52 protein-coding genes, 2 tRNA genes, 2 rRNA genes and 1 other RNA gene are annotated in these 57671 nt (G+C 38.6%); 35 read left to right on the forward strand and 22 right to left on the reverse strand.

Features of this window, described 5'->3' with window-relative positions; all coding sequences use genetic code 11:
• From CW745_RS16670 to tyrA, 4 genes are all read left to right on the forward strand, one after another.
• Positions 1 to 226: ribosomal RNA gene (locus CW745_RS16670) — 23S ribosomal RNA — on the forward strand; the annotation flags it as partial.
• Between the two features lie 135 nt (positions 227 to 361).
• Positions 362 to 477 (forward strand): 5S ribosomal RNA (gene rrf, locus CW745_RS07840).
• A gap of 707 nt (positions 478 to 1184) precedes the next feature.
• Entirely contained in the window at positions 1185 to 2252 is a 1068-nt protein-coding gene (locus CW745_RS07845; protein ID WP_101108103.1) for a 3-deoxy-7-phosphoheptulonate synthase, read from the forward strand.
• Between the two features lie 11 nt (positions 2253 to 2263).
• Positions 2264 to 3391: a bifunctional chorismate mutase/prephenate dehydrogenase gene (tyrA, locus tag CW745_RS07850; RefSeq protein ID WP_101108104.1), complete on the forward strand. Its 1128-nt coding sequence runs from the start codon at positions 2264 to 2266 to the stop codon at positions 3389 to 3391.
• Positions 3392 to 3468: 77 nt separating this feature from the next.
• Here tyrA and raiA read toward each other — a convergent pair whose 3' ends face one another.
• The gene (gene raiA / locus CW745_RS07855; protein ID WP_101108105.1) at positions 3469 to 3879 is read right to left on the reverse strand and encodes a ribosome-associated translation inhibitor RaiA; all 411 of its coding nucleotides are present in this window, start codon (positions 3877 to 3879) and stop codon (positions 3469 to 3471) included.
• A gap of 412 nt (positions 3880 to 4291) precedes the next feature.
• On the opposite strand from raiA, the gene CW745_RS07860 reads away from it, so the two are divergent.
• From CW745_RS07860 to CW745_RS07880, 5 genes are read left to right on the forward strand one after another with little or no spacing between them, the layout of a single operon-like run.
• Positions 4292 to 5983: an extracellular solute-binding protein gene (locus CW745_RS07860; protein WP_238596751.1), complete on the forward strand. Its 1692-nt coding sequence runs from the start codon at positions 4292 to 4294 to the stop codon at positions 5981 to 5983.
• A complete protein-coding gene (locus CW745_RS07865; RefSeq protein WP_101108107.1) occupies positions 5980 to 7059 on the forward strand; it encodes a microcin C ABC transporter permease YejB in 1080 nt (359 codons plus the stop codon). The genes CW745_RS07860 and CW745_RS07865 overlap by 4 nt, the downstream gene beginning before the upstream one ends.
• A gap of 28 nt (positions 7060 to 7087) precedes the next feature.
• Positions 7088 to 8110 carry an ABC transporter permease gene (locus tag CW745_RS07870; RefSeq protein ID WP_343226080.1) on the forward strand — a complete coding sequence of 341 codons (1023 nt, stop codon included), beginning with the start codon at positions 7088 to 7090 and terminating at the stop codon, positions 8108 to 8110.
• Entirely contained in the window at positions 8107 to 9690 is a 1584-nt protein-coding gene (locus CW745_RS07875) for a dipeptide ABC transporter ATP-binding protein (protein WP_101108109.1), read from the forward strand. The genes CW745_RS07870 and CW745_RS07875 overlap by 4 nt, the downstream gene beginning before the upstream one ends.
• A 41-nt stretch (positions 9691 to 9731) precedes the next feature.
• The gene (locus CW745_RS07880; RefSeq protein ID WP_193755563.1) at positions 9732 to 11654 is read left to right on the forward strand and encodes a transglycosylase SLT domain-containing protein; all 1923 of its coding nucleotides are present in this window, start codon (positions 9732 to 9734) and stop codon (positions 11652 to 11654) included.
• 11 nt (positions 11655 to 11665) lie between these two features.
• Here the strand turns inward: CW745_RS07880 and CW745_RS07885 are convergent, their stop codons facing one another.
• On the reverse strand, positions 11666 to 12043 hold the full coding sequence (locus CW745_RS07885; RefSeq protein ID WP_101108110.1) for a type IV pilin protein: 378 nt from the start codon (positions 12041 to 12043) through the stop codon (positions 11666 to 11668).
• A gap of 393 nt (positions 12044 to 12436) precedes the next feature.
• Here CW745_RS07885 and CW745_RS07890 point away from each other — a divergent pair, with 393 nt between their 5' ends.
• Complete coding sequence (locus CW745_RS07890; protein WP_101108111.1) at positions 12437 to 12943, forward strand: GspH/FimT family pseudopilin; 507 nt, start codon at positions 12437 to 12439, stop codon at positions 12941 to 12943.
• Between the two features lie 58 nt (positions 12944 to 13001).
• Here the strand turns inward: CW745_RS07890 and argR are convergent, their stop codons facing one another.
• The gene (gene argR, locus CW745_RS07895; RefSeq protein WP_101108240.1) at positions 13002 to 13454 is read right to left on the reverse strand and encodes a transcriptional regulator ArgR; all 453 of its coding nucleotides are present in this window, start codon (positions 13452 to 13454) and stop codon (positions 13002 to 13004) included.
• 166 nt (positions 13455 to 13620) lie between these two features.
• Between argR and CW745_RS07900 the strand changes: the two genes are divergently transcribed.
• The 4 genes from CW745_RS07900 to cysG all read left to right on the forward strand — a co-directional run bounded on the left by CW745_RS07900 (position 13621) and on the right by cysG (position 17594).
• On the forward strand, positions 13621 to 14391 hold the full coding sequence (locus CW745_RS07900) for a transporter substrate-binding domain-containing protein (protein ID WP_101108112.1): 771 nt from the start codon (positions 13621 to 13623) through the stop codon (positions 14389 to 14391).
• A 271-nt stretch (positions 14392 to 14662) separates the two neighbouring features.
• Complete coding sequence (mdh, locus tag CW745_RS07905) at positions 14663 to 15604, forward strand: malate dehydrogenase (RefSeq protein WP_101108113.1); 942 nt, start codon at positions 14663 to 14665, stop codon at positions 15602 to 15604.
• An 85-nt stretch (positions 15605 to 15689) separates the two neighbouring features.
• Positions 15690 to 16091, forward strand: coding sequence for a CBS domain-containing protein (locus tag CW745_RS07910; RefSeq protein ID WP_101108114.1), 402 nt, complete (start codon positions 15690 to 15692; stop codon positions 16089 to 16091).
• Between the two features lie 84 nt (positions 16092 to 16175).
• Complete coding sequence (gene cysG, locus CW745_RS07915) at positions 16176 to 17594, forward strand: siroheme synthase CysG (protein ID WP_101108115.1); 1419 nt, start codon at positions 16176 to 16178, stop codon at positions 17592 to 17594.
• Positions 17595 to 18198: 604 nt separating this feature from the next.
• Here the strand turns inward: cysG and CW745_RS07920 are convergent.
• The 7 genes from CW745_RS07920 to rpsU form a co-directional block, all read right to left on the reverse strand.
• Positions 18199 to 18876, reverse strand: a complete 678-nt coding sequence (locus tag CW745_RS07920) for a PEP-CTERM sorting domain-containing protein (protein ID WP_101108116.1) — start codon at positions 18874 to 18876, stop codon at positions 18199 to 18201.
• Positions 18877 to 19945: 1069 nt separating this feature from the next.
• Positions 19946 to 20620, reverse strand: coding sequence for a PEP-CTERM sorting domain-containing protein (locus CW745_RS07925; RefSeq protein WP_101108117.1), 675 nt, complete (start codon positions 20618 to 20620; stop codon positions 19946 to 19948).
• A 311-nt stretch (positions 20621 to 20931) separates the two neighbouring features.
• A tRNA-Ile gene (locus CW745_RS07930) sits at positions 20932 to 21008 on the reverse strand.
• A 153-nt stretch (positions 21009 to 21161) separates the two neighbouring features.
• Positions 21162 to 23015, reverse strand: coding sequence for an RNA polymerase sigma factor RpoD (gene rpoD, locus CW745_RS07935; protein ID WP_101108118.1), 1854 nt, complete (start codon positions 23013 to 23015; stop codon positions 21162 to 21164).
• Between the two features lie 85 nt (positions 23016 to 23100).
• Positions 23101 to 24852, reverse strand: coding sequence for a DNA primase (gene dnaG / locus CW745_RS07940; protein WP_101108119.1), 1752 nt, complete (start codon positions 24850 to 24852; stop codon positions 23101 to 23103).
• Positions 24853 to 25327: 475 nt separating this feature from the next.
• Positions 25328 to 25771 carry a GatB/YqeY domain-containing protein gene (locus CW745_RS07945; RefSeq protein WP_101108120.1) on the reverse strand — a complete coding sequence of 148 codons (444 nt, stop codon included), beginning with the start codon at positions 25769 to 25771 and terminating at the stop codon, positions 25328 to 25330.
• Positions 25772 to 25796: 25 nt separating this feature from the next.
• Complete coding sequence (rpsU, locus tag CW745_RS07950) at positions 25797 to 26012, reverse strand: 30S ribosomal protein S21 (protein ID WP_015464331.1); 216 nt, start codon at positions 26010 to 26012, stop codon at positions 25797 to 25799.
• A 206-nt stretch (positions 26013 to 26218) separates the two neighbouring features.
• Here rpsU and tsaD point away from each other — a divergent pair, with 206 nt between their 5' ends.
• On the forward strand, positions 26219 to 27238 hold the full coding sequence (tsaD, locus tag CW745_RS07955; RefSeq protein ID WP_101108121.1) for a tRNA (adenosine(37)-N6)-threonylcarbamoyltransferase complex transferase subunit TsaD: 1020 nt from the start codon (positions 26219 to 26221) through the stop codon (positions 27236 to 27238).
• Positions 27239 to 27302: 64 nt separating this feature from the next.
• Positions 27303 to 28466: a Wzz/FepE/Etk N-terminal domain-containing protein gene (locus CW745_RS07960; protein WP_101108122.1), complete on the forward strand. Its 1164-nt coding sequence runs from the start codon at positions 27303 to 27305 to the stop codon at positions 28464 to 28466.
• A gap of 71 nt (positions 28467 to 28537) precedes the next feature.
• On the opposite strand, the gene hemB is transcribed toward CW745_RS07960, so the two are convergent.
• The 7 genes from hemB to CW745_RS07995 form a co-directional block, all read right to left on the reverse strand.
• Positions 28538 to 29548, reverse strand: coding sequence for a porphobilinogen synthase (gene hemB, locus CW745_RS07965; protein WP_101108123.1), 1011 nt, complete (start codon positions 29546 to 29548; stop codon positions 28538 to 28540).
• Positions 29549 to 29568: 20 nt separating this feature from the next.
• Entirely contained in the window at positions 29569 to 30348 is a 780-nt protein-coding gene (locus tag CW745_RS07970) for a TatD family hydrolase (RefSeq protein WP_101108124.1), read from the reverse strand.
• A 73-nt stretch (positions 30349 to 30421) separates the two neighbouring features.
• Positions 30422 to 31651: a phosphoglycerate dehydrogenase gene (gene serA / locus CW745_RS07975; RefSeq protein WP_101108125.1), complete on the reverse strand. Its 1230-nt coding sequence runs from the start codon at positions 31649 to 31651 to the stop codon at positions 30422 to 30424.
• 276 nt (positions 31652 to 31927) lie between these two features.
• Entirely contained in the window at positions 31928 to 32584 is a 657-nt protein-coding gene (rpiA, locus tag CW745_RS07980) for a ribose-5-phosphate isomerase RpiA (RefSeq protein WP_101108126.1), read from the reverse strand.
• Positions 32585 to 32660: 76 nt separating this feature from the next.
• Complete coding sequence (locus tag CW745_RS07985) at positions 32661 to 33263, reverse strand: 5-formyltetrahydrofolate cyclo-ligase (RefSeq protein ID WP_101108127.1); 603 nt, start codon at positions 33261 to 33263, stop codon at positions 32661 to 32663.
• 97 nt (positions 33264 to 33360) lie between these two features.
• A non-coding RNA gene (ssrS, locus tag CW745_RS07990) (6S RNA) lies at positions 33361 to 33544 on the reverse strand.
• A gap of 104 nt (positions 33545 to 33648) precedes the next feature.
• Positions 33649 to 33957: a cell division protein ZapA gene (locus CW745_RS07995; RefSeq protein WP_101108128.1), complete on the reverse strand. Its 309-nt coding sequence runs from the start codon at positions 33955 to 33957 to the stop codon at positions 33649 to 33651.
• Positions 33958 to 34101: 144 nt separating this feature from the next.
• Here CW745_RS07995 and CW745_RS08000 point away from each other — a divergent pair, with 144 nt between their 5' ends.
• From CW745_RS08000 to CW745_RS08055, 12 genes are all read left to right on the forward strand, one after another.
• Entirely contained in the window at positions 34102 to 34671 is a 570-nt protein-coding gene (locus CW745_RS08000; RefSeq protein ID WP_101108129.1) for a UPF0149 family protein, read from the forward strand.
• 23 nt (positions 34672 to 34694) lie between these two features.
• On the forward strand, positions 34695 to 35999 hold the full coding sequence (pepP, locus tag CW745_RS08005; RefSeq protein ID WP_101108130.1) for a Xaa-Pro aminopeptidase: 1305 nt from the start codon (positions 34695 to 34697) through the stop codon (positions 35997 to 35999).
• A 4-nt stretch (positions 36000 to 36003) separates the two neighbouring features.
• The gene (gene ubiH, locus CW745_RS08010; protein ID WP_101108241.1) at positions 36004 to 37224 is read left to right on the forward strand and encodes a 2-octaprenyl-6-methoxyphenyl hydroxylase; all 1221 of its coding nucleotides are present in this window, start codon (positions 36004 to 36006) and stop codon (positions 37222 to 37224) included.
• Entirely contained in the window at positions 37221 to 38426 is a 1206-nt protein-coding gene (locus tag CW745_RS08015) for an FAD-dependent monooxygenase (protein ID WP_101108131.1), read from the forward strand. Before ubiH ends, CW745_RS08015 begins: the two co-directional genes overlap by 4 nt.
• Before the next feature lie 81 nt (positions 38427 to 38507).
• Positions 38508 to 39710 carry an enoyl-ACP reductase FabV gene (gene fabV / locus CW745_RS08020; protein ID WP_101108132.1) on the forward strand — a complete coding sequence of 401 codons (1203 nt, stop codon included), beginning with the start codon at positions 38508 to 38510 and terminating at the stop codon, positions 39708 to 39710.
• Between the two features lie 105 nt (positions 39711 to 39815).
• A complete protein-coding gene (locus CW745_RS08025) occupies positions 39816 to 40169 on the forward strand; it encodes a DUF5329 family protein (RefSeq protein WP_193755564.1) in 354 nt (117 codons plus the stop codon).
• Positions 40170 to 40251: 82 nt separating this feature from the next.
• Positions 40252 to 40328: transfer RNA gene (locus CW745_RS08030), tRNA-Pro, on the forward strand.
• A gap of 193 nt (positions 40329 to 40521) precedes the next feature.
• Complete coding sequence (locus tag CW745_RS08035; RefSeq protein ID WP_101108133.1) at positions 40522 to 41481, forward strand: KpsF/GutQ family sugar-phosphate isomerase; 960 nt, start codon at positions 40522 to 40524, stop codon at positions 41479 to 41481.
• Positions 41482 to 41487: 6 nt separating this feature from the next.
• On the forward strand, positions 41488 to 43467 hold the full coding sequence (locus tag CW745_RS08040; RefSeq protein ID WP_101108134.1) for a YdbH domain-containing protein: 1980 nt from the start codon (positions 41488 to 41490) through the stop codon (positions 43465 to 43467).
• 20 nt (positions 43468 to 43487) lie between these two features.
• Positions 43488 to 43655 (forward strand): YnbE family lipoprotein, encoded by a 168-nt coding sequence (locus tag CW745_RS08045; protein WP_101108243.1) that lies wholly within the window; start codon positions 43488 to 43490, stop codon positions 43653 to 43655.
• A 37-nt stretch (positions 43656 to 43692) separates the two neighbouring features.
• On the forward strand, positions 43693 to 44007 hold the full coding sequence (locus CW745_RS08050; RefSeq protein WP_101108135.1) for a YdbL family protein: 315 nt from the start codon (positions 43693 to 43695) through the stop codon (positions 44005 to 44007).
• A 1221-nt stretch (positions 44008 to 45228) separates the two neighbouring features.
• Positions 45229 to 45465 carry a YecH family metal-binding protein gene (locus CW745_RS08055; protein WP_101108136.1) on the forward strand — a complete coding sequence of 79 codons (237 nt, stop codon included), beginning with the start codon at positions 45229 to 45231 and terminating at the stop codon, positions 45463 to 45465.
• Between the two features lie 52 nt (positions 45466 to 45517).
• On the opposite strand, the gene CW745_RS08060 is transcribed toward CW745_RS08055, so the two are convergent.
• On the reverse strand, positions 45518 to 45781 hold the full coding sequence (locus tag CW745_RS08060) for a DUF1145 domain-containing protein (protein ID WP_101108137.1): 264 nt from the start codon (positions 45779 to 45781) through the stop codon (positions 45518 to 45520).
• A 2-nt stretch (positions 45782 to 45783) separates the two neighbouring features.
• Complete coding sequence (gene rsmD, locus CW745_RS08065; protein WP_101108138.1) at positions 45784 to 46389, reverse strand: 16S rRNA (guanine(966)-N(2))-methyltransferase RsmD; 606 nt, start codon at positions 46387 to 46389, stop codon at positions 45784 to 45786.
• 97 nt (positions 46390 to 46486) lie between these two features.
• Here rsmD and ftsY point away from each other — a divergent pair, with 97 nt between their 5' ends.
• The 6 genes from ftsY to CW745_RS08095 all read left to right on the forward strand — a co-directional run bounded on the left by ftsY (position 46487) and on the right by CW745_RS08095 (position 52011).
• Positions 46487 to 48052: a signal recognition particle-docking protein FtsY gene (ftsY, locus tag CW745_RS08070; protein WP_101108139.1), complete on the forward strand. Its 1566-nt coding sequence runs from the start codon at positions 46487 to 46489 to the stop codon at positions 48050 to 48052.
• Between the two features lie 2 nt (positions 48053 to 48054).
• Positions 48055 to 48735: a cell division ATP-binding protein FtsE gene (ftsE, locus tag CW745_RS08075; protein WP_101108140.1), complete on the forward strand. Its 681-nt coding sequence runs from the start codon at positions 48055 to 48057 to the stop codon at positions 48733 to 48735.
• Positions 48728 to 49717, forward strand: coding sequence for a permease-like cell division protein FtsX (gene ftsX / locus CW745_RS08080; protein ID WP_101108141.1), 990 nt, complete (start codon positions 48728 to 48730; stop codon positions 49715 to 49717). The genes ftsE and ftsX overlap by 8 nt, the downstream gene beginning before the upstream one ends.
• A 127-nt stretch (positions 49718 to 49844) precedes the next feature.
• Positions 49845 to 50168 (forward strand): hypothetical protein, encoded by a 324-nt coding sequence (locus tag CW745_RS08085; RefSeq protein ID WP_101108142.1) that lies wholly within the window; start codon positions 49845 to 49847, stop codon positions 50166 to 50168.
• A 101-nt stretch (positions 50169 to 50269) separates the two neighbouring features.
• Positions 50270 to 51121, forward strand: coding sequence for an RNA polymerase sigma factor RpoH (gene rpoH / locus CW745_RS08090; RefSeq protein ID WP_101108143.1), 852 nt, complete (start codon positions 50270 to 50272; stop codon positions 51119 to 51121).
• 62 nt (positions 51122 to 51183) lie between these two features.
• Positions 51184 to 52011 carry a prephenate dehydratase domain-containing protein gene (locus tag CW745_RS08095; protein ID WP_101108144.1) on the forward strand — a complete coding sequence of 276 codons (828 nt, stop codon included), beginning with the start codon at positions 51184 to 51186 and terminating at the stop codon, positions 52009 to 52011.
• On the opposite strand, the gene CW745_RS08100 is transcribed toward CW745_RS08095, so the two are convergent.
• Together CW745_RS08100 and trmA are read right to left on the reverse strand one after the other, a co-directional pair.
• Positions 51998 to 54175 carry a diguanylate cyclase gene (locus CW745_RS08100; RefSeq protein WP_101108145.1) on the reverse strand — a complete coding sequence of 726 codons (2178 nt, stop codon included), beginning with the start codon at positions 54173 to 54175 and terminating at the stop codon, positions 51998 to 52000. The two genes, CW745_RS08095 and CW745_RS08100, sit on opposite strands and share 14 nt — an antisense overlap.
• Before the next feature lie 115 nt (positions 54176 to 54290).
• Entirely contained in the window at positions 54291 to 55382 is a 1092-nt protein-coding gene (gene trmA, locus CW745_RS08105) for a tRNA (uridine(54)-C5)-methyltransferase TrmA (protein ID WP_101108146.1), read from the reverse strand.
• A 199-nt stretch (positions 55383 to 55581) separates the two neighbouring features.
• On the opposite strand from trmA, the gene murI reads away from it, so the two are divergent.
• Positions 55582 to 56379 carry a glutamate racemase gene (gene murI, locus CW745_RS08110; RefSeq protein WP_238596752.1) on the forward strand — a complete coding sequence of 266 codons (798 nt, stop codon included), beginning with the start codon at positions 55582 to 55584 and terminating at the stop codon, positions 56377 to 56379.
• Positions 56380 to 56453: 74 nt separating this feature from the next.
• On the opposite strand, the gene lamB is transcribed toward murI, so the two are convergent.
• The gene (lamB, locus tag CW745_RS08115; protein ID WP_101108148.1) at positions 56454 to 57662 is read right to left on the reverse strand and encodes a maltoporin LamB; all 1209 of its coding nucleotides are present in this window, start codon (positions 57660 to 57662) and stop codon (positions 56454 to 56456) included.
• Positions 57663 to 57671: the final 9 nt, after the last annotated feature.

Here is a 57671-nt window from a genome sequence, read left to right on the forward strand (position 1 = left end):
GGGGCGGGAGGTGGGCCGTTTCCTGTCCCGACCTGGCCCGGTAGCGAAGGACGGAATCAAAAACCCATGAAAGCATCTAAGCGGGAAGCGAGCCTCAAGATGAGTTCTCACTGGAACTTTAAGTTCCCTAAAGGGCCGTTGGAGACTACAACGTTGATAGGCAAGGTGTGTAAGTGCAGTAATGTATTGAGCTAACTTGTACTAATTACCCGTGAGGCTTAACCATACAAACTCTAAGAGTTTTGTGTACCAAGACGAGTCGAAAGACTATAAGAGAAATGCTTGCGAAGCATATTTTACGAAAACATTGCAAAGATTAAGAACGACGAAAAAACATTAGCTTTTCTAATTAATTTTTTTGTTTGGCGACAATAGCGCTGTGGTCCCACCTGATTCCATTCCGAACTCAGTAGTGAAACGCAGTTGCGCCGATGGTAGTGTGGGGTCTCCCCATGTGAGAGTAGGTCATCGCCAAACGCCCAATAACAACCCCCTGTCGAGTTAGTTCCCGACAGGGGGTTTTTATTGCCTACGATTTATGTTGAGCTACGGAGAGAATAGGGCGAATATCGCGACAGCGATGTTTCACGAGCTTCGGGCCTCTGCGACGACTTCCATCGCCAAACGGCTAATACGAAAAATCCCTGTTGACTACGTCAGCAGGGATTTTTCGTATTATGGATTTTAAAAATCAAGCATAGCTAAGTGCTTGCCGTAATTGGACAGAAAGAAATGATTAATAATCATTTCTGAGATACTTTAATATTTAAGTGCACCATACGTATAGTGAGAGTAGGGCGGATATCGCGCCAGCTATGTGGTACGAGCTTCGGGCCTCTGTGACGACTTTCCATCGCCAAACGCCTGATACGAACAATCCCTGTTGACTAGGTCAGCAGGGATTTTTTCGTTTTATGCATTTGATAAATGAAGACCTACTCTCACATGGGGAAAGGTGAACAGCACTGCCGTAGGCAGTAGCTTTAATTGGACAGAAAGAAATGATTAATAATTATTTCTGAGGTGCTTCAATATTCAACTACACAATGCGTATAGCAATAGAGCGAATATTTACTTAACCTAAGTCTAATTCTTCAAATTATTTCATTTTCATTCTGTTTACAATTCCCCTATGAAATCGCTATGGTATGATAGATGCACTATTAACATTTAACGAGACTAAAATGACTACGCTACAAAATGAAAATATCCACATTCAATCAGAAACTGTTTTAATAACCCCAGCTGAGCTTAAAAAGCAACTACCTGCTTCTGAAAATGTGTATCGATTTATTAATGAGTCTCGTGAAATAGTTGCTAATATTGTGCATAAAAATGATCCTCGTTTTTTAGTCATTTGTGGACCTTGTTCTATTCACGATATTGAAGCAGCCAAAGAGTATGCTCTTAAATTAAAAGCATTACATGATGAGTATAAAGACACTTTATATATTGTAATGCGCGTGTATTTTGAAAAACCACGTACTACAGTCGGCTGGAAAGGCTTGATCAATGACCCACATATGGATGATTCATTTGACATAGAAACAGGCCTTAAAAAAGCACGTGAACTTTTATTGTTCATTGCTGAGCTTGGTCTTCCAATTGCTACGGAAGCTTTAGATCCAATTAGCCCTCAGTATCTTGGAGATTTATTTAGTTGGGCTGCTATTGGCGCTCGAACAACGGAGTCTCAAACACACCGTGAAATGGCGAGCGGGCTTTCTATGCCAGTTGGTTTTAAAAATGGTACAGATGGTAGCTTATCAACGGCGGTTAATGCGATGCAATCGGCAGCTTCTCCTCATCGTTTCATGGGAATTAATCAATTAGGTCAAAGTGCGCTATTGCAAACTGCGGGTAATAAGGACGGTCATGTTATTTTACGTGGTGGTGGCGGTAAGCCAAATTACGATTCATTAAATGTAAAACTTGCAGAACAAGCTCTTGCAAAAGCTTCAGTAGAACAAGTTGTTATCGTAGATTGTAGTCATGAAAACTCCAATAAAAATCATGAACTACAACCTTTAGTTGCTAAGGATGTCTTCCACCAAGTTATTGAAGGCAATACATCAATCATCGGTATTATGCTAGAAAGTAATATTAATGCAGGTAACCAATCTGCTGATCTTCCTGCTGAAGATCTTAAGTATGGTGTTTCAGTGACAGATGCTTGTATTGATTGGGCAACGACAGAAACATTACTTGCCGATGCGACTAAATTATTAGCTAATAGCCTTAATAAACGATAAGAAGATACTTTATGCCTTTAAGCAAATTAAGAGATAAAATTGATGCCGTAGATCAACAGATAATTGATCTTTTAGCTGAGCGCTTAGGATTAGTAGGTGAAGTTGGTGAGGTAAAAACAAAGCATGGCTTACCTATTTATGTACCTGAACGTGAAGCTGCAATGCTTGCTAAGCGACGTGCTGAAGCAGAATCAAAAGGGGTTCCTGCTGATCTTATCGAAGATATTTTACGCCGTACTATGCGTGAGTCTTATGCAAGCGAAAATGAAACTGGATTTAAAACAGTCAATCCCAATATGAAGCGTATCGTTATCATTGGCGGTAATGGCTTATTAGGTAAACGTTTTGTTGAGATGTTTGAGCTTTCTGGTTATCAAGTTGATGTACTTGGTCGCGCTAACTGGGAGCAGGCTGAACAAATCTGTAGCAAAGCAGGGCTGGTGATTGTTGGTTCTCCGATTGATGTTACTGAAGATGTTATCAAGCAACTTACCTATTTGCCGGAAGATTGTATTTTAGCTGATATTACCAGTGTTAAAGATGCACCACTAAAAGCGATGCTTGAAGTTCATAAAGGGCCTGTGGTTGGCTTACATCCAATGTTTGGTCCTGATATCTCAAGCTTTGCAAAGCAAGTTATTGTTTACTGTGATGGCCGTGGTGAAGAAAAGTACGGTTGGTTAATTGAGCAGATGAAAATATGGGGATCACACCTTTATAATGTAAAAGCGCCTACTCATGATGAGTCAATGACGCTTATTCAAGCACTACGTCACTTTACTAGTTTTGTTTATGGTATACATCTTCAAGAAGTTGATGCTGACTTAGAGCAACTGCTTGATTTAAGCTCACCAATTTATCGTTTAGAGTTGGCTATGGTTGGCCGTTTATTTGCGCAAGAGCCTGCTTTATACGCAGATATTATTTTATCGCAGAAAGGTAATCTTGATATGATAAAGCGCTACCATAAGCATTTCTCTGATGCGATAGAGTTATTAGAAAATGCTGATCGTGATGCGTTTATTAAGCGTTTTGAATCTGTAACAGATTGGATGGGCGATTACTCTAAGCTATTTTTAGATGAAAGTCGTGTTATGTTACAACAAGCGCATGATAACCGTCATTATGAGGATAAATAGTTTCATAAACTAATCTTATAAAACCGAAAAAGGAGCTAATTAGCTCCTTTTTTCCTTTTATATAAATGCCTACTTATTTAAGCAGCAAACTCTTTGTTAAGTTTGATTTCAGCATCAGAAAGAATTTCTACTTCTGGCTCTTCAATAGGTTGCCCAGAAATTTCGCCATTACGACACATATCTTTACCGTTATTTTTAGCTCGATTCGCTTCAGATTTGTGTAAGTGTTTATTTAATTGACGTTCGATTTTTTGGAATAATTGACCGATAGCAACATAAAGATCATCATGCTCAGCATGTGCGAAGACTTTACCATTTGGTACACCGATTGTTGCTTCAATCTTAACGCCTTTAGGCTCTTTGGTAATAATGCAATGTGGTTTGATTAGTGGGATTTGTAGTTTTTCTAACTTTTCGAAACGTTCCTCTACTTTGGTGCGCATTGTGTCAGTGATAGTAATTTGTTTGCTTGTAATTTCAATTCTCATATAAGACACCTTTTGGTTATACACTCATTGTGTTCATAAATAGATTAGGCTTTTTTATTAACTTTAAAAGTGACTTTGATCACACTTTTGTCTCTTTGATCACTTTGTAAAATTTTTTTTGACCTAAGTACATTTTTGTTAACTTTTAAAAAAGATTGCTTGTCCAATCTTGTAAGTTAGTCCATTCTTGAATGGATAAGTTCCCTCACAACCTCTCTTTTTTTTCTTAAAAAACTTTTATTCATGCTCTGTTTTGTTATCGTTACTATTCCTCTTTATTGATAGTGAATGCCCCATGCGTTTTGAATACACCGTTAAGCTTAAACCCCTCTTAATGTTTTGCATCCTTTCATTGCTCTGCTTTTATTCCACTGCCTCAAGCTGGTCATACGCACTTAGCATGTATGGAGATGTGAAATATCAATCAGACTTTACGCATTTTGATTATGCTAACCCTGATGCGCCCAAAAAAGGCTCCTTTAAACAGGCGACAATTGGTAGTTTTGATTCCTTAAATCCATTTATTGTTAAAGGTAATGCTGCAACGGGTATTTCCATGATTTATGACTCTTTAATTAAACAATCGAGTGATGAACCTTTTACCGGTTATCCCTTAATTGCCTCACAGGTAAAGGTTGCAGATGATTATTCTTCGGTAAGCTTTAAGTTAAATGAGCATGCCCGTTTTCATGATGGCGAAGCCATTCGAGCTAATGATGTGAAGTTTACTTTTGATCTACTTATTGAGAAGGGGGCTCCTCACTTTCGCTCTTATTATGCAGGTGTTAAAGAGGTTATCGTTGATAATCCATTACAAGTAACTTTTAACTTTCGTGAAAAAGGCAATAGAGAGTTACCTCTAATTATTGGCCAACTACCTATTCTTCCTGAACATTTTTGGAAAAATAAAAATTTTTCTAAGAGTGATTTGACCATTCCTGTTGGCTCCGGTGCCTATCAAGTGAAGTCTTTTAAAGCGGGAAAACGCATTACCTACCAACGCGTCAGTGATTACTGGGCGAAAGATCTTCCTGTAAATAAAGGCTTGTATAATTTCGAGTATATGATTTTTGATTATTATCGAGATGACGGTGTCGCCTTTGAGGCATTTAAGTCTGGTGCGTTCGATTATCGTTTAGAAAGCTCTGCTAAACGCTGGGCTACTGGTTATAAAGGTGATCTTTTTAATGATGGAAAAATTATAACAGAAACAATTGCTGATAAATCGCCACAAGGTATGCAGGGTTTTTGGTTTAATTTGCGTAAAGATAAGTTTAAAGATAAGCAGGTTCGTGAGGCATTAACGCTGTTATTTGATTTTGAGTGGGCGAACAAAACCCTTTTTTATGGTGCCTACGCCCGAATTAATAGTTTTTATTCGGGCTCTGAGTTAGCGACGCAGTCGCACATTACAGAAGCAGAAAAGGCGTTACTGTTGCCTTATAAATCTCAGCTTGATGAAGCGGTATTCCAACCTTTTTCACTTCCTATTACAAAAGCAGATGGCGATGTGAGGAGCCAAATGCGTAAGGCTGTAAAATTGTTTGAAGAAGCTGGGTATCAGTTGAAAGATAGCAAGATGCAGGATAGCAATGGGAAGCAATTCAAATTTGAATTTCTATTGTACAGTAAAGACTTCGAGCGCGTCGTACATCCCTTTAGACAGAACTTACATCGTATCGGTATCAAGACGTCTATTCGTTTAGTTGATGTATCGCAGTTTGTAAATCGACTTAATAATTTCGATTTTGATGTCGTTTCACTGCGTAAAGGTCAATCTATCTCTCCGGGTAATGAACAACTCAGTTTTTGGGGATGTGATAGTGCCATGGAAGTCGGGACTTCTAATTGGGCTGGGCTTTGCTCTCCTGTTGTTGATCAACTTGTACAAAAACTCATTAACAGTCAAACACGTGATGAATTGGTGACTACAACTAAAGCGCTTGATAGAGTTCTACTTAATGAGTACATAGTGATCCCACAGTGGCACCTTCCTGCATACCGTATCGCATATTGGGATAAATATGCTCGGCCTAAAATTGCACCCGTTTATGATTTAGGTTTATCAACCTGGTGGTCAAAAGATGCTGAGGAGGCGCAATGAACAGTTATATTTTAAAGCGCCTGCTACTTATCATTCCGACTTTGCTAGGCATTATGACCATTAATTTTTTTATTGTCCAAATAGCGCCTGGTGGCCCTGTTGAGCAGGCAATCGCCCAATATCAGGGGATCGATGGTGGTAATACAAGCCGTATATCTTCTGGTACTAACAGTGAGATAAAAAGTAGTAACTCAGAAAGTAAATATCGAGGTGCGCAGGGGGTAGACCCTGAGTATATTGCTGCCTTAGAAAAACTGTATGGCTTTGATAAACCACTGATGGAACGCTATTTTTCGATGCTTTGGCGTTATGCCAAATTTGATTTTGGTGATAGTTTTTATCGTAACCAGAAAGTCACTGATCTGATTGTTGATAAAATGCCTGTTTCTATCTCTTTAGGCCTATGGACCACTTTGTTAGCGTACCTTATCTCTATACCGCTGGGCATTAAAAAAGCCACGTCACACGGTAGTCGCTTTGATATTTGGAGTAGTACCATCGTTACTGTTGCTTATGCAATTCCTGCTTTTATTCTTGCTATTATGCTGATTGTTGTATTTGCAGGAGGCTCTTATTTCGATTGGTTCCCTTTGCGAGGTTTAGTCTCAGATAATTTCGATAGCCTTAGTGTATGGGGTCAAATCAAAGACTATTTTTGGCATTTAGCGCTCCCTATTTCTGCCTCTGTTTTAGCAAGCTTTGCAACGCTAACGATGCTGACTAAAAACTCTTTTCTTGATGAAATTCACAAACAATATGTGATCACGGCGCGCGCAAAAGGTTGCTCACAAAGTCGCATTCTTTACGGACATATTTTTCGTAATGCAATGTTATTAGTGATTGCCGGTTTACCCGCTGCTTTGATCGGCATTTTCTTTACTGGCTCTATGTTAATAGAGGTGATTTTTTCACTCGATGGCTTAGGCTTACTGGGTTTTGAATCGGTGATTAACCGAGACTATCCTGTAATATTTGCCTCTCTATATATTTTTACCTTGGTGGGGTTAGTGTTGAAGTTGCTTAGTGATATTAGCTATACCTTGATTGATCCACGCATTACCTTTGAGGGGAGATAGCATGTCATTATTAATGAGTTGGCAGAAAATGCGACGTAACCCTGTAAATGCAGATCGTTGGCAACAGTTTAAGCAAAATAAACGGGGTTATTGGTCGTTATGGATCTTCTCTATTCTTTTTCTATTAAGCCTTGTTGCAGAAGTCTGGATAAATGATAAACCGATCATGGTGTCCTATCAGGAGCAATGGTATTTTCCAATTATTGAAGATGTCACAGAAGATAAACTCGGTGGTGACTTTGATATTGTTACCGATTATCGCGACCCTTACATGGTTAAACAGATAGAAAAAAATGGCTGGATTGTATGGCCATTAATACCTTTCTATTATGACAGTATCAACTTTGAATTAACCCAAGCTGCACCATCACCACCCGACCAAATAAATTATCTAGGTACCGATGATCAGGGACGAGATCTGCTAGCTCGACTTGTTTATGGGTTTCGTATCTCGGTTCTCTTTGCGTTAACACTAACCTTAGTGAGTTCTGTTATTGGTATTATTATTGGTGCTATTCAGGGCTATTATGGCGGAAAAATAGATCTCTTAGGGCAACGTATTTTAGAGATATGGGAAGGGTTGCCAATGTTATTTATGTTGATTATTTTAGCCAGTTTTGTTGAGCCTACTTTTAGCTGGTTATTAGGGTTAATGATTTTATTTAGTTGGCCAAGTCTTGTTAGTGTTGTCCGTGCTGAGTTTTTACGTGGTCGCCACCTGGAATATGTTAAAGCTGCGAAAGCACTCGGCGTAAAAGACAGCAAAATAATGTTCAAACATATTCTCCCTAATGCCATGATAGCCACACTCACTTTTATGCCATATCTATTTACAGGGGCGTTGACTACGTTAACCTCATTAGACTTTTTAGGTTTTGGCTTACCGCTTGGCTCTGCCTCACTTGGTGAGATGGTTGCGCAGGGTAAAGATAACTTACATGCTCCGTGGATTGCCTTTACTGCATTTATCTCATTATCGACTATTTTAGTGTTACTTGTTTTTATTGGTGAAGCAACACGTGATGCATTTGACCCAAGGAAAACAGCATGAGTATGAGCCCGTTATTATCGGTTGATAATTTAAGTGTGAGTTTTGCTGATAAGCAGATTGTAAAAAATATCAGTTTTCAGCTCGATCGCGGTAAAACGCTCGCTATTGTAGGTGAGAGTGGTGCAGGTAAGTCGTTACTCGCTCAGTCTATTCTACAATTATTACCCTATCCGCATGCTCATCATCCTACGGGAGAGATAACACTATGTGGTGAACCCCTTGTTGGCAAAGGTGATCGTGTTTTAGAGGCAATTCGGGGTAACAAAGTAGGCATGATCTTTCAAGAGCCAATGACCTCACTAAACCCTCTTCACACAGTTCAGAAGCAGATAGCAGAGACTTTACTTATTCATAAAGGCTTAGCGGGTAAACAGGCTGTTGAGCGTACACTAGAGTTATTAACTTTGGTTGGTATCGATGACCCACAAAGTCGCTTAAATGCTTATCCTCATGAGTTGTCGGGCGGACAACGACAACGTGTCATGATTGCAATGGCATTGGCTAACGAACCAGAGCTATTGATTGCTGATGAACCTACTACGGCACTTGATGTCACCATTCAGAAGCAGATATTAGCCTTGTTAAAGTCGTTACAGGAAAGTTTAAACATGGGGATCTTATTGATAACCCACGACTTACATATTGTTAAAAGTATTGCCGATGATGTCCTTGTTATGCGCCACGGGGAAGTTGTTGAACTACAAGCTAAGCAAGCGCTTTTTGACTCGCCTAAAGAGGCTTATACGCAACTGTTATTAGATGCTATTCCGCGTGGAGAGATGCCTGCTCTTGCAGAGTCTGAAATGTTATTGAGTGCAGACAATATTTGTGTTTCCTTTCCACTTAAAAAGAACTTTTGGGGGAAAGTCACGCATACTTTAGATGCTGTAAAAGGAGTGAGCTTACAAATCCATAAAGGTGAAACGGTTGCCATTGTTGGCGAAAGTGGATCGGGAAAAAGTACGTTAGCACAAGCGATTTTACAGCTGGGTAAAAGCCGTGGCAAAGTGGTTTTTTTAGGCGAGCAAATAGATAACATCGATCATCAAGCGCTACAAAGATTACGTGCTAAATTACAGATCGTATTTCAAGATCCTTTTGCCAGTTTAAGTCCGCGACTATGTGTTGGTGATATTATTGCCGAAGGGTTAGAGGTACATCAGCCCAGCTTAAGTACGCAACAGGTAGAGGATAAAGTCCGTGCGGTATTGTTGCGAGTCGGTTTAGACGAGCAAAGTATGTCACGTTATCCGCACCAATTTTCCGGCGGGCAAAGGCAGCGAATATCTATTGCGCGCGCACTGATTTTAAATCCGGAACTTATTGTTTTGGATGAACCAACTTCTGCATTAGATCGTAGTATTCAAAAACAAATATTAGCGTTGTTAATCTCATTGCAGCAAGAACTTGCATTGAGTTATCTGTTTATCAGTCATGATCTTTCTGTTGTTAAGGCTATCAGTCATCGAGTATTAGTGATGAAGTCTGGAGAGGTAATTGAACAGGGAACGACAAATGAGATCTTTAATGCAGCAAAAGAGCATTATACTCAAATACTATTATCTTCTGCGCTACCATAGTGTATTATTTTTTATTTATATTTTACTTTTAAGTGGGGTTTATGTTTAGAATTTTATTAGTTATGCTCAGCATTGTATTTTCATCAGCCACTTTTTCGCTATCTTTAAATCAACAAAGAACGTTATATAGCGATGCAAGGAGCTTGCAGGAGCAAAACAATTGGCAACAGGCGGATGAAAAGTTACAGATGCTACCAGATTACCCGCTTACTTACCTTCTTCAATATCAATCACTTAAAAATAACTTTTCAGTTTCTGATAAAGAAAAGATCAGTGCATTTATAATAAAAAATAAGCAGTATAAAATAAGTAATAAATTACAACGCGAATATATGTTTTATCTTGCTGGGCAACAATCTTGGCAAGCCTTTTTAGACTTTTATCCTGCATTACCACGTAGTACCAAACTCAAATGCTTTCATTTTCAAGCTAAAATGTCTCAAAATAAGCATGACCAAATTTGGCCCGACGTAAAAAAAGTATGGCTCTCTGGTTACTCTCAGCCCAATGCCTGTGACAGTGTTTTTAAATATTACTTAACACAGAAAAAAGTGTCACAGTCACTAATATGGCAACGCTTTCAACTTGCTCATCGTAGTAATAAAAAAGCGTTAATGAAATACCTGATAACCCTTATGGACGCTGATAATAAGGAGTTAGCAGGTCAACTTTATAAATTAAATCAATCGCCCCAAAAATTATCGCGTAGTTCGTTGTTTACGAGCCATGATCATGCCAGTTACCCTTTTTTAAAAGACATGCTTAAACGTCTAGCGAGAAGTGATATCAACCTTGCCATTCAAACTTACCAAATCTATGACAGTAAAGTTCCTTTTGTTTTTTCTGATGAAATTGAACTGAAGAAATACTTTGCTTCTAGAGTGCTAATAAAAAATAAACAGGGGCTATTGCCTTGGGTAGATAAAACGCTTCCTTCATTAGGGAGTGAGAAATTGATTGCGCAGCGTATTCGCTATGCGATTAAATACAATAATTGGCCTGATATTGAAAACTGGATCAATCAGCTACCACAGGAAGCGATTCATTCACCTACTTGGTTATACTGGCAAGCTCGTGTTTTGGAAGAGAAAGAACAGTTTGCACAAGCCAATAAGCTGTATCAAAAAATAGCCGGGGAACGAAAATATTATGGCTTTTTGGCTGCTCAAAAGTTAGGGCTTACTTATCAGCTTAATGCACAAATTGTCGAGCCTGAGGTCACGAGTTTACGTTATGTGCAAAAACAGCTAGATCATATTGAGGAGCTATATTTCCATCAATATATGAACTTGGTTAAACGTGAGTGGGAGTCTCTGTTAAAAGGGCGTGATATTGATGTACAGCGTCAACTTGGTTTATATGCCTTTGATAAAGGCTGGCCTCATCTTTCTGTACTGGCAAGTATTCGTTCTAAAAGTTGGGATGCGATTAATATACGTTTTCCTGAGGTAAAACCTGAACTTTTTTCTGAGAATGCAAATAAGTTTCAGGTTCCGACTAGTTATATCTATGCGATAACACGTCAAGAGAGTTCTTTTGATCAGTTTGCAAACTCCCCTGTAGGTGCAACGGGATATATGCAGTTAATGCCTGCAACTGCGAAGGAAACCGCACGTAAAATAGGGTTAAAAGAATATAAGAAGAAAGCACAGTTAACCGAAAGCGAGATTAATGTTGCATTAGGAACTGCGTATTTTGATAGTTTATTGAAACGGTATAAGGGCAATCGTATTCTTGCAACTGCTGCTTATAATGCCGGCCCAAATCGTGTTGATCGTTGGAAAAAAAATAAAAAAGGCAGAGATAATAAAGCGCTTAGTATGGATAGTTGGGTTGAAACGATTCCCTATAAAGAAACACGAAGATACGTTAAAAATGTTCTTGCTTACAATGTGATATATCAGCATATACAACAGCAGCCGATGGAGTTTTTTAATGAGAAGGAGCTTGGGGCGACCTACTAAACAATACTATTTTACCAGCAACTTGCTGGTGTTTGATTACTATCTTGGTCAATTGTTAATGTAGTACAACCTGTATCACTAAGTTGCAGTCCCTTCGCAACCGCTTGCATTGAGTAGGTGGTTGTGCCGGCAGAGGTAACGGTAAAGGTATAATAATCACTATTAGCCATTCCTAGTGCTGATTCATCATCAGAGTAATTGGGGTTTAATATATGCAAGCTAGTTTGTTTTAGTTGCGCTTTAATAAGCTCGGTTTTTGCATCACCACGGCGCGCTTCTAACATATAGTTTTGATATGACGGATAAGCAATACTGCCAAGAATCCCCATAATCGCAATGACAATTAATAGTTCAATTAATGTAAAACCGGTCAGCGTGATCTTATCCATTTCATTTACCTTATAGCTTATTTGACTATTATGATATTCACTGAGTGTAGATCTTTATTCCTTAACGCACCTCATTTATTTATGCCTTAAGCTAAACTTAAACCCCAGAGGCAAGTTATAGATTGTATATAAATTATTCTATGTGTATTAATGCATACAATAATCAACTATTCACTATTCTTTTACCTCGCTTACGATTTATAGCAAATCCACTAAATAACTAATCAATCTTACTGGTTAAAAGAAGCTATTTCAGCGTTAAAAATTTCGTAAAGGGAACAACCATTTGCATCAATTTTCGCCTTGAACTAACTCCTTTTTCCTACGTAACATTTGATCACTATATTAACGGAATTGGTATTATTTCCGCCAGTTGGGACAAAGGAGGCTAAGTTGCTCAATCTATTTATAAAAGGGTTCTCATTGATAGAGATGTTGGTAGCGATATTTGTGGTCGCTATTATTCTAACTATTGGTATGCCTTCATTTAAAGCGATGCTTGATGGGAATAGGCTAAAAGGTGGTAGTGACGCGCTTTATTTTATGCTTAGCCTAACCAAAACAGAGTCTATTAAGCGTAACAAAAATGTGTTTTTAAAAATAACCTCTGGTACGAATTGGTGTATTGGCGTTAACGAAGAGGATGCAAATTGTGATTGTAATACCAGCCCTTTCACCTGCGATGTCGCAGTGATTAATGCCAGCCAATATGAAGGGTTAACATTAAGCTCAACTTATGTTTCTCCTTTTTTCGACCGCGTAAGAGGGGGATTTAATGAGCCTGATAAATTGTTTACGCTTGAGTCTGATAGCAATACATCGGTTCAAATTCGCATTAATTTGCTCGGAGCTGTTCGCATGTGTGGTGTGGATGGGGTATTAGATTTATACCATTGTTAACTAATCGTTTTCCCCTATTACTACTTTAAGAGGGGGGGGGGTAATGGGGGGCTTGCGCTTAATTAAAAAGTTGTTTAATGACCTTCAATGTTTTATCCATTTGTTGACAGTCTGTAGGGGTAATAAATATAGTATCATCGCCGGCAATAGTCCCTAAGATCCCTTCTGTTTTACCGATAGAATCAAGTAAACGAGCAATCAGTTGTGCCGCTCCAGGGCTAGTCCTAAGAACAATAAGGCTATCATTACAATCAATATCAACGACTAAGTTTTTTAATGGGCTACTCGTTGTAGGGATGCCTAATTCGGCAGGTAAGCAATACACCATCTCACGTTTCGCATTACGAGTGCGTACTGCACCTGACTTACTCAACATGCGTGATACTTTAGACTGGTTAATATTATGAAACCCTGCTTCTTGTAATGCGTCAACTATCTCACCTTGCGAGCTAAGGCGTTCTTTTTTTAGTAACGTTTTGAAGAAATCCATTAATTCAGTTGATTGTTTCATGTAATATAACTCTGTAATGTATTTATGCGTATCATAATTAATATTATGCCATTTACAATAGATTATTTTGCAAAATAAGTGCATAACTATTCATTTATTTTCTAAATCGATTTAATTCTTACATTATTATGATGGTTAACGGTTTTTTAGTATTGGATATATGGATATGACCTATTTTTCTCGAACGTGTGGCTTATTGTGCTTTCTCTTTTTTTCAGGCTCTGTATTCTCGCTAGATATTAGTAAAAATATGCCTGTTAATTTTGTCACCGAAGCTAACTATTATCCCTTTGAATACCTTGATGAGTTAAAGCAGATCCAAGGCTTTGATATTGATATTGCTAATGCCGTCTGCCTAAAAGCTAATTTATCTTGTAAGTTTTATAATCAAAGCTTTGATAGCTTACTATTGACCTTACAATTTGGTCGATTTGATGCAGTGATTGCCGCCCTTGATATAACAGAATCCAGAAAAGAGAAAGTAGACTTCTCAAATAGTTATTATAGATTCCCTCCTGTTTTTGTTAGTACCACTAATAGTAAAGAGGCATTTTCTATTGTTGGGAAGTTTATCGGTGTGCAATCTGATTCATCTAACCACCATTACTTAATAAAGCATGCTAAAAAAAATAGCTTTATTATCTCTTATCTTTCTTCAACTAAAGCTTTTTCAGACTTGCGAAATGGAAAAATAGATGTGGTTTTTGCTGATCACGCAGTCGTAGATGATTTTCTCTCTAAGCGTCAAAATAACGACAAGTTTTCAGTGATGCAAACTGAAGATGTGTTCTTGGATAAGTTTTCGGCAGGTTATGGCATAGCTGTAAAAAAAGGCAATATGGCATTATTAGAGCGTATTAATTATGGCTTGGCGAAAATAAAAGAAGATGGCACTTATCAAACAATTTATGATCGCTACTTTGAGAGTAATAAGTAAATTAATAACAGAAAAATAACACTATTATTGAAATGTTATTTACTTCAATTTCTGGAAGTTAATTGTTTGAAATTATAGTGAATTAGCTATTTAACGTCGCCATTTAATAAATCTAATATCTTTAACTGCCGACAAGTCGATCTTAGTCATACAAATTATCCATTACACTCAACATCGCTCACAATTATTTAACATTTTTTACACAAACTTTTAATTTGGATTAAGCTGATTTTGTGTCCTTAAATGTTAAATAACTATTTCGGAGTGTGTTATGAAAGTTGCAGTACTTGGTGCCGCTGGCGGTATTGGTCAAGCCCTAGCTTTATTATTAAAATTAGACCTTCCAGAAAATTCAGAGTTATCCCTTTATGATGTTGCACCTGTAACTCCAGGTGTTGCAAAAGACCTTAGCCATATACCTACTAGTGTAAAAGTGACAGGTTTTGGCGGCGATGATGCAAGCCCAGCATTAGAAGGTGCTGATGTTGTACTTATTTCAGCCGGTGTTGCGCGTAAACCCGGTATGGATCGCAGTGATTTATTTAACATTAATGCCGGCATAATTAAAACGCTGGTGGGTACTGTTGCTAAAGTTTCGCCTGAAGCATGTATTTGTATTATTACTAATCCAGTTAATACGACGGTTGCTATTGCTGCAGAAGTATTAAAAGCCGCGGGTGTTTATAATAAAAATAAATTATTTGGAATTACAACTTTAGATGTTATTCGTGCTGAAGAGTTTATTGCTGACTTGAAAGGTTTACCTGCAGAGCATGTACGTGTGAACGTTATCGGTGGACACAGTGGAACAACCATTCTGCCGGTTTTATCACAGGTACAGGGCGTTGAATTTACAGAGCAAGAGGTCATTGAGCTAACAGAACGTATTCAAAATGCTGGAACCGAAGTTGTAAATGCTAAAGCTGGTGGAGGTTCTGCGACGCTTTCAATGGCACGTGCTGCCTCTGTGTTTGGTATTCGATTAGTACAAGCATTACTAGGTAAGCAAGGCATTATTCAAAATGCCTACGTGGATGGAGGAAATGCTTGTTCTCCTTTCTTCACACAACCATTATTACTCGGTATAAATGGTATTGAGCGTGTCTTACCCTTTGGCGAGTTAAGTGAATTTGAAGAGAAAAAGAAAGGTGAGATGCTAGCTGTATTACATGATGATATTCAGAAAGGGATTGATTTCGTAAAAAATAGCTAACAATTCATTACTCTTCATCGAAAAAACCAGCAATAGCTGGTTTTTTTATGTCTATACTTTAATTTTAATGATGTAAGGAGAGTCTATGAAAGTTTCAGATGTGATGACTACACGGGTTGTTAAAGTTGATATGGATGATCGCTTGACAGTTGTTAAAGAGATTTTAGACAGTGCTCCCTTTCGTCACCTTCTTGTTATCGAAGATGAAGAGTTACAGGGGGTAATAAGCGATCGTGATCTATTACGGTGCCTTAGCCCATTTATTGGTACTGATGCTGAATCGGTCCGAGATACAAAAACCATTGATCAGCGTGCACATCAGGTGATGACGAGATCGCCAATTACTGTTAACAGTGATACGTTAATTCGCGAAGCATTATTATTAATGCTTGAGCATACTATCGGTTGCTTACCGATAGTTGATGAAGGCGAGATCGTTGGAATATTTACCCTACACGATGGATTGCGTGCGCTGTTAGACAATTAGACTATAAGAAATTAAATTTTATTGTTTTAACTCCTTCTTATATTTCTTTATAGTGTTCGCTTTCAATCTGCTCTGGGCTCTCAAATGGATTACTTACCAATTTTTACCAAATTAGAAAATCGACCTTGTCTTGTTATTGGTGGTGGAGAAATTGCACTTCGCAAAGTACACCTATTATTAAAGGCCGGGGCAGATGTCACTGTTTGCTCTTTAGCGTTCCATGCAAAGTTACTAGAAAAAGCTGATGCTAAGCAGGTAAAAATAATTAAAGGTACGTTTAGCGATGAGCTATTAGATAATAAATGGTTAGTTATCGCCGCTACCAGCGATAAAGAGGTTAACCAACATATTGCTGAATGTGCAAATAGTCGCCAAATCTTGGTGAATGTGGTTGATAACCCTGTATTATCAAGCTTTATTATGCCTTCTATTGTTGACCGCTCTCCAATTATTGTTGCTATCTCAAGTGGCGGTAAAGCTCCGGTTTTAGCGAGACTTATTCGTGAACGTTTAGAGTCATTATTACCGATGCATATCGGCCGTTTAGCGACTATTTCGGGGGAGTTTCGTCATCAAGTTAAGAAAACACTTAAAAGTGTTTCCTTACGACGTCGTTATTGGGAAAAATTATTTGGTAATGGGCAACTTGGACAACTACTCCAGAGAGGCCAAACAGATAAGGCAATTGCATTAATGACCCAAAGTTTAACCGAAGAGGTTGCTAAAGGTGATGTTGCTTTAGTGGGAGCTGGGCCAGGCGATCCTTCTTTATTAACATTAAAAGCATTGCAGCTTATGCAACAAGCTGACGTGGTGCTATATGATCGTCTTGTTTCCTCTGAAATTTTAGATTTAGTGCGACGTGATGCTGATCTTATCTCCGTAGGTAAAGAAGCGGGTAATCATGAAGTAGAACAGTCTCGTACTAATGAAATGTTAGTGGAGTATGCACTACAAGGGAAGAAAGTAGTTCGGCTAAAAGGTGGAGATTCATTTATTTTTGGCCGAGGAGGCGAAGAGCTTGAAGAGCTCGTTGCTTCTAATATCGATTTTCAAGTCGTACCGGGTATTACCGCCGCTTCTGGCTGTAGCGCCTATGCTGGTATCCCATTAACGCACCGTGATTATGCTCAATCTGTTACGTTCGTGACAGGGCATCGTAAGCAAGATGGGAAACAATTAGATTGGAAAGCATTGGCGATTAAAAATCAAACCTTAGTTGTTTATATGGGGCTTATTCAAGCAGAAGAGATACAACAACAGTTATTACATTATGGGCGTGGAGCTGAAACACCTGTTGCGCTAATTAATAAAGGTACAACCGCTGATCAGCATGTTGTTATCGGTAAGCTTGATGAATTATCGCAATTAGGAGGTGGCTTAAAAGGGCCAACACTAATAATAATTGGTGAAGTGGTTTGTCTTGCGGATAAATTATCTTGGTTCAATCCTGAGCAGGGGCATAAACTATCAAGGGATCCCTTCTTGGTTAACCTTGCTTAGTTATACCAAACGAAATAAATCGCTGAACTATTTTACTGGTTAAAGCAACTTACCTCTTCGTTGAAGCTTTCGTAAAGAGAGCAATCATTTACGTCTCGAGTTAAGTCACTTTTCCTACACAAAATTTAGATCACACACTTATACCAAATCCATTAAATAACTGATCATTTGTACTGGTTAAAAGGAGCTATCTCTGTGTTAAAAGTTTTGTAAATAGAACAACTATTTACTGTAACTTTCGCCTTGTGATACCTCCTTTTTCCTACGTAAAATTTGAACACTATATTAGTGGAATTGGTATTAATTCGATTGGTATTATATAAATGGAATGAGAAAGTGAGCTTGTTTTGCGTAGGAAATTTAAGCTATCAAGGTGTTAATGCAAAAATTAGTTATTCATCTTTGAAAACTCACAACACCAGTAGTGGAAGTTATAACAAGTAAGGCTTATCACCTTTGGTGTTACATAAATTGCTGGAAGGGGGTTGAAAAGGGGCTATAGTCGGTCGTTAAGCCCGTTCTATATCAATAAATAATGTTTAACTTCATTGTGAAATAATGGGGGCAATGAAGTTAAATTAAAACGTTACTGGTTATAGCGGTATTAAATTTTTGTCGCTCTACGTAAACTAAATCCTATCAATGCCAGTGCAAATATAGCTAACATTGTTGGTGCTGGTACAGAGCGTTTAACTAACATTGTGCTTTGAGCACTATCACCATTAGCTGTATATGAGTTTGAATAATTGTAGTTATCATAGATATTCACTACATCATTGTTATATAGATCGAAAAGCGCTCCAGTCCACTCTAGCATATGGACATTGCTTAACCCGTCGGTGCCTAAAAACCAACCTACAGAAGAGTTATGTTCGATTGCAGTACCCTCGTATTTAGTGGTGTTTTTTCCCATAATATCGAATAGTTCAGTAAAAACACTCCCATTAACGCCTTGTCCATCTTTGGCATAAAGCTGCCCTATGCCGTATTCATTTCTATTTTCATAATCTGCACCTAAGCCTAAGAAAGCATTGCTCCACATCGTGAAAACTTGATCCTTACTGGCTAAAGACCACCCTTGGTATTCTCCGCCTTGGCCAAGCTGTGAAGCAACATAGTTATAGCTTTTGCCATTGTTGATGCCAAAGTCCATCCACTCTAACCCAGTCGAGGTATCGATAAAGCTATTATTGTTGGTATCAGTAATAACAACAGCTTGGACGGTAACAGACAGGAGTAGAGCTGAGCTGGCTAACCCTATGTTTAAGCATTTAAAAATCATTGAGTGTCCTCATATTTTGTTTGTATTTCTTGGACAGGCGTCGTAATAGATACAGCAATTAACATGCCACGATAATAATTCTTAATAAGTTCAATAAGATATAAAGTGCAGTGTTTTCTATTTTGCCTTTTAGTGTAAGTAAAGTCGACATATTGTCAAAATATTAACCAATGAAGTTATCAGGGGCTATTGATCTTCGTTGTTTGAATGTTGTTAAACACTGCGCGTTTTTAGCAAGGTAGGCGGAATGTAGCTTGGTCATTCTAAGTGAATTTCGTCTAACGGATAGTAAAAGGTCTTTTCGTTTTGTATTGCCTACTGTTTGGCATAGTCAAATAGAGCAAGGGCATAGCGTGTTGAATTCATAAAGCAACATTTATTGACCATTTTTACTGCGTTTTCGCCTACTGATGTAGAATAATAGCTGGGCATAGACTCAGCCTTGTATAACAGCAAAGTGGTTCTTTATCTTGCATTGTTTGCTATTGACGTAGTCAACTGCGGCCAATAGCCAACAAATTGTTGCAAAAATAAACTCGAAAGTTCAACAGACCCTATTAATACCAAATCCACTAAATAACTGATCAATCTGACTGGTTAAAAGAAGCTATTTCAGCGTTAAAAATTTTGTAAAGGGAGCAACCATTTGCATCAATTTTCGCCTTGAACTACCCCCTTTTTCCTGCGTAATATTTGATCACTATATTAGCGGAATGGTATAAGGCCAAAAGCACTGTTCAAATTAAGGAAGTGTTAAACTATCGGCGCTGTTATGCATTGTTATGAGTGATTAGTGGGATAACAATCTCATTGAGTATGTGTGCAAAAGCTTGCGTTGAAAAAGTGATTTATTTCAGATCCAAAGATGACTTAATTGGCATTCCCTTTACGAAAGTTTTAACGAAGAGGTAAATTATTTTAACCAGTAAAATAGAACGGCTATTTATTTCGCCGGGAATACCGTTAGTAGCCATGAAAAACAGCTTATTAACTTCATTATTTTGAAAACAGGGTAATGAAGTTAATGATTAAAACTATCTGAGTAATCGTATTTGGTTAATACAATCGCTTAGCGACGTGCTTGACGACGAAAGCGCAGGCCGATTAAGGCTAATGCGAAGATAGCTAGGGTTGCAGGTGCAGAGACAGTGCTACGCACAAGCATGGTGCTGCGCTGTTCATAGGACCTGTTAAGGTTAGAATCGTAATTATTGTTATCATAAATGTATGCAATATCATTTCGGTTAAGGTCATAATAACTACCTGTAAATTCTTGTTTATATACGTAACTTAACCCGTTATTGCCTGCAAACCAAGCAAGGTTATAATTATACTCGTATGGTGTACCTATGTTATAAGCTATATTACTACCCATCGCATCAAAGGTCTCGCTAAACACACTGCCACTTACTCCATAACCATCACTAACATAAAGTTGCCCTGTTCCGGAGTGATTGGCATTTTCATCGCTTGCACCTAAGCCTAAAAATGCATTAGCCCACATTGTGTACACTTGCTCTTTGCTGGCCAGTGCCCAACCTTGATATTGACCACCTTGGCCGAGTTGTGAAGCCACGTAGTTATAGCTTTGGCCATTATTAATACCAAAGTCCATCCACTCCAAACCCGTTGAGGTGTCGATAAAGCTATCATTATTGGTATCGGTTATCACACCCGCACTAGCGCTGAATGCAATAAATAAAGTCAAAGCGCTTAACGCAGTGGTTAACATTTTTAATGTCATAAAATATCCTTATTTATTTTTATTATTTCAATTTAAGTTGTTTATTGTAGAAACCCATTTTTAAAGTGAAGCTTATGCTGATGGCTATATGCTATAGCGCTTTACACTGTAAAACTGAGTTAAGAGCAATATTTATGCCATAAAAATTATCAAGAATAATTTCAGCAGTTTATAAAGTGCGCTTACTTTTAAGGTGTTATTAAAGTTTTCTTGTGTAAATTTACTCGACGCTTTTAAAAAAGAGGGGGTAGAACTATTGCAGGCATTAAAAAAGCCGTAGTAGAAGTTAATCTATTACGGCTTTTAGAATGTGGTGGCCCCTCCCCGACTTGAACGGGGGACCTGACGATTATGAGTCGTATGCTCTAACCAACTGAGCTAAGGGGCCAAATTTGAGTTGCGATTATATAAGCTAGTCATTTTGCTGTCTAGCTTATGATTCGCTGTTTGCTGTTTTATTCAGCATAGTTCGCAAAATAATCTCGTAAAAACAAAAAACGCCTACCGAAGTAAGCGTTTTAAAGTTCAAAGACTCGTTAAATTACTCATCTAGGAAGCTACGTAATTGTTCGCTTCGACTTGGATGGCGTAGTTTACGTAATGCTTTCGCTTCGATTTGACGAATACGCTCACGGGTTACATCGAACTGTTTGCCAACTTCTTCAAGCGTATGGTCTGTATTCATATCGATACCAAAACGCATGCGTAATACTTTCGCTTCACGCGCTGTTAACCCTTCTAATACATCATTGGTTGCATTTTTAAGGCTTTCACTGGTTGCGCAATCAACTGGTAGTGCAATTGTTGTATCTTCAATAAAGTCGCCTAAGTGTGAGTCTTCATCATCACCGATAGGGGTTTCCATTGAGATTGGCTCTTTGGCTATTTTTAGTACCTTACGGATTTTATCCTCTGGCATCATCATACGCTCAGCAAGTTCTTCAGGCTGTGGCTCTCGACCCATTTCCTGTAGCATTTGACGTGAAATACGATTCAATTTATTGATCGTTTCAATCATGTGCACTGGAATACGAATAGTACGTGCTTGGTCAGCGATTGAACGAGTGATCGCTTGACGAATCCACCATGTTGCGTAGGTAGAGAATTTATAACCACGACGGTATTCAAATTTATCTACTGCTTTCATTAGACCGATGTTACCTTCTTGGATAAGATCTAAGAATTGTAAACCACGGTTGGTGTATTTTTTAGCAATCGAGATAACTAGACGTAAGTTCGCTTCTACCATCTCTTTTTTCGCGCGACGAGCTTTAGCTTCACCTACGCTCATATTGCGAGAGATCTCTTTTAAATTCGCAATAGTAAGCGCTGTTTCTGCTTCAACATTAATCATTTTACGAATACAGCGACGTAAATCTTCATCAAATTCTTTAATACGTGTCGCATAATCTGCTTCTGTTGCATAAATAGCATCTAGCCATGCTTCATTGGTTTCATTACCTTTGAATAGACTGATAAATGCTTTTTTAGGCATTTTATTTTGTTCAACACATATTTTTAATACTAAACGTTCTTGGGTGCGCACTGTATTCATTGATGCACGAATTGCTTTAACCATACGGTCAAACTGTTTAGGAATTAATTTAAATTGCTGGAAGAATTCTGCTTGCTCAGAAATTGCTAAACGAGTTTCTGCATGCGCACGTCCATTCTTAGCAATGGAATCTTCTACTATTTTATTGAGCTTGCGTAACTCAGCAAACTTCTCGGCAGACTCTTCTGGACAAGGACCTTTAGGGCCTTCATCTTCATCTTCAACCTCAACGGCGACATCGTCGTCTTGATCTTCTTCTTTAAGTTGAGTGTCAGTTAGTTCTGAACCGATATGTGTTGCGCTAACTGCTTGAGTCATCTCATCATTAGGATCAACAAAACCACTGATCATATCAGTTAGTTTCATCTCTTCGGCTTCGTAGCTATCCCAGTTGTCTAATAAGCCGGTAATTGTTGCAGGATATTCAGATACTGAGTTTTGTACCTCTTTGATTCCTTCTTCGATACGTTTAGCGATAACAATCTCACCTTCACGCGTCAGAAGTTCTACAGTACCCATTTCACGCATGTACATGCGGACAGGATCTGTAGTGCGGCCAATTTCAGATTCAACTGTCGCCAATACTTGTGCAGCAGCTTCTACTGCGTCTTCGTCTGCCGTATCGCTACTTTCTTCACCTAAGCTGATTTCATCTGCATCGGGTACTGTTTCGTATACTTTAATGCCCATATCACCAATCATTTGGATGATATCTTCAATTTGTTCTGGCTCAAAGATGTCTTGTGGTAAGTGATCGTTAACTTCGGCGTAGGTTAAAAAGCCTTTTTCTTTACCTTTGATAATAAGCTCTTTGAGCTGTGACTGAGGTGTTTGAGCCATAGATACCGTCCAAAATAGAGAGATAATATAGAAAAAAATGCAAGCGCCAGATTATACGCCTTAAAAGTATTTTTTTCCAGTTTGATTAATTTTGTTTTTGCTCACTAAGCAGTATGGCAAGTTGTTGTGTTTCTTGCGTTGTTAATGCTTCATTTGAGCGTGCTTTTTGTTTTAAATATTCAATTTCATTGTTTAGGTGGAGGTTGAGAAATCGCTCTAAAATATCGAGAAAAAGATCTTCATATTTGTCTTCCTGCACATCATTTTGCCATACGGCTAATTGATTCAATTGCTTGCTTTCTGGTGTTTCTCGCCAATGTTCAAGTAACTGACCTGTAGTTATATTGGGATTCACTCGGCAAATATCAAGGAGTGAATTTAATAAATTTAGCCCTGGGAGCTGAATTTCTTTAAATTCAGGGAATTCAGGTAGCCCATAAGCGATATTTGGGTGTTGCAAGAGGATAGAGATCGCTAAACGCATTGGTGTGGTTTTGTTTTTTACGGTTTTTTTCTCATCTCCTTGCTCTTTTGGTAATAGTTTTTGTAGTCCTTCTAACTCAATACCAAGCAGTTTAGTTAAACGTTCTTCCATCATTTGTCTAAAAATAGAGGTATTTAAACGGCTGATTAATGGAATAGCTAATTGTGCAAGTTTTGTTTTACTGTCACTGCTGCTCATATCAACCTGCGCTAGCAGTTGTTGAAATAAAAAATCCGAAAGTGGTAGGGATTGGCCTATTAAGCGTTCAAAGCTTTCTTTTCCCTCTTTTTGCACAAAACTGTCTGGATCTTCACCATCAGCTAAAAACATAAAACGTAGTGTGCGTCCATCTTGAATATAGGGTAGGGCATTTTCTAGTGCTCGCCAAGCTGCGGTACGCCCGGCTTTATCGCCATCAAAACAACACACAATTTCACTGCTATGTCGAAACAGGGTATGAATATGATCTGGCGTGGTCGCAGTGCCTAATGAAGCAACAGCATAATCGATACCATACTGCCAGAGTGCGACAACATCCATATACCCTTCAACAACAAGAATACGCTCAATATCTTTGTGTGCTTGTTTTACTTGATATAACCCGTATAACTCTTTTCCTTTATGGAAAAGTGGGGTTTCTGGTGAGTTTAAATATTTAGGCTCTTGATTATCAAAAACACGCCCACCAAAGCCAACAACTCTACCTCTACGGTCAAGAATTGGAAACATTAAGCGATCATTGAAGAAGTCATAACTGCCACCACTATCACGCAGTTTGATCATTCCAGCTTCTTGTAGTTGCTTATTTGTTTCAGTTGATCGAGAGAAACGTTTACAAATATTGTCCCAGCCTTCTGGAGCATAACCGATTTTGAAGTGTTTTGCCGTTTCGCCTGTTAATCCTCTTGCTTTAAGGTAACTAATTACTTTTTCGCTGTTTTTATGCTGTAACAATTGCTGTTGGTAATATTTGGCGATGTCATCCATCAGCAAGTATGAGTCTTTTCGGTCTATATAGGGCGCAGGCTTTCCGCCACTTTGAATGGATGCTTCTCTTGGTACTTCTAAGCCAAGTTGACCTGCTAGGGTTTCGATAGCATCTACAAACTCTAAGCCCTCATATTCCATAACAAAGGTCAGGGCATTGCCACTGGCTCCACAGTTAAAACAGTGATAGAACTGTTGTTTATCATTAACCGAAAAACTGCTGTCATTGTTACCATTATGAAAAGGGCAACGTGCGCGATACCCTCCCCCTTTTTTTTTCAGCTTTACTTGGCTATCGATTAGTTCAACGATATCTGTTCGTGCAATAAGATCATCGATAAAATTTTGTGGAATACGTCCAGCCATTAAAGAACCTTAAACTTGTATATGTAAAAAGAGAGAGTTTAAATTAGTGAACACAGCCATTGTAGTGTTATTTCACTACGCAGATAACGATTTAATCGATCAATTTTGTTCAGTTTGCAAGGTGTAAAGCTTATTCGCTTATTATACCAAACGAGATAAATAGCTGATCTATTTTACGGGTCAAAGCAACTTACCTCTTCGTTGAAACTTTCGTAAAAGGGAACAACCATTTACGTCAAGTTTAGCCTTGAGTTAAGTCACTTTTGCTACGAAAAATTTAGATCACAGACTTAATTCTATTGGTATTAGTCAAAATAAGTGAATACATTGAATCTGATCATTTTGTTTTTTGTGTTAAAAATATCGACCGTGATTATTGGCTCGCAAAACTTGACTGGCTTCATTTTTTAAAGACAAAAAAGCCCCAAACTTATCGCTAAGAGTGGGGCTTTTCTAATTCAAAACAGCGCTTGGTTTAAACTAAGCTAGCTCTTACGAGTGCGCTTACTTCGCCCATATCCGCTCGTCCTGAAATATCCTTTTTGAGTACGCCCATCACTTTACCCATGTCTTGCATGCCACTTGCTCCTGTTGACGCGATAGCTTGCTCGATTAAAGCTTTCACTTCATCAGAGGTAAGTGGTTGGGGCAGAAACTCTTGCAAGATAGCAAGTTCTGTCTTTTCAACATCAGCAAGATCAGCGCGACCTGCTTTTTCAAATTGAGTGATTGAATCTTTACGCTGTTTCACCGATTTAATCACAACAGCCGTCACTGCGTCATTATCTAGTTCAATGCGTTCATCAATTTCAATTTGTTTGATCGCAGCAAGCAACATACGGATTGTACTCAAACGAGGTTTATCCTTCGCTCGCATCGCGAGTATTTGTTGCTCTTTTAATTTTGCTTTTAAAGACATAATTAACCTTTTCTAAATCAATTGATTAGTAAAGGCGAACGCGGCGTGCGTTTTCACGAGAAAGTTTTTTCAAGTGACGTTTAACTGCTGCTGCTTTAGCGCGTTTACGTACTGTAGTTGGTTTCTCAAAGTACTCACGTTTGCGAGTTTCAGCTAAGATACCTGCTTTTTCACAAGAACGTTTAAAACGACGAAGTGCTACGTCAAATGGTTCGTTTTCACGAAGTTTAATTACTGGCATGTGCCTATTACCTTTATAGTTACGGTCGTAAAGCGACCAATGCATTTAAAATGGTGCGAGATTTTAATCCTATTTAGGGGGGAAAGTAAAGGATTACCGTAGTTAATTTACTTAAATACAATAAAAGTTTTGTGAAAGCCTTAATTGATACGAAAAAACAGGTAAACTACGCTTTTTTATTAACCTTCAAAAAGGAACGGCTCGCTATGCGAATTTTAGGCATCGAAACATCCTGTGATGAAACAGGCATTGCGATTTATGATGACCAATTAGGGCTACTTTCACATCAACTATATAGCCAAGTAGCGCTACATGCTGACTATGGTGGTGTTGTCCCAGAACTTGCTTCTCGCGACCATGTTCGAAAAACGATTCCGTTAATTAAAGAAGCATTAGCGCAAGCTAATTGCACTAAAGATGATATCGATGCAATCGCTTTTACCGCTGGGCCTGGCTTGGTCGGCGCTTTATTAGTCGGTTCATGCATTGGGCGTAGCTTGGCCTTTGCTTGGGGAAAGCCTGCTATTGCTGTACACCATATGGAAGGGCACCTACTTGCGCCGATGCTTGAAGATAATAAACCTGAATTCCCATTTTTAGCGTTGCTTGTATCTGGTGGTCATACTCTCATGGTACAGGTAGATAATATTGGTGAATACACTGTTTTAGGTGAAAGTATTGATGATGCTGCAGGCGAAGCTTTTGATAAAACGGCAAAGCTGTTAGGCCTTGATTACCCGGGTGGACCGCGCTTGGCTAAAATGGCAGAAAAAGGTGTCGCAGAGCGCTTTGTTTTTCCGCGTCCGATGACCAATAAACCCGGTCTAGATTTTAGTTTTAGTGGATTAAAAACGGCAACAGCGATCACGATAGCTCAGGAGGGAGATGATCCGCAAACACAGGCAGATATTGCACGTGCATTCCAAGATGCGGTAATTGATACTATCGCTATTAAATGTAAGCGTGCTCTTAAGCAGACGGGATTAAAACGCCTTGTTGTTGCTGGTGGAGTGAGCGCGAATACCTCTTTACGTGAACAATTAGCTATTTTAATGAAAAACAATGGAGGAGAAGCATTTTACCCGCGTAATGAGTTCTGTACCGATAATGGTGCAATGATCGCCTATGCGGGCATGCAACGTTTAAAAGCAGGGCAGTTTGAGCCTTTAGCGATTAAGGCAAAACCACGCTGGCCATTAGAGACACTAATCAGTGTTTCCACTTAAAAATTTGGTATAATAAGCATCAATTTTTTAGCTCTTAATATCTCTAAAGGGAAATATTTTTCAAATGAAAGATGATAAACAACTTAACACAGCTACACCTTACACAAATAATGTAGGTGTTTACCAGCACCCATACAAAGACGATGAAATTGATTTACGTGAGTTAATTAAGGTGATTTGGGATTATAAGTGGTTCACCGCTTTGATGTGTACCATTGCCATCATCGGCTCGGTTCTCTATGCGTTGAATGCGCAAGAGTGGTGGGTGTCAAAAGCCAAAGTTGTTGAGCCACAGTTAAATGATGTAGTGACATTGTACTCGCAGAGTAAGCAGGTAGGCGCTATTTTGAATGCTTCAAATAGTGGCACTAATCGAAATGAGATTAAAGAATTTTTGGGGCTTTTTGAGCCTGAAACTTTGTTTTCAATATTTACAGACTCTTTTAATTCATCATTAAATAAAAAGTTATTCTTAGTAAAGAATGAAACTTTTAACGAGTATTTAGCATCCAAAAACGTTGCGATCCCAACCGATGAGTTAACTGCAGAAAATCAATTAATTCGCGAAGCTTACCGTAAAGTTTTAAATGAATGGATGGCAAGCATTAGTGCTTCGCTTGATGCTAAATCGGGAGAGTTGACTCTCTCCTTTCGTAGTAATACCAAATCATCCTCTGCAAAACTTTTGAATGATTATATCGATTTTGTTAGTAAAGATGTAAAAGAGAACCAGTTTGATAAATTCCTCATCTTTGTCGATTCATCGAAGAAAGACTTAAGCGTATCTATTGATATTACTAAGAAAAGAGTAGAACAATCATTAGCGTTAATGTTAAAAAAGACAGAATATGCCTATCAAATTGCTTCACAGGCTGAGTTAGTGGATTATCAAACAAACCTTAATCCCAATAAAGAGCTGTTTGAGATAAATCTGGGTGAGAAAGCATTAAAAGCGAAAGTAGCTGTTTTAAAATCTATTACGGATTTGAGCTTAATCGATTCAAGTATTTCAGAGAAGCAGATCACTTTAGATTCATTAAATCAATTACAGTTTAGTGATGAGCGTTCTTTTTCACCTTTTCGCTATTTAGAAATTGTAGAGCCACCATTGGCGCGTGCTGCCCCTAAACGTGCTTTAATTGTTATTTTAGCGACGTTGTTAGCAGGAATGCTCTCTATTTTTATTGCACTGGTTCATTACTTTTTAACTAAAAAAGAGAATGATTAACTCGATAGTTATTACCCATAAAACAATAAACCCGCATTAAGCGGGTTTATTGTTTTATGGGGGGAATTATTTTATTTTTTTTCTTCTTTTAACCAAACTGCAACTTGCTTGGCAAAGTAGGTTAATACGCCGTTTGCGCCGGCACGCTTAAAGCACAGTAACGATTCCATGACACACTCTTTCTCCTTTAACCATCCATTATCAATGGCCGCTTTATGCATCGCATATTCACCACTGACCTGATAGGCAAAGGTCGGTACTTGTAGTTCTGTTTTAACGCGACGTACTATGTCTAAGTAGGGCATACCGGGTTTAACCATCACCATATCAGCTCCCTCTTCAATATCTAAGGCAACTTCATGTATTGCTTCGTCGCTGTTGGCGGGATCCATTTGGTAAGTAGATTTATTACCCCCTTTTAAATTACTCGCACTGCCTACGGCATCACGGAATGGGCCATAGTAGTTAGAGGCGTATTTAGCACTGTAGGCCATAATTTGGGTATTAATGTAACCTGCATTTTCTAACGCTTCACGTATCGCCCCTATACGCCCATCCATCATATCAGAAGGGGCGACAATATCTGCACCAGCTTGTGCGTGTGACAGTGCTTGTTTGACTAAAACTTCTGTAGTGATGTCATTAAGTACATAGCCTTCACTGTCGATAATGCCATCCTGACCGTGCGTTGTGAATGGGTCGAGTGCAACATCGGTTATCACACCAAGTTCAGGACATGCTTCTTTGATGCGCATAACTGCACGTTGTGCAAGACCATCTGGGTTATAAGCTTCTTCCGCCATTTCTGTTTTTATTTCATCGGGTGTTACCGGAAACAATGCCACTGCAGGAATGCCAAGTGCGCTTAACTCAATACACTCTTCAATCAATAAATCTAATGATAAACGTTCGATACCGGGCATAGAAGGTATTGCTTCACGTCTATTTGTGCCTTCTAAAACGAACATCGGATAGATTAAGTCATTAACTGATAATTGATTTTCTGCAACAAGTCGACGCGAGAAATCATGTTTGCGTAGGCGGCGTAAACGACGAGCAGGAAATCGTTGTGAGATGGGCATGGTCAATCCTTTATATTGGGTTAAATTTTAAAAAATAGTTTACTGTTTTGCTCTGTCTGTTGCACTAACTGTTTCAGTGATTCTCCTCGAGCATTAGCAATTGCCTGCGCAATATAGGGAAGGTATTTAGGTTCGTTACGACTGGATTTTGGCTTAGGGCGCATCGATCGTGGTAACAAATAAGGGGCATCTGTTTCAATCATTAATCGCTCAGCAGGGATCAGCTTAACCAGATCGATAAGGTCAATGCCTCTGCGTTCATCACAGATCCATCCGGTAATACCAATATGTAGATCAAGTGCTAGGCAAGCTTCTAAATCAGCTTGAGAACCGGTAAAGCAATGTAGCACTGCATTAGGCAATTGCGATATATAGGGCTTGAGGAGCGTAATAAAACGCTGGTTAGCATCTCGTTCATGCATGAAAACGGGTAATTGTAACTCCACTGCTAATTCAAGTTGTTGCACAAATGCATGCTCTTGCTCTGCTGGGGTTGAAAAATTACGATTAAAATCAAGGCCACATTCTCCAATTGCTTTAACGCAAGAATTGCTCGCTAAAAGGCGAAGATGGGCAAGGCTTTGGGTATCAAAAGTACTCGCATCATGGGGGTGTATTCCAGCTGTACAAAAAAGGTAATCTGGATAGTGGCGACAAAGTGTCAGCGCTTGTTGGCTTTCCTGTATTGACGTCCCAGTAACCATTAGTGCATTAACACCAGCTTGTTTTGCATTAGTGATGACTTGATCTAGGTCTTTATTAAAACGTTTGTTAGTGAGGTTTATACCAATATCAATCATTTTGGGGGGTCCTAGGCGCTATAAAAAAGGGGTAAATAGTTAGACTATTTACCCCTAATAAAAGCATGGGCGATTAGTTAAGTAGACGCGCTCGAATGGTGCCTTCAATTTCTTTAAGTTTAAGCAGTGCAGAATCTGCATCTTCACTGTTTACATCGATTACTACATAACCGATATTTTCATTCGTCTGAAGGTATTGCGCTGCAATGTTAATATTCCCCTCTGCAAAGGCAAGGTTGATCTTAGTTAAGATACCTGGCTGATTGCGGTGAATATGTAATAGGCGACTTGCATTTGCGTGGCCTGGTAATGAAACTTCTGGGAAGTTTTTAGATGACAGTGTTGAGCCGTTATCAGAGTATTTAACTAACTTGCCAGCAACTTCGTAACCAATGTTTTCCTGTGCTTCTTGGGTGCTCCCACCAACATGCGGTGTAAGGATAACATTATCAAACTTACGCAGTGGAGACTCAAACTCTTCATTGTTTGATTTTGGCTCTACAGGGAATACATCAATTGCCGCTCCAGAAAGTTTTTTGCTTTCAAGTGCATCACATAGTGCTGGAATATCAACCACCGTTCCACGTGCTGCATTCATGAAGATCGCACCATCTTTCATTTGTGCAAACTCTTTTGCACCCATCATGTTTTTAGTTGAAGGTAACTCTGGTACATGAAGGCTAACTACATCTGATTGAGCTAACAGTTCTTCCATGCTTGCAATTTGAGTTGCATTACCTAGCGTTAATTTATTTTCAATATCATAGAAATAAACACGGAAGCCTAAGTTTTCAGCCAGAATGCCGAATTGCGTACCGATATGACCGTAACCGATAATACCTAAGTTTTTGCCACGGGCTTCGTAAGAGCCTGTTGCTGATTTATCCCATTCACCACGGTGTGCTTTTGCATTACGCTCTGGTACGCCACGTAATAAAAGTAAAGCTTGGCCTAGTACTAACTCTGCTACACTTCGTGTATTTGAAAATGGTGCATTAAATACAGCGACACCTTTTGCTTGTGCTGCTTCTAAATCTACTTGGTTAGTCCCTATACAGAAACATCCAATGCCAACAAGTTTTTCAGCTGCCGCTAATACTTTTGCATTTAAGTTTGAGCGACTACGAATACCTACAAAATGAACATCTTTAATTTTCTCAATGAGATCTTCTTCGCTTAGGGATGTTTTGATGCTTTCAATGTTGGTGTAACCAGCTGCTGTGAAAGTATCGACTGAGCTTTGGTGTAAGCCTTCTAAAAGAAGGATTTTGATTTTATCTTTGTTGAGTGAAAATTGAGTCATTTCTAGTTCCTTGCTCTCTGTGTCGACAGAGTAAATAGACAAACAATAATAATATAAAAAGTGGGTGAATAATTTTAGTGTGCTTAAAATAGCAAAAACAGTGGCAATTTAAAACGAATGTTGGTTTTTTCGTATAGAAAAAAATAGCACTAGTTATGCCTTTTCTGATCAATAAAATGTGTCTTTAGAAAACATTCTTGTCGCCCCTATATTTCACTGAAATAAAGGGGTAACACATTAATTTTATTAACACTTTGTTGATCTGGCACAAAACATTTATTGTAGTGTTTTAACACCATCTTCAGCGCCAACAAGTACAACATCAGCTGCACGGTTAGCAAATAAACCATTAGTGACAACACCAACAATGGCATTAATTTGTGCTTCCAATTTCAGTGGCTCAGCAATTTGCATATTGTGTACGTCAAGAATGATATTGCCATTATCGGTAACAACACCCTCACGATAAACGGGATCTCCGCCTAGTTTCACTAATTCGCGTGCAACATAACTACGTGCCATTGGGATGACTTCAACCGGTAATGGGAATTCACCTAATACATCAACATTTTTTGTGTCATCAACAATACAGATAAACTTATCAGCGACAGCTGCAACGATTTTTTCACGTGTTAGCGCTGCACCTCCACCTTTAATCATGTGGTTATAAGAATTAATTTCATCTGCGCCATCGACATAAACGCTTAACTCAGAAACTGAATTAAGGTCAAATACTTCAATACCATACTCTTTGAGCTTTAATGTTGAGGCTTCAGAGCTTGAAACTGCACCTTCGATATCATTTTTCATTGTTGCTAATGCATCAATGAAATGGTTAACCGTTGAACCCGTACCAACGCCAACAATGCTATCTTGTTCTACGTATTCTAGGGCTGCATAAGCGGCTGCTTTTTTCTTGTCATCTTGAGTCATGGGATTTTATCCTGAAGTGGGCGCTAAAAGTGCGCTGATTATAACGTGTAACCGCTAAATCAGCACATAAATTCTGCTATTTTTTTGCAATAAACAGGTGTCGTTTTGCAGGGGTAATTATTTCTTGAAGCGGAATATCCCAAGACTCTATGGGTAATTGGTCGACATATTGGCAATCATGTGCGAGGCCAATAGGGTAAGGGCCAGTTTGTTGTTCAAACCAAGGTGCTAGTGTTCTATCGTAATAACCGCCTCCCATTCCAATGCGATTTCCTTGTTTATCAAAGGCGACTAAAGGGGTAAACAGGAGATCAAGTTCTTTGACAGGGCATATTTGTTGTTGGTTTAGTTTAGGCTCAATGATGCCATATTGGTTATTAGTCATCTCTGTTGTCGAAGTGTAATGCAAAAATAGAAGGTTCCCTTTGCTAAAAGGGTGAACAACAGGCAGGTAGACCTGTTTATTGTTTTTCCAGCACCAATCAATGAAAGAGCGAGTATCTATTTCACCATCAAAGGCGAGCGAAATCGCAATTCTACTTGCTTCTTTTACTTTTTCTAATTTCGTCAAACGTTGTAACAGAGCCTCAGATGCGGATAGCTGTTGCTCATTAGATAATGCGCGTCTAGTAGCGCGAATTTGTTGGCGAATTAGATTGCGATTTTCCGTATTGTCCATATTTTACACTTATTTAGAGAGAGCATAAAAGAGTAACATGGGATGACAATAGGAATGAAGGGGATTGTGTTGATAGAGCAGTTAAAAAATTGAAGTAAGTAACCCAAGGGTATCGTTATTGACTTTGACCTTGAACCCGAAGGTCAAGGTTGGTGTCTCAGTGTTTGCCGTAGGCTTCTCGATACGAGCCGAGCTTGCTCAATAGCATTCATGCCAAGTCACCGGGGTATTGCTTATCGGCTCAGGGACTTAGTCAAGATTAGCGTATACCCGAGGGTTAAAATAACTGTACGCCTGTTTAATCGATTTTTAAAGTTTTTTTTAAAATAAAGGAAATATCTTGATTTGAGATTGAGCTGATTTTTATGAAAGTAATAATAACGTATTAATTTTGTTCGTTATCTTCATCTTTGGGGCGCAGAGCTTGTTCAATCGAATCTTGAAGTGTCTGAATGCGTTGGTTAAGCTCTAAGGTATATTGCTCATTCTTTATTTTCTCAACATTTAACTGATGGCAGTAGTTTAAAGCAGCCATGACAATGAGTTGCTCATTACGGCGGCCAGGGGCGCTTTGTTTCATGCTTTTTAATTTTTCATTAAATTGCTTTACAGATTGCGCTAAATTTTCCTCTTCACCATCTGGACAGCCCATTTTGTATTGCTGTCCTAAAATAGAGATATCAAGATGTGCCATAACCAACCCGTGTTAGAAAATAAGTAGAAAAAAATAGGCTTTAATATAGCTAGCTAGGCAACAACTTTCAAGTAATTACTAGCGACAATAGCCTCGGAATAGTAGTATTCTGTGTATTGTTATTAAATATATAGAGTATTGCTGATGAGTATCGAACCCATACCAAGTTTTGGTCAAATAACAGAAATTTTAGAAGACGCTGAGTTATTTACGACACCTTCGGAATTACACGGCATATTGTCAGGCTTTATTTGTGGCGGTATTAACTTAGACTCAAAAAGTTGGATGGCGCACCTAAACGACGTTATTAACGAAGGCATGGGGTTACCAAGTAAAGCAAAGAAATTAGCTAATAAACTTCATGCAGATGTCGTTAACCAAGTTACCGATGATGGTTTAGGTTACGTGTTATTACTGCCTGATGATGATAAACCTCTCGATGATCGTTGCGATGCAATGTCACAGTGGGCACAAGGTTTTTTAGTCGGGTTTGGTATGGTACAACCCCGGTTAAATCAAGCATCACAAGAGGTTCAAGAATTAATTAAAGATGTACGTGATATCTCACAGGTTAGTTTAGACTTTGAACAGGAAGATGAAGAGTCTGAAATTGCATACGCAGAAATTGTTGAATACCTGCGTATTGGTGCGATGCTTTGCTTTAATCACTTCTCTCGTAAACCAGATGTACCGACTTCAAAAACAATTCATTAAACAATTAAATAATAAGTGACGTTATGAGCAATCTATTCCAACAGCGTAGAACACAATTTTTTAATATGATGCAGCCAAATAGCATGGCTATTTTCCCTGCAGCCCAAGAAACGGTTCGCAATAATGATTGTGAATATCCATTTCGTCAAAACAGCGATTTTTATTATTTAACTGGCTTTGCTGAACCCGATGCTATGTTGATGTTAATTAAAAGATCCGATAAACAATTAGCGATTTTGTTTAATCGTGAAAAAGATAAAGCGGCAGAAATCTGGCATGGCTATCGCTTAGGTCAAAGTGCGGCGGTGGCAAAGTTGATGTTTGATGAAGCTTATCAGATTGAGCAATTCGACCATCACTTAACTGCGTTATTAGATGGTATCGAGACTCTTTATTATCCGATGTTTAAATCGCCTGCTTTGGATAAAAGTATTGGTCTTGCGGTTAATCAATTGCGTGCAGATAAACGCAAAGGTTTCGTCGCACCGACGTATTACTCTGATTGCCTGCCGATTGTGCATGAAATGCGCTTGTTTAAATCAGAAGAGGAGGTTGCATTACTTGCTGAGGCCGCTGAAATTTCTGCTGCTGGCCATATTCGAGCGATGCAAACATGCCATTCTGGTATGTGGGAATATCAATTAGAAGGCGAAATAAAACACGAATTTGCATTGCAAGGAACAAGAGAAGTTGCTTATAACAGTATTGTTGCTGGTGGGAATAATGCTTGTATTTTACATTACACCAATAACGATAAGCAGTTACGCAGTGGCGAATTAGTATTGATAGATGCTGGCGCTGAATATCAAGGTTATGCAGGTGATATTACGCGTACTTTTCCAGTTAATGGTAAGTTCAGCGAACATCAAGCGATATTATATCAACTAGTACTTGATATACAGGTTGCTGCTATCAACCAAGTGAAACCGGGTGTGGCAATGCTCGATATTAATAAAAAGGTCGTTGAAAAATTAGTTGATGGTTTGTTGGATCTCGGACTGATGAAGGGCGACCGTAATACCTTAATAGAAGATGAAAGCTATAAAGATTTCTATATGCATGGTATTGGCCATTATTTAGGGCTTGATGTGCATGATGTTGGTGACTACGGAACGCTTGAGTCGCCTCGTGTGCTTGAGGTCGGTATGGCGATTACGATTGAACCCGGTCTCTATGTGAGTGAAGATGCTGACGTTGATGATTGTTGGAAAGGTATTGGTATTCGCATCGAAGATGATTTAGTGGTTACCGCACATGGTGCTGACGTATTAAGTGCTGATGTTCCTAAAACTATCGGTGAGATAGAAGCGCTCATGGCGGATGCTTAGCCATATGGTCGATCCAAAAAAAGAGCAAACAGATATTGTTATTGTTGGCGCTGGAATGGTTGGCTGTTTGTTAGCACTTAGTATTATTAAAAAATCGCCAAACGTCAGCGTTCTTTTAATTGACGATAATGATGAAAAAACTGAAAAGGGCACTCATCCGGGATTTGATGCTCGAAGTATTGCGCTGAGTGCAGGAAGTTGTCAATTATTAGCTGAACTAGGAATATGGTCTTCGTTACATCCCAATGCGCAACCCATTGATGATATTCATATCTCTGATCGAGGCCATCTTGGCATTGTTGAGTTAGAAAACAAAGCTTCACCAGAGGCTTTTGGTTATGTGGTTGAGTTACAGAATGTAGGGGCGGTTTTACAGCAACAGCTTTCACTTTACCCGCAAATTAAACGTTATTATAACAGTGTCTTAATGAGCGTTGAAAAACAACAACAAGCCGTTATTTGTAGGTTGCAAGATAAACGAATAATAGAAGCAAAGCTGTGCGTTGCTGCCGATGGTGCTAATAGCCAAACAAATCAATTGTTGTCGATTATTAATAAGTCATTCGATTATGAATGCGCAGCCATCATTGCTAATGTGCGATGTAATAAAGCACACCATAACCGTGCCTTTGAACGCTTTACCGAGGCTGGCCCCTTAGCTCTTTTACCTTTATCTGATAATCGTTATTCTCTCGTGTGGTCGGTAAAAAATGATGAGCTTGATGAGATTATGGCGTTAGATGAGTCTGCTTTTGTGAAAAAGTTACAGCAAGCGTTTGGCTATCGTGCAGGCTTATTTATGCAGGCAGGCAAACGTGACAGTTATCCTTTGAAATTGATTAAAGCGGATAAACCAATCACACATCGCGCTGTCGCTATTGGCAATGCCGCACATTGTTTGCATCCTGTTATGGGGCAGGGCTTTAACCTTGGTTTGCGCGATTTAACGACGCTTGCAATGGTCATTTCAGAGAGTGAAGTTATTGATAGTATTGGCAGTTACTCAATGTTGAATCGTTACTGGCAGGCGCGTCAGAAAGATCATCATCGTACTATTGATATGACCGACTCCATGGTGCGATTTTTTAGCAATACAAGTGGCGCATTTGTGGTTGGGCGAACTCTTGCATTGCAGGCTATTTCACTGTTTCCAACGTTGGGTGAACCGATTGTGAAACAAGCCAAGGGGCAATTTACTCTATTTAAACAAGAAGAAAACTCATGATGTTATCCTATGATCTTGTCATTGTTGGCGGTGGTATGGTCGGCCTGACCTTAGCAGCTTCATTATCGAAAAGTAACCTAAATGTCGCCATTATTGAAAACAATGAAGTGACTCCTCTCAATGATACTGTTACCGCACGAGTGAGTGCAATCAGTGCCGCTAGTCGTACTATATTTGAAAAAACAGGTGCGTGGACACATATCGATAATCAAAAAATTACTCCCTACAACAGTATGTTTGTGTGGGAAAAAGACAGTTTTGGAAAAATATCTTTTGATGCACAACAGGTCGATGCGAGTGAGCTTGGCTATATTATTGAAAATGAGCGCCTACAACATGCGCTATTAAGCGTGGTAAAGCTACAAGATAATGTCACCTTTTATATGCCTGATAAATTAACCAATGTCGCAGTCGGTGATGGCGAAGCATGGCTAACCCTTGATAGTGGCAAAAATATCACCGCTAAGCTGGTGGTTGGTGCCGATGGAGCCAATTCATGGTTGCGCAATAAAGCTGATATTCCATTAACCCATTGGGATTATAATCATCATGCTTTAGTTGCGACTATCAAAACCGATTTACCACATCAACATTGCGCAAGACAGGTTTTTACGCCAGATGGCCCATTAGCTTTTTTACCACTCTTTGAAGATAATTTATGTTCAATCGTTTGGTCGGTGGGGCCAGAAAAAGCACAGCAGCTACAATCGTTAGATCAGTCTGAGTTTAATAAACAATTAACCCGCACCTTTGACAACCGTTTAGGCTTTTGTGCCTTGCAGGGCGAGCGACATAGTTTCCCGTTAAAGATGCGTTATGCACGCGATTTTGCAAAACACCGTATCGCTTTAATTGGCGATGCAGCCCACACCATTCATCCGTTAGCAGGCCAAGGCGTTAACCTTGGGTTATTAGATGCAGTTAGTCTAGCGCAATGTATTATTGAAAATATTGAAGCGGAAAAAGATATCGGCTTGTATACGAATCTACGTCAATTTGAGCGTTGGCGTAAAACCGAGGCAGCGCAAATGGTTGCATCAATGGAGCTATTAAAACAGTTATTCCACGGCGATAACCCTGTGCAAAAAACGGTGCGCGATTTGGCGCTGTTACTGACAGATAATGTTAGCCCGTTAAAAAAACAGTTTATCAAACAAGCAATGGGCTTAAGTGGTGAGTTACCGACTATGTTACAGCCTTAAATAAAGCTATTTTGAACCATTAATAAAACAGTGTATATTACGCCAACTTAGAAAAATTATTTAAAAAGAAGAGATTAAATTATGATCATTAAACCAAAGATTCGTGGCTTTATCTGTACAACGACACACCCAGTGGGCTGTGAAAAAAACATACAAGCGCAAATTGAATACACAAAACAACAGGGCAAAATTAAAAATGGCCCTAAACGTGTATTAGTGATTGGCTCTTCAGCGGGTTACGGTATGTCATCGCGCATCGCAGCTGCATACGGCTCAGATGCTTCAACAATTGGTGTCTTTTTTGAAAAGCCAGCAACAGAACGTAAGCCTGGCTCTGCGGGTTGGTACAATAGTGCCGCCTTTGAAAAACAAGCCAAAGCGGATGGCCTTTATGCAAAAAGCATTAACGGCGATGCATTCTCAAATGAAATTAAAGCAAAAGTTATTGAATTAATTAAAGAAGATCTTGGTCAGATTGATGCGATTATCTACTCAGTGGCAGCACCAGTACGTAAAATGCCAGAGACAGGTGAAGTAATTCGCTCTGCATTAAAACCAATCGGTGAAACGTACGTTTCAACGGCAATTGATACCAATAAAGATGTGATCATCGAAGCTTCTGTTGAGCCTGCAAGCGAAGAAGAGATAGCGAACACGGTTACCGTAATGGGCGGTCAAGATTGGGAACTTTGGATGAACGCATTAAGCGAAGCGGGCGTATTAGCTGATGGCGTTAAGACCGTTGCATACTCGTATATTGGTACTGAACTGACTTGGCCTATCTATTGGGATGGTGCATTAGGTCAAGCAAAAATCGATTTAGACCGCGCATCAACTGCAATTCAAGCACAGCTTGCACCTTTAAATGGTGAAGCTTATGTTTCAGTGCAAAAAAGTGTTGTAACACAAGCAAGTTCTGCAATTCCGGTTATGCCTTTATATATTTCAATGGTATTTAAAATCATGAAAGAGAAAGGCTTGCACGAAGGGTGTATGGAGCAGATTCATCGTTTATTTACAGCGCAACTTTATAAAGAAGATGGAAGTGCGGCAACAACTGATGAAGCGCGCCGTTTACGTCTTGACGATTGGGAACTACGTGATGATGTTCAGCAAGCATGTAAAGATTTGTGGCCATCAATTACCACTGAGAATTTATTTGAGCTGACCGATTACAAAGAGTATAAAGAAGAGTTCTTACAACTATTTGGGTTTGGTATTGAAGGCGTTGATTACGAAGCCGATGTAGACACATTAGTTGAGTTTGATTGCTTAAGCGTTTAAATAATCTGTATTGAAATACAAAACACCCACACTTTTGTGGGTGTTTTTGTTTCTAAATCGCTATAATTTATTATCTGTTTTTATGTTAATGATAAAGGTAATACCATGATTAAATTCATACTTTTCTCACTGTTAATCATTTTTAGCGCATCTTCTATTGCAGATACGAATACTGAAATAAAACATCTGTTAAATTTTGTAGAGAAAACCGATTGTAACTATCAACGTAATGGTACTTCTCATAATGGGGCGGAAGCGCGTGAGCATATTCAAAAAAAATATGACTATTACAAAGATGATATTGTAACTGCAGAAGATTTCATCGCTTATTCTGCGACTAAGAGCATGATCAGCGGTAAAAAATATACGATTATTTGTCAAAATCAGCCTGAGCAATATAGCGCTGATTGGCTAAAGAAAGAGTTGCTTAAATTCCGTACGCAATTAGTTGAAAAATAAAGAGATAGAACTAACTAAATACGCATATTGAGGTTATTTATGTTGCATCCTTTTTTTAAATTATTAGAATAAGGAGATAAATCGGTATGTAGCGCAGCTTGGTAGCGCACTGCTCTGGGGGAGCAGGGGTCACAGGTTCGAATCCTGTCATACCGACCATTTCCTCCACTTAATTGCCCCTTGGATAGAATGTTATTTGTACATTCAAATAACCTCATGTGTTTTTCCCTTTGCGCATTCAGCTTTATTCTTATTTACTCTCGTTTTTATCTTATACCTTTCTTATGCCAAAACCCCTTTTCAAACCAATAAAGTTGAGTAAACTTAGGGCTAATTAATTTAAGGAATTTTTATGACTCAATTTTCTCTTTCTAATGAACAACTTTTAACTGAAGTCCGTACTGTTTTTGACGTACAAAGTGCTGCGCTTTCAGCGCATAGTAAAGCCTTGGGAGATGAATACCTGCAAGCGTTAGGCCTACTTAAAAATTGTACTGGGCGGGTTATTGTCTGTGGAATGGGAAAGTCTGGGCATATTGGTAAAAAAATATCTGCAAGTTTAGCCTCTTTAGGTACGCCTTCTTTTTTCCTGCATCCCGGAGAGGCCTTTCATGGTGATTTAGGCATGGTGACAGAGCAAGATCTGATGATTTTGATCTCTTACAGTGGCGAAACTGACGAGCTGTTAAAAATTATTCCATCATTACAAAACTTTGGAACCAAAATTATTGCTATTACTGGTGGGATTAATTCATCACTTGCGAAAAACTCAGATGTTGTTCTAGATGCTAGTGTTGAAAAAGAGACCTGTCCTAATAATTTGGCGCCAACGACATCAACGACGCTAACACTCGTAATTGGCGATGCATTATCATCAGTTTCAACCCTTGAAAAAGGTTTTACGCCGATGGAGTTTGCACGTTTTCATCCCGGAGGTAGCCTTGGTCGCCGTTTGTTAACCTTTGTAAAAAATGAGATGCGCACTGAAAATCTCCCTTTTGTTGAAGCAAATACTTCATTAACAGATGCGCTGTTTATTATGACTGAGACTCGTACTGGGCTTGCATTAGTAATGCAAGATGGTTTACTGGAAGGGGTTATAACAGACGGCGATTTACGTCGTTTTCTGCTATCAGGAAAAACTATTAATGACTCTGTCGCCAGTGAATTAATGAATAGCAATCCTGCGTTTATCTCGCCAGACGAGCGTCTTTCGAACGCTGAAGAGTTGATGCGTGAGAAGCATATTAAATGGTTAATCGTTAGTGATGATGGTAAAAAAATAGATGGTATTATTGAGTGGGGACAATAATTTCATATGACCTTCGTAGGCAAGGGAGTTGCCTTCATTGTATTCATTACTTGGAGCTTGCTTACCTCTTCTGTTGTTGTGGCAAGTTCAATCGAGAGTTTAACATGGTTGCCTCTTTTTAGCGCGAAGGTTAAAAAACTACAACCTGATATCGCTTGTCCTCAAAACCAAATTTTAGGGCTAGATGTTGACAAGCATAAAGCTGCCTTAAAGGCAGATATTCAAAAAATAAACTGGGATTTAAACTGCGCTAGTACAGGTACAAGTGGCGCTTCTAAGCCACGCTCTGATACAGAAAAAAAGAATCCAGTTAACTTATTTTTAGATAAGCTCTCTGCAATACCTTCGGTAACCCTTCGTATTAAAACAATTAATTTAGTTTCTGACTTAATCAAAGGCGAGTTGTCGAGCGCGCTTCAAATCACTAAAACAGATACAAACGTCAAAGTGGCGCTTAACAATGCCTTGTTTGCACTCAATGCTAGGGTTGAATTGCCGAGCCAGCAATTGATAGTTGATGCTTCTTTAAAAGCAGATGTTTTACCTCAATATATTCACCTCACAAAAGCGCAAGCTAAGTATCTGAATAATGAAATACATTTGCATTATCAAAGTGACTTAACACGCTGGCATAATGGCACGTTTACCATAAATTGGCAGGGCAGTATCGCCGATATCTCTGAGGCTGGGAGTGTTTCTGTAGCGGGAGATATTGACCTTTTAGCAGAGAAAATCAAGCTAACAACATTTGTTATCACAGCTAAGCAAGCTTTAGTGACAATTTCAGAGACGCAGGCATGGAAAAGCGCCTTTATCAAATTAAAAATCCCCGAACCTACCTATTTAGATTACGGGAAAATGCACAGTAAACACCTTCCTCTTCATCTACGTATTGGCAGTAGCCTTTTATTAACTAAGGTGCCAAGAGGAAAGGGGCAACGTATTGAGAAGCAAAAATTACCTCCGCTTTTTGCGCAAGCGTTAATAACGGCTAATAAAAACTCCTTTGATAGTGATATTAGTTTGTCGGTTTTAAATCAAAAACTATTACTTGAATTATTGATTAAGCCCGAATCGATACAGCTACAGATGCACAATAATCAAGTTAATCTGGTGACGTTAGCGAGCGCGTTAAGTGGTTATCATGAGTCGTTATCTGAATTAGAGGTCACTAATGGCACACTAAATAGTAGTGTGTTGTTTGAGTACTCACGTGCAGATGAAATATTAACCATTGAAAGTGCTCTTGCAACGGACAATGTGCAAGGGAAAAATAACGACATATTATTTGCAGGTGTACAATTAAATAGTCAATTTAAATATGTGTTTGATAAGCATAAAAACATAACCATCGCACAAGATATACAAACGCTGACAGCGAAAAGCTTGTTTGTTGGGGTACCAATAAAGGCTTTAAAAATTGATGCGAAGCTCAATGCAGGTAAGCCAATTATTCAGCATTTTAAAACAGAAATGCTTGGTGGACGTGTTGATTTTGATGACTTTAGCCTGCATGCGCCAAGTTATACTATCTTGAATGTCGCCGGTATCAGCCTTGCTGATATTTTCAAATATAGCAGCTACCCCGAGATAGAAAGTAAAGCTGTGATTGATGGTATGTTACCTTTAAACTTAACTGAGGAAGGGCTTGAAATTAGAGAGGGGATTATTGTTTCGCGATATCCCGGTGGGTATATTAAAGTGCCTGAAAGTACGGTGATCAAAGCGGTCGGTAATGGTAATGCAGATTTTTTGTTAATGATGCAACTATTATCCAACTTCCAGTTTGACACACTACAGGGCATGATCAAGTATACTAGCGACGGCGAAAGTGATATACAGGTTGAAATAAAAGGAAGGAATCCAGATATAGTGGGCAGTCCTCCGATCAACTTTAACTATTCACATAATGAAAATATATTAAAGTTACTTAGAGCGTTACGCTTCAATGATGAAATAGAACGTAATATAAAGGAGAGATATTAGTGCGTTATACCCCTTATTTAATGGTTGTCGTCATGCTGTTCATTTCTGCATGTACCCCACGTGTTGAGGTAGCAGTGCCTAATGAGCCGATTACCATTAATCTAAATGTAAAAATAGATCATGAGATTCGCATCAAAGTTGATAAAGAGATTGATGAGTTATTTGATGAAAATAGCGATCTGTTTTAATTCTGTGTCTATTAATAAAAAATAAAGAGAGATAAAAATGAAAAAAATAATCGTTTTAATCGCCCTAATGTTCAGTTTTTCAGTGTTTGCGTTAGATATAAACGAAGCAAAAGAGCAAGGTTTGATAGGTGAGCAAGCTAATGGCTTACTAGGTGCGGTCGAAAGTATTCCGGAAGTGGAAGCGCTAGTAAAAAGAATCAATGAACAACGTCTTGATAAATATTCGCAAGTCGCTAATAAAAATGAGATGACGGTTGAGCAAATATCATTGCTTGCGGGTGAAAAGTTAATTAAAAAAGCACCTGCTGGGCAATATATTAAAAATGCAACCGGTCAATGGGTAATTAAGTAACCTTAGTGCTGGATAAGCAAAGCGATATAATAGTCCTATTTCCGTGGGCTTCTGCGTTCAATTATCGAATAATAACCCTTTATTATTACGCTATTCACCTTGAGTTATGCCAATAGAATAGGACTTAATAGCTAAAGTAATTGATTATTAAAGTGGCATTTTTCCATTTAAACTTCGTTCAAGACAACACATTTTTAATTTTCATTGTGTAGTCTTGAATGAAGTGATTACTTTAACGCTAACCAGTTGTTTGAAAAATGAATTCAAAAGATAAGCGGCCCTTAATACTGTCATAATTAATAAGCATTAACTTAGAGTATTCCCTCGATTGAGTCACCCAAACTTTTAATAAATTCACGATCGATAAATGCTTGTAATCAGGCTGTCGACCCCCTCTTACTTACGGATAAACTTTTATTTGTAAGAGATCAACCATTTCTAATTAAGAGTTTTCCTTTTTTGAACGTTTGTAATCACTGTTATGTATAGTAGGGTGTGTTGTATCGTTTTGATTTAAAAGGTGTATTTTTAAATTTTTCGGGCGTCTTTACACTTCTAAAAATCCCTTTTAAGAATACACTGTTGGTAATTTATTTTGTTGCATATACTTGTTATCAAGTTAAGGGATAGTGCGCTTTTGGATATAAACGGAAACTGGCGTTAACGAGCTTAGGATAAGCGCAATAGGAACTCCTCAGAAGAGGAATGCAATAGAATTTGCATTACGGATGTTAGGACTACCATAGGGATTGGTAAGGGGAAAAGCTCGGAGCTGTTTTAAGGAAGCTTTTGGATAAAAGCGGTGTAATAGATTCAATTACACAATGGATTAAGGAATACCTGAGGGATAGGTATAGGAAAAGCTTGGAGCAATTTTACGGCGCATTTTCTATTCATTGATGATTACAAATGTAGCAACGAACGTTGCAAATAGGGACTGATTCACGGATTGAACTTTGGACACCTTCAAGGCTGAAGCGGTTGCAATAGGATTGTTAAAAAGGATCAAGGACACTCTCAAGGAACAAGAAATGGGAAAATGCTTAGATTAGCAATTGTCAGGGAACCACAAGGGTGTGGATATTCTCAAGGGAATGAACATTAAGACTATAAAAAGGCGAATACCTAGCGGTATTCGCCTTTTTTCATGGCTCTTGTTTCCAATCAATAGTTGTTTTTTTTGCTTGGTTATACTGCTTATTTTAAGAGAAGGTTTAACATATGAGTGAGTCAATTCACGGTCATCAAGTGATAGAGATGATAGCGCAGTCAAAAAAAACATTTAGCAAGACTGAGTTAAAAGAGAGGATCGAAGAAAAATTTGGTAAAAATAGTCGTTTTCATACTTGTATGGGCAGTGATTTAAGTGCGGATGAACTGATTGAGTTTCTATCAGAAAAAGGAAAGATTATCGAATCAGATGCCGGTCTGAGTATGCCCTTGAAGCATTTATGTTAAATTTAAAAAGCACAACATCCGATACTGCTTGTAGATGTTGTGCTTTATTACTTTAAGCTAAGCGACCCTTGATCTGCCAGAGTTTAAATACACCAAAAATAAAAATTGAAAATGCTTCTTTTTTCGTTAGCTTTAGTTTTTCTGAAAATGCACCATAAATCATTAATAATTGAATGAGGTGCATAAAAACTACAAATCCGAGCAAAAAGTAAAATACGATTGCTGCTTTCCCTGGAAATGGAACAAATAAATTAGTGATTAAAAGCACCCAGATTAGTGCCATCATCACCTTCGCAAAAGTAATAAAATAATTCATAGTTATCCTTGTTGGTAGAGTTGATAAGTGACCTGAGAAGTGCTCTTCTCTTTAAGAAGTTGCCAGCTTTCTGGTAGATTTAAATGGGTTAATTCTGACTCTCTTTCAATATAAATTAATGCGTCAGGAGCAAGGTAACCATTTTGCAATAATGCCTCACAGCAAGGCTCTACTAAGGCATTATTAAATGGCGGATCGATAAATACAATATTGTATTGTTGCTGAGCAGTTTGCTGTAAAAACTGAATTGTATCGCCTTCTATTACACATCCATTTTCGGCATTTAACACGGTTAAGTTCTCACGTAACTGTTTTACAACGCTTTTATCTTTCTCAAGTAAAGTTACTTTTTGTGCATAGCGAGACAGTGCTTCGAAGGCTAAACTGCCACTGCCACTGAAACAGTCTAAGCAATTGGCATCATTGATATTGTGCATTAACCAGTTGAAAAGGGTTTCTTTAGTGCGATCAGTTGTTGGGCGTAATCCTTGAATATCTTTAACGGGAAGTTTTTTTCCTCTCCACTTTCCTGAGATCAGGCGAATAAATCCGCCCTTGATCGATTTTCTGCTTTTTTCATTGGATTTAGTGCGTTGATTTCGACTCATATAATTTTTAGTCCGGCGATATGGTGTTAATATAGTGACCAATTTTAAGGTTTGCTATTTTAGCAGGTCAGTTGGTTGTGAGTAAGGTTTTTAATTAATGACAAAGAAAAAAGGTATGTTTTCCTGGTTTGGAAAAAAATCAGTTGCAGAAACAAAACCGGAAGTTAGCAAAGCTGAAAAAGAAGCGCTATTAAAGTCGCTGAAAGATGAAGCGTTAAAGAATGAAGATGAAAATGTTGAAATTATTCTCTTTGATGATGTTGATGAGCGTGCAGACGAAGAGAAGCTAAAAGCTGATAAACTAGCAGCTGAAAAGTTACAAGCTGAAAAGTTACAGGCTGAAAAGTTACAAGTTGAACAGTTACAAGCTGAACAGTTAGAAGCTGAAAAGTTACAAGCTGAAAAGTTACAGGCTGAACAGTTACAAGCTGAAAAGTTACAAGCTGAAAAGTTACAGGCTGAAAAGTTACAAGCTGAAAAGTTACAGGCTGAAAAGTTACAGGCTGAAAAGTTACAGGCTGAACAGTTACAGGCTGAACAGTTACAGGCTGAACAGTTACAGGCTGAACAGTTACAGGCTGAACAGTTACAAGCTGAACAGTTACAGGTTGAAAAGCTAGAGGCTGAAACAACAGAATCAGCGGGTGAAGAATATTACGAAGAGATCATGTTTGAAGAAAACATACCTGCTGTCGTAGATGAACCGGTCAAAAAAGAGAAATCTTTAGGCTTTTTTGCTCGTTTCAAACAAAGTTTAACCAAAACGCGTTTAAGTATAGGTAGCGGGCTCTTTTCTCTATTTAAAGGGAAAAAGATTGATGACGAATTATTTGAAGAACTTGAAGAGCAACTTATTGTTGCTGATATTGGTGTCGATACAACCTTAAAAATCATCGATAACTTAACTGAGCAAGCGGATAGAAAGCAGCTAAAAGATGCTGATGCACTATACGGCTTATTAAAAGATGAACTGTCCAATATATTAGAAGAAGTTGAGAAACCACTGGTTGTTGATAAAACTAAATCTCCTTACGTTATTTTGATGGTGGGAGTTAATGGTGTTGGTAAAACAACCACTATTGGAAAATTAGCGAAGCAGTATCAGCAACAAGGTAAATCAGTAATGTTAGCTGCTGGTGATACTTTCCGTGCAGCTGCTGTTGAGCAGTTACAAGTGTGGGGCGAACGAAATGATATCCCAGTGATTGCGCAACAAACTGGAGCTGATAGTGCTTCGGTATTATTTGATGCAATGGATGCTGCTAAAGCGCGTGGAGCCGATATTTTGATTGCGGATACCGCGGGGCGTTTACAAAATAAAGATCACTTGATGGACGAGCTTTCTAAAGTAGTGCGAATTATGCGTAAAAAAGATGAGACAGCACCACATGAAATTATGTTGACCATTGATGCTGGCACTGGACAAAATGCAATTAGCCAAGTTAACCTATTTAATCAAGCAGTTGGGTTAACTGGTATTACATTAACAAAACTTGATGGTACCGCGAAAGGGGGAATAATTTTCTCCATTGCAGATAAATTTAAGTTACCAATTCGTTATATCGGAACGGGTGAAGGTATTGATGATCTTCGTGAGTTTAATGCGAAAGAGTTTATTGATGCACTTTTCTCAAAAGAGGAAGATTCAGAGGATGAAAATTAATCATGATTTTATTTGAAGAGGTCAGCAAAATTTATGCTGGTAACCATGGCGCTCTGAAACAGGTGGATTTCCACTTAAAACAGGGGGAAATGGCATTTTTAACTGGTCATTCTGGCTCAGGTAAAAGTACGTTATTGAAGCTTATTAGTTTAATGGAGCGACCAACAACCGGACGTATCGTATTAAATGGCAATGACATTAGTAATATTAAAGGTAACGATATCCCTTATTTACGACGTCATATTGGTATGATTTTTCAAGATCACCGTCTTTTAATGAATCGCAGTGTGCTGGAAAATGTTGGTTTACCTTTGTTAATTGAAGGGTACAGTCGTTACGAGATTAAGCGCCGTAGTTTAGCCGCGCTTGAGAAAGTAGGCCTCATGGGCAAAGAGGATTATGCACCGATTCATCTTTCTGGTGGTGAGCAGCAACGTGTTGGTATTGCACGTGCGATTATTAATCAGCCTCCTTTGTTATTGGCTGATGAGCCGACTGGTAACCTTGATCCCAAATTATCGCTAGAAATATTAAGTTTATTTGAATCACTAAATGAATTTGGTATGTCTGTGTTAATTGCAACGCATGATTTAGGCTTGATTGCTAAAATGCGCTATCGCACATTAACACTGAAAGACGGTGAGATGATCAATGATGGACTAATGAGAGAACGTAATGGCTAATAAAATGGAAGATAAAAAAGTATTGTCGGGTTCACCACGAATTACCAAAGTATCATTTTTTGGTCGTGTTTCAGCCGTTATTCGTCAACATTTTCAACAGGTATTTGCGAGTTTTTCTGAACTATGGAAAACGCCCTTTGCAACGCTAATGACTATTTTTGTATTAGGCTTAGCATTATCATTGCCGAGCGTATTTCATGTGCTATACAAGAATGCAGAGCGCGTTACTGGTCAATGGGATGGTGCTTCAGAAATTAGCCTTTTCCTTAACAAAGATATATCAGAGTCTCGTGTACAGGTGCTGATTAATAAACTCGCTTTGTATAATGATATTGATTCAGTCACTTACATTTCACGTCACCAAGCGCTTGAAGAATTTAAAGAGATGTCTTCTTTTTCAAAAGCACTTAATTATCTCGATGAAAACCCATTACCAGCGGTGTTAGTTGTCGTACCGACTAAAGATGCAATGACTTCTGCGGGAAGTAAACTACTCGTTGCCAAGTTACAGCGTGAGCAGGGGATAGATCTTGTTCGGGTTGATTTAGACTGGATAGAGAAATTACAGGCCATTTTAGCCCTATTGGTCGATATTGTTATTGCTATTGCAGTGTTGTTATTGATTTCAGTATTACTGATAGTGAGTAATACCATCCGTTTAAATATTCTTAGCCAGCGTGATGAGATCGAGGTATTAAAACTGGTTGGCGCCACCAATAGTTTTATCCAGAGACCTTACCTATATGTTGGTGCGTGGTATGGATTTTTAGGAGGCATGATTGCTTGGTTCCTGACCCTTGGAATGGTAACTTGGTTACAATCTGGCTTAATGAGTCTAATGGGTCTATATCAATTACAATTTGAAGTCTCCTTGTTAAACCTAGAAGAGGTTGCCATTTTATTAGGTGTTGCTACCTCACTCGGTTTTATCGCTTCTTATATTTCAGTGAAACAATACTTGGTTAAAATAGAGCCTAAATAACCAAAAGTTACACCAAGTGTAAATTACTGTAAAAAAAGAGATCTTTAGTTGATCTCTTTTTTTTTGCCTGTAATATGTGATGCATGTCACTTAAGTGCTTTTTTTAGCCTAGTTATTGTGAGCGTGTATGCATAAAGTTCTTGATGTAAAGTTAACCTCTATTTTTTCACCTATTTGCCAAACACTCATTCATGAAAGTTTAGCAAACCAAATAGATGAATCGAAACAGCAGTTTCTCGAGAAAAGTCGCGACTTATTAATTATTCGTTTGGATAATACTGTTATTGGTTACGCAACTTTCGATGTCATTAACGAGATTGAATTAGTTGTTAAGTCGATCCATTTCAGAAGTCTTATAAAAGACCATACGCTAGGGGAATACTGGCTTTCTCGCCTTTTAAAACAACATTTAAAAACGACAAGTTATAATCAGTTTTTACTCGCTAGTTAAAAAATAGTCATTGACAGCTTGTTGATTTTTGCATATTAAATGATAACGGGTATAATAATCGCCGAAATAAGACGTACCATCAGATTTTTAAAGGGGTAGACATGAGCAATACAATTAACTCGATGAGTTTAGTTCCTCAGGGAAGTATTGAAGCCTATGTTCAATCGGTAAATCATTTTCCTATGCTTAGTGCAGATGAGGAAAAAGAGTTAGCAACTCGCCTATTTAATGACGGTGATTTAGAAGCCGCAAAAAAATTAGTAATGTCACATCTGCGTTTTGTCGCTTACGTTGCTAAAAGTTATGCTGGATATGGCCTTCCTCAAGCGGATTTAATCCAAGAGGGGAATGTAGGCTTAATGAAAGCCGTTAAGCGTTTTGATCCATCGGTTGGAGTCCGCTTAGTCTCTTTTGCTGTGCATTGGATTAAAGCAGAAATACATGAATATGTTATTCGTAATTGGCGCATGGTTAAAATTGCGACAACTAAAGCACAACGTAAACTTTTCTTTAATCTGCGCAAAGCTAAAAAACGTTTGGGTTGGTTTAGCCAAGAAGAAGTTGAAAATGTAGCGACTAATCTTAATGTAAGCACTAAAGATGTCCTTGAGATGGAGTCTCGTCTTAATGGCCAAGATCAGTCTTTCGATATCGGTGCCGATGATGATGATGAAAGCAATTTCGCACCGGTGCAGTACCTCGAAGACAAGACTGCGGATGTTGCCTCGCAATTTGAATCTGATAATAGTCAGCTGACAATGAAAAATAAGCTTTATTCTGCACTTTCTACGCTTGATGCTCGAAGTCAAGATATCGTTAGCTCACGCTGGCTGAGTGAACCGAAAGCAACCTTACATGATTTAGCTGCTCGTTATGATATTTCTGCCGAGCGTGTGCGACAATTGGAAGCAAATGCGATAAAAAAACTGCAAAGTAATATGGATTTTGCATAAAATAAAAGGTGAGCTTGTCTCACCTTTTTTGATCCTCTTTTTAAACAATACTTTGGTATTTTATGCTTAACATTGCAACACTTGGCCCTAAAGAAACCTTTTCCGATTTAGCGACCCATCAATACATTAACGCCCAACCTGAATCTTTTAATATTAAATATTACAGCTCTCTCTCTGAAACATTCAAAGCAATTGGTAGTGAATGTGATTATGGTGTATTGCCCATTGAAAATCTGTCTGAGGGATATGTACAGGTAGTTTTGGATCACCTTTTAAGTACCGATTTAATTGTTGTTTCTGAGTTATTGCTGGCTATTCAATTTTCATTTGTGGCTAACTGTGCAAAGCTATCTGAACTAACCGATCTTTACGTACAGTTTGTTGCTCATGGCCAATGTTCTGAATTTATTAATAAACTCTCTGGTGTCACTATCCATAATACGCAAAGTAATATTGAATCGTTATTATTGGCTCGAAATAAAGGTAAGGGAGCAGGAGCGATTATTCCGCAGCACGCATTGCCTCAAGCACAAGAGGGATGTTTGATTCAAAAGAACGTTACAAATTACGAGAATAACCAAACGCGTTTTTTAGTACTTACCAAACAGGCACAACCGCGTTTAGCTGGCGCAAGTTATAAAACCACGCTGGTGGTAAAAAATGAAAATGACTGTCCCGGAGTGTTAGGTAATATTGTCAATGCGTTTGCTAGTCAAAAAGTTAACTTAACCTCAATTATGTCTCGTCCAACCAAATCACAATTTGGTAAGTACCACTTTTTTATTGATATTGATGGGCACCAACTTGATGACAATATTAACGCATCTCTAAAGCAGATAAGTGCAGAGTATCCTGTCACTATTATTGGCTCTTATATTAAAGCGAATTGATTGATGCTTGTTGATGGCTAACCAGACCATTTCTCCCTGCTAACTTCGCTTGATAAAGGGCTTCATCGGCCCACTTTATTAATGTTGCTTGTTGCATACGTTTATGGATAGTAACGCTAGCAATCCCTGCCGATAATGTCACTCGTTGTAATGGCGACTTTACATGTTCAATATGACTCGTATAAAGATCATCAATAATCGCTTGTATACGTGCTTTGACTTGCTCTGGTGAGCTGTTAGAAAGTAATACTATAAACTCTTCACCACCATAGCGAGCCACTAGCTCATCTGCTCTGCGAAAGTGTTTTTGAATGATATGGGCTACCTGCGTTAAACATTGATCGCCCTGAGGGTGCCCGTAATGGTCGTTATATGATTTAAAATAATCAATATCGAACATAATCGCAGATAGGTTCTGACTATGGCGACAAGCTTTTGCCCACTCTATTTTATAAGTTTGATCAAAATGACGACGGTTGGATATTTCTGTTAACGGGTCAACCAAAGAGAGTTGCTCAAGTTGTTTGTTGGTCTCTTCTAAGGTGAGGTTAACCATTGCTAGTTGCTCTGTACGTTCTTCAACAATACTCTCTAGTTCATTATTGAGTTTCTTTAATGACTCTTCTGCACGTTTTCTAGAAATAATTTCTGCTAAATTTGATGCAAACAGTGTCAGTAAGTGTTGCACATGGCTCGTGAGTGAGCGTTTGTTGATCAAGTTGTCGAGAACTAAAAAGCCAACAATGCGCTGTTGATTACGTAGTAATATAGCCGCATTCCACCCATGACCGACAATCTTATTGTCATGATAGAGTGGTACAGCACCTTCAAAGGCTAAATGATGAGGTGTTGCCATCGCTAACTCTAATAGCGAGTTTTTAGGGAGCGGGCCACGGAAGTGTGTTTCATCGGTCAATTTCCCGTTAATGCTAGTACCAAAGGTGCCACACATTGTTTTACCGTCATCGTAACTTAAAAAAATTGCCACTCTATCTAATTGTAATTTTTCTCTCGCAATTTCAACCGCAACTCTACAGATCTCTAGTTCTGTTTCTTGATGAGAAAGCAGTATCGCAGAGTCATGCAGTAATTTTAGATTACTCTGTTCACTTTTTTGCGCAATGGCTGTGCTGAGAATATTACTATAAAGGATCAACACCTCTTTTTCGTATTCTAATAATGGACGCTGTGATAGTAAATTATCGATCGCAATCCAGCCAAGCAAGTGATCGCCGTTACGTAAAATTAACATTGCATTCCAGCCTATACCAACCACTTTCCTTTCATTGTAAAGCGGAACATTTTCGACTACTTCTAGGCGCTTTTGAGTGTGCAATAAGGTGTGTTGCATTAGTGGTTCAAGGACTTCCATATCGTAAACAAGATCGCTTTCATCAGTGGTTTTACCCTCGGTATCGGTACCGAAGGTTGGATGCATCATATGTTGGTTAGCATCAGCAAGAATCAAACAGGCACGATCAAATCCGAGCATATCACGTAGCATTTCAATTGCGGTTTTATACAATGAAGTTAAGTTTGGGCTGGCGATAAAATCTTGCGTGATGGATTGTATTTTTAAAACCTTTGAAGAAAATAATTTTTGTTGCTCTATCTCTTGCAAATACAGCGCCTCTTGCTTATCTCGAAGTAACAGTTGACTTTTATGTGTTTGATTTAATCTGTATTGCTGTAATAAGTGAAAAAATTGCATCATCAATGCCGCAAATAATGGGGCTTCTTGTAGATGCTGCATCATTTCATTTTGTGGTGATTGTAAAAAAATTAATATCCCCGGTTTTGAGGTCATTTGTAATTTTATGCAATACCAATCTTGCTTAATATTATTTATATCGTTGATGGCAAGATAGGTAATAGGTAAGTAGCGAGATAACTTCTCTTTTTGTCCTGCAAGAGACCACAATTGCTCATTTTGAATGTGTGTATCTAATTGTGTAGGAGAGAGCTCTAGATGGCGAATAGGTTGACCTTGCTCATGCTGCGCTAAGCACTGCAATTGTTCGGATTCGATACAAAAGAATATGTTTTTAGGGTGAAGAATAAGTGACAAAAATTGTGATGTTTTAGCAATCAAAGATTTTGCATCTTGACTGCCTAAAAAGGCTTGTTGGGTAATTGATATTTGCTCTAACAGAAAAGGTTTCATTATTTTGTCACTTATTTAATTTGTAAGTGATAATAATAACACAAATAAAGTATGGTGAAGTTTATTGCCTGAAAAATGTGCAGTTAGGCGGTTAAGCTTAACTGCCTTTTGGGAGTTAGCGTCTTACTAAAAAAACGCCGGCCTCGGTATGATGTGTGTAAGGGAATTGATCAAAGAGAGCAAATCGTTTCACTTCGTGTGTTTCTTTAAATACTTGCATATTAGCTTCTAAGGTATCAGGGTTACAGCTAATGTAGAGAATGTTATCGTAGGTCTGCACCATTTTCACTGTTTCATCGTCTAAGCCCGAACGAGGAGGGTCGACAAAAATGGTATTACATTGATAATCATCGAGGTTAATTCCAGCTAAACGATTAAAAGTACGTTCTTTATTAATTGCTTGAGTAAACTCTTCTGCCGACATACGGATAATAGTAAGGTTATCGATATTGTTTTTAGCAATATTATATTGCGCGGAATGTACCGAAGGTTTCGCTATTTCAGTGGCTAGCACTTTATTAAAGTTTTTAGCCAGTGCAATAGAGAAGTTACCATTGCCACAATAAAGCTCCAGCAGGTCACCTTGGCTATCACGAGTACAGTCTATTGCCCACTCGAGCATATCAATGCAAACAGCCGCATTAGGTTGCGTAAAACTATTTTCAACCTGTTGATAAATTAGCGTTTCACCATCAACGGGTAATGATTCAACCACGTAGTCTTTATCCAGCAAAAACTTTTGTTTTTTAGCTCGGCCAATGAAGTTGATATCAAATTCAGCTGACAATGTTGTTTTAAGTTTTTGTGCTTCTTCGACCCATTGCTCATCAAGCTGCTTATGGTAAAGCAAGCTGACCACAATTTGTCCGCTTAAGGTAGAGATAAAATCAATTTGAAATAGCTTAAAGCGCAGTATTTTATTCACCTTAATAAGTTCAATCAGAGGCGCCATTAGATTGTTAATTAACTCACTTGCAGGCGGAAATTGGTCGACACGAATTTTTTGTTTGGTCGCTTGATCAAACATAATGTAATAAAGATCATCACCATCGTGCCAAACACGAAACTCACTGCGCATACGGTAATGTTGTTTTGGTGATGAATAAACCTCGAGCTCAGGCAGGTTAAAGGTGGCAAATTGTGTATTAAACTGTGCTTTTTTAGCATCGAGTTGTTTTTCGTAATTATCCGGATCAACAAATTGCATGCGCTTTCTCGCCTTTAAGTGGTCATTTTATGGGGGCTAAATTTTAAAGGAGCATCGGTATGATGACCAGCACTATTATTGTATTTCTTTATTCGAGCACTAAAGGGTAAAATGGCCATGTCAGTAAATAACCTTCAACGGCTAAGGTCTTTGAGCGTTGTATATCCTAGAACAGTAAATAACTAAGGTCAGCAATACCGTGCAGCAACTTTTAATTTTTGATTCGGGAGTGGGGGGCTTATCCATTTTCCAAGAGGTGATACAGCAGTCGCCTAATGTAAGTTGTTATTATCTTTCTGATAATGCCTATTTCCCCTATGGTGAACTCGATGAGCAGACGTTAATTACCCGTTTAACCGGTTTGCTTGATGCTTTTGTGAAAAGTCATCCGGTAGATATGATTGTTATTGCCTGTAACTCTGCCAGTACGGTTGCGTTAAGTTCATTAAGAGCCCATTTTTGTATACCGGTCGTTGGCGTAGTACCGGCGATAAAACCGGCAAGTTTAATTAGCCAAAATAATATTATTGGGTTGGTTGCTACACCGGCAACGATTGAAAGAACCTACACTAGGGCATTAATTGATGAGTTTGCCAGTGATAAAGAGGTTTTAAAGCTTGGCTCCACTTTATTGGTTAAATTAGCAGAAAATAAACTCACGGGAAAAGAGGTGGAACAGGAGGCGTTAGCTGCTGTGTTTGCGCCATGGTTAACATTAAATCCGCAACCTGACACCTTGGTATTAGGTTGTACCCACTTTCCACTATTAAAAGATGAAATTGCTCGCTGTTTTGAAAATGGCGTTAACTTGGTGGATTCAGGTGAGGCGATTGCGAAACGAGTTGCAACATTATTACCGCCGTTTAAAAGCGAACGATTAACGACTGCTGTGAGTTATCAGGCTTTTTATACGTTACAAGATAGGCAACAGTTATTATTAAAAAGTGCTTTTTTAAACCTTGGTTTTGAATCCTTTTTGCTATACCAATATGCTTAATTCGATTGCTATTATTTAAAAGATAGATAAAAAAATAGGCGCTAAAAGCGCCTATTATCAAGATTGAAGCTGTTTTAAAACCAAGCTTCAGCTTGGATACCAAAGTTAACCTCTGAGTCAGAAGTCATACCAGCAAAGCTTTTTTCTTCACTATTTGATAAATAACTCGCGTAAACACGAATTTCAGGACGTGCCCAGAAGCTCGAACCGGCAGTTAGCGCTTGTGCGATAGTGTATTTTTTACCACCAACATCTACGCCATCTGCATTGGTACCCATGTAAGTACCTAGCTCTAGAATTGTTTTATGGTTATCGGTCCACTTATATTCAGGGCGAACTACTAGCGATGTTTTTGTTGCATCATCGTTTTGTCCTGCAATTACATCGGAAGCTGATTCATAACGTAACATATGTGAAAAGTCGACTTTTTCACCAAAGCTAACAACGCCGTGGTTCAAAATTCGAAATGCAGTGGAGCCATCGATACCCCCTAAGCCAGCCGCTTTATTTGCACCCCATGCATCAGTACCAAACTGAATCGCTGTTTTATTAAAACCACCTAATACACCTTGGGTTAATTCTGCGGTAAACATTAGACCCTCTTCTAGCTCACCTGTAAATTGATCTGTTTCATTAGACATCGCGTAATCCACACCTAACTCTAAAGATGCGTTATTCCACAGAGCTAAATTACTGTAACGCAAGTCAAAAATATTAACATTTAGAGCACCAGTAGCATTACCTGTATCCACTTCTCCCCAACTATCAGCACGTACCCACATTGCAGTAACAGTACCCGGCCCTACAGCGAGGTTTTCAATACCAGCACCTGCTCCAGAAATATCCCAGTAGTAGAAATCAGTAATGTGTACATCGTGGCGTTGGTTATAACGTTTACCGACGAAAATAACCTCATCACCACCGAATGCACCTTTGGCTTCTACATTGTATTGACGAAATGCAAAGGTAGCATCGCCATCTGTGCCATCACCTTCCCAATCACGGGCACCGTTAGATGCCATTGCCAACATGGTATTAACTTTAAATATAATGCCATTGCTTTCAGCAATCTCTTTACTTAATTGGATTTCGCCGTATGCATCATCTTCATTACCTAATCGTCCTAAATCGTGTTTTTGGTAAGAGACTTGTTGGCCACTGTCTCCTGACATACCAACACCACCACGCATATAACCGTGGAATTCTAATGGTGCTAATTCTGCCATCACATTTGAAGATAGGATTGCTGAAGTAACTGCAATTGCTAGTGGTAATTTTTTCATAGTTCCATT

The sequence above is a fragment of the Psychromonas sp. psych-6C06 genome, from assembly GCF_002835465.1.
GTDB lineage: Bacteria > Pseudomonadota > Gammaproteobacteria > Enterobacterales > Psychromonadaceae > Psychromonas.

Excerpts from the sequence above, each read along its gene's own strand:
- CW745_RS07845 (WP_101108103.1), top strand. The coding sequence starts at position 1,185 with ATGACTACGCTACAAAATGAAAATATCCACATTCAATCAGAAACTGTT.
- tyrA (WP_101108104.1), top strand. The coding sequence starts at position 2,264 with ATGCCTTTAAGCAAATTAAGAGATAAAATTGATGCCGTAGATCAACAG.
- raiA (WP_101108105.1), bottom strand. The coding sequence starts at position 3,879 with ATGAGAATTGAAATTACAAGCAAACAAATTACTATCACTGACACAATG.
- CW745_RS07865 (WP_101108107.1), top strand. The coding sequence starts at position 5,980 with ATGAACAGTTATATTTTAAAGCGCCTGCTACTTATCATTCCGACTTTG.
- CW745_RS07870 (WP_343226080.1), top strand. The coding sequence starts at position 7,088 with ATGCGACGTAACCCTGTAAATGCAGATCGTTGGCAACAGTTTAAGCAA.
- CW745_RS07875 (WP_101108109.1), top strand. The coding sequence starts at position 8,107 with ATGAGTATGAGCCCGTTATTATCGGTTGATAATTTAAGTGTGAGTTTT.
- CW745_RS07880 (WP_193755563.1), top strand. The coding sequence starts at position 9,732 with ATGTTTAGAATTTTATTAGTTATGCTCAGCATTGTATTTTCATCAGCC.
- CW745_RS07885 (WP_101108110.1), bottom strand. The coding sequence starts at position 12,043 with ATGGATAAGATCACGCTGACCGGTTTTACATTAATTGAACTATTAATT.
- argR (WP_101108240.1), bottom strand. The coding sequence starts at position 13,454 with ATGAAACAATCAACTGAATTAATGGATTTCTTCAAAACGTTACTAAAA.
- CW745_RS07900 (WP_101108112.1), top strand. The coding sequence starts at position 13,621 with ATGACCTATTTTTCTCGAACGTGTGGCTTATTGTGCTTTCTCTTTTTT.
- mdh (WP_101108113.1), top strand. The coding sequence starts at position 14,663 with ATGAAAGTTGCAGTACTTGGTGCCGCTGGCGGTATTGGTCAAGCCCTA.
- CW745_RS07910 (WP_101108114.1), top strand. The coding sequence starts at position 15,690 with ATGAAAGTTTCAGATGTGATGACTACACGGGTTGTTAAAGTTGATATG.
- cysG (WP_101108115.1), top strand. The coding sequence starts at position 16,176 with ATGGATTACTTACCAATTTTTACCAAATTAGAAAATCGACCTTGTCTT.
- CW745_RS07920 (WP_101108116.1), bottom strand. The coding sequence starts at position 18,876 with ATGATTTTTAAATGCTTAAACATAGGGTTAGCCAGCTCAGCTCTACTC.
- CW745_RS07925 (WP_101108117.1), bottom strand. The coding sequence starts at position 20,620 with ATGACATTAAAAATGTTAACCACTGCGTTAAGCGCTTTGACTTTATTT.
- rpoD (WP_101108118.1), bottom strand. The coding sequence starts at position 23,015 with ATGGCTCAAACACCTCAGTCACAGCTCAAAGAGCTTATTATCAAAGGT.
- dnaG (WP_101108119.1), bottom strand. The coding sequence starts at position 24,852 with ATGGCTGGACGTATTCCACAAAATTTTATCGATGATCTTATTGCACGA.
- CW745_RS07945 (WP_101108120.1), bottom strand. The coding sequence starts at position 25,771 with ATGTCTTTAAAAGCAAAATTAAAAGAGCAACAAATACTCGCGATGCGA.
- rpsU (WP_015464331.1), bottom strand. The coding sequence starts at position 26,012 with ATGCCAGTAATTAAACTTCGTGAAAACGAACCATTTGACGTAGCACTT.
- tsaD (WP_101108121.1), top strand. The coding sequence starts at position 26,219 with ATGCGAATTTTAGGCATCGAAACATCCTGTGATGAAACAGGCATTGCG.
- CW745_RS07960 (WP_101108122.1), top strand. The coding sequence starts at position 27,303 with ATGAAAGATGATAAACAACTTAACACAGCTACACCTTACACAAATAAT.
- hemB (WP_101108123.1), bottom strand. The coding sequence starts at position 29,548 with ATGCCCATCTCACAACGATTTCCTGCTCGTCGTTTACGCCGCCTACGC.
- CW745_RS07970 (WP_101108124.1), bottom strand. The coding sequence starts at position 30,348 with ATGATTGATATTGGTATAAACCTCACTAACAAACGTTTTAATAAAGAC.
- serA (WP_101108125.1), bottom strand. The coding sequence starts at position 31,651 with ATGACTCAATTTTCACTCAACAAAGATAAAATCAAAATCCTTCTTTTA.
- rpiA (WP_101108126.1), bottom strand. The coding sequence starts at position 32,584 with ATGACTCAAGATGACAAGAAAAAAGCAGCCGCTTATGCAGCCCTAGAA.
- CW745_RS07985 (WP_101108127.1), bottom strand. The coding sequence starts at position 33,263 with ATGGACAATACGGAAAATCGCAATCTAATTCGCCAACAAATTCGCGCT.
- CW745_RS07995 (WP_101108128.1), bottom strand. The coding sequence starts at position 33,957 with ATGGCACATCTTGATATCTCTATTTTAGGACAGCAATACAAAATGGGC.
- CW745_RS08000 (WP_101108129.1), top strand. The coding sequence starts at position 34,102 with ATGAGTATCGAACCCATACCAAGTTTTGGTCAAATAACAGAAATTTTA.
- pepP (WP_101108130.1), top strand. The coding sequence starts at position 34,695 with ATGAGCAATCTATTCCAACAGCGTAGAACACAATTTTTTAATATGATG.
- ubiH (WP_101108241.1), top strand. The coding sequence starts at position 36,004 with ATGGTCGATCCAAAAAAAGAGCAAACAGATATTGTTATTGTTGGCGCT.
- CW745_RS08015 (WP_101108131.1), top strand. The coding sequence starts at position 37,221 with ATGATGTTATCCTATGATCTTGTCATTGTTGGCGGTGGTATGGTCGGC.
- fabV (WP_101108132.1), top strand. The coding sequence starts at position 38,508 with ATGATCATTAAACCAAAGATTCGTGGCTTTATCTGTACAACGACACAC.
- CW745_RS08025 (WP_193755564.1), top strand. The coding sequence starts at position 39,816 with ATGATTAAATTCATACTTTTCTCACTGTTAATCATTTTTAGCGCATCT.
- CW745_RS08035 (WP_101108133.1), top strand. The coding sequence starts at position 40,522 with ATGACTCAATTTTCTCTTTCTAATGAACAACTTTTAACTGAAGTCCGT.
- CW745_RS08040 (WP_101108134.1), top strand. The coding sequence starts at position 41,488 with ATGACCTTCGTAGGCAAGGGAGTTGCCTTCATTGTATTCATTACTTGG.
- CW745_RS08045 (WP_101108243.1), top strand. The coding sequence starts at position 43,488 with ATGGTTGTCGTCATGCTGTTCATTTCTGCATGTACCCCACGTGTTGAG.
- CW745_RS08050 (WP_101108135.1), top strand. The coding sequence starts at position 43,693 with ATGAAAAAAATAATCGTTTTAATCGCCCTAATGTTCAGTTTTTCAGTG.
- CW745_RS08055 (WP_101108136.1), top strand. The coding sequence starts at position 45,229 with ATGAGTGAGTCAATTCACGGTCATCAAGTGATAGAGATGATAGCGCAG.
- CW745_RS08060 (WP_101108137.1), bottom strand. The coding sequence starts at position 45,781 with ATGAATTATTTTATTACTTTTGCGAAGGTGATGATGGCACTAATCTGG.
- rsmD (WP_101108138.1), bottom strand. The coding sequence starts at position 46,389 with ATGAGTCGAAATCAACGCACTAAATCCAATGAAAAAAGCAGAAAATCG.
- ftsY (WP_101108139.1), top strand. The coding sequence starts at position 46,487 with ATGACAAAGAAAAAAGGTATGTTTTCCTGGTTTGGAAAAAAATCAGTT.
- ftsE (WP_101108140.1), top strand. The coding sequence starts at position 48,055 with ATGATTTTATTTGAAGAGGTCAGCAAAATTTATGCTGGTAACCATGGC.
- ftsX (WP_101108141.1), top strand. The coding sequence starts at position 48,728 with ATGGCTAATAAAATGGAAGATAAAAAAGTATTGTCGGGTTCACCACGA.
- CW745_RS08085 (WP_101108142.1), top strand. The coding sequence starts at position 49,845 with ATGCATAAAGTTCTTGATGTAAAGTTAACCTCTATTTTTTCACCTATT.
- rpoH (WP_101108143.1), top strand. The coding sequence starts at position 50,270 with ATGAGCAATACAATTAACTCGATGAGTTTAGTTCCTCAGGGAAGTATT.
- CW745_RS08095 (WP_101108144.1), top strand. The coding sequence starts at position 51,184 with ATGCTTAACATTGCAACACTTGGCCCTAAAGAAACCTTTTCCGATTTA.
- CW745_RS08100 (WP_101108145.1), bottom strand. The coding sequence starts at position 54,175 with ATGAAACCTTTTCTGTTAGAGCAAATATCAATTACCCAACAAGCCTTT.
- trmA (WP_101108146.1), bottom strand. The coding sequence starts at position 55,382 with ATGCAATTTGTTGATCCGGATAATTACGAAAAACAACTCGATGCTAAA.
- lamB (WP_101108148.1), bottom strand. The coding sequence starts at position 57,662 with ATGAAAAAATTACCACTAGCAATTGCAGTTACTTCAGCAATCCTATCT.